The 55192-nt window shown below is 73.9% G+C and carries 56 protein-coding genes (1 of these 56 cut by a window edge); 30 read left to right on the forward strand and 26 right to left on the reverse strand.

Annotated elements, in window-relative coordinates; genetic code table 11:
- Nucleotides 1–197 precede the first annotated feature (197 nt).
- From FJR00_RS09585 to FJR00_RS09600, 4 genes are all read right to left on the reverse strand, one after another.
- Nucleotides 198–1466, reverse strand: a complete 1269-nt coding sequence (locus FJR00_RS09585) for an acyltransferase (protein WP_141338527.1) — start codon at nt 1464–1466, stop codon at nt 198–200.
- 77 nt (nt 1467–1543) lie between these two features.
- Nucleotides 1544–2479, reverse strand: coding sequence for an aldo/keto reductase (locus tag FJR00_RS09590; RefSeq protein WP_141338528.1), 936 nt, complete (start codon nt 2477–2479; stop codon nt 1544–1546).
- 55 nt (nt 2480–2534) lie between these two features.
- On the reverse strand, nt 2535–3413 hold the full coding sequence (locus FJR00_RS09595; protein ID WP_202876634.1) for a DUF72 domain-containing protein: 879 nt from the start codon (nt 3411–3413) through the stop codon (nt 2535–2537).
- A 27-nt stretch (nt 3414–3440) separates the two neighbouring features.
- Nucleotides 3441–4901, reverse strand: coding sequence for a DEAD/DEAH box helicase (locus FJR00_RS09600; RefSeq protein WP_141338529.1), 1461 nt, complete (start codon nt 4899–4901; stop codon nt 3441–3443).
- Between the two features lie 117 nt (nt 4902–5018).
- On the opposite strand from FJR00_RS09600, the gene FJR00_RS09605 reads away from it, so the two are divergent.
- Together FJR00_RS09605 and FJR00_RS09610 are read left to right on the forward strand one after the other, a co-directional pair.
- Nucleotides 5019–6104 carry a diacylglycerol/lipid kinase family protein gene (locus FJR00_RS09605; protein ID WP_238330418.1) on the forward strand — a complete coding sequence of 362 codons (1086 nt, stop codon included), beginning with the start codon at nt 5019–5021 and terminating at the stop codon, nt 6102–6104.
- A 14-nt stretch (nt 6105–6118) separates the two neighbouring features.
- Nucleotides 6119–7345, forward strand: a complete 1227-nt coding sequence (locus FJR00_RS09610) for a saccharopine dehydrogenase family protein (protein WP_141338530.1) — start codon at nt 6119–6121, stop codon at nt 7343–7345.
- On the opposite strand, the gene FJR00_RS09615 is transcribed toward FJR00_RS09610, so the two are convergent.
- The 4 genes from FJR00_RS09615 to FJR00_RS09630 are packed head-to-tail and all read right to left on the reverse strand — an operon-like array spanning nt 7314 to nt 11810.
- Nucleotides 7314–8531, reverse strand: coding sequence for a hypothetical protein (locus FJR00_RS09615; RefSeq protein WP_141338531.1), 1218 nt, complete (start codon nt 8529–8531; stop codon nt 7314–7316). The two genes, FJR00_RS09610 and FJR00_RS09615, sit on opposite strands and share 32 nt — an antisense overlap.
- Nucleotides 8532–8540: 9 nt before the next feature.
- Nucleotides 8541–9515, reverse strand: a complete 975-nt coding sequence (locus FJR00_RS09620; RefSeq protein WP_141338532.1) for an Lsr2 family DNA-binding protein — start codon at nt 9513–9515, stop codon at nt 8541–8543.
- Nucleotides 9516–9519: 4 nt separating this feature from the next.
- Nucleotides 9520–10620: an NAD(P)-binding domain-containing protein gene (locus FJR00_RS09625; protein ID WP_377466301.1), complete on the reverse strand. Its 1101-nt coding sequence runs from the start codon at nt 10618–10620 to the stop codon at nt 9520–9522.
- Nucleotides 10617–11810, reverse strand: coding sequence for an O-succinylhomoserine sulfhydrylase (locus tag FJR00_RS09630; protein ID WP_141338533.1), 1194 nt, complete (start codon nt 11808–11810; stop codon nt 10617–10619). Before FJR00_RS09630 ends, FJR00_RS09625 begins: the two co-directional genes overlap by 4 nt.
- A gap of 299 nt (nt 11811–12109) precedes the next feature.
- On the opposite strand from FJR00_RS09630, the gene FJR00_RS15745 reads away from it, so the two are divergent.
- Genes FJR00_RS15745 through FJR00_RS09640 form a run of 3 tightly spaced genes read left to right on the forward strand, consistent with a single transcriptional unit; the run spans nt 12110 to nt 13790 of the window.
- Nucleotides 12110–12280: a hypothetical protein gene (locus FJR00_RS15745; RefSeq protein WP_158068678.1), complete on the forward strand. Its 171-nt coding sequence runs from the start codon at nt 12110–12112 to the stop codon at nt 12278–12280.
- Nucleotides 12277–13077 carry an alpha/beta fold hydrolase gene (locus tag FJR00_RS09635; RefSeq protein ID WP_141338534.1) on the forward strand — a complete coding sequence of 267 codons (801 nt, stop codon included), beginning with the start codon at nt 12277–12279 and terminating at the stop codon, nt 13075–13077. The genes FJR00_RS15745 and FJR00_RS09635 overlap by 4 nt, the downstream gene beginning before the upstream one ends.
- The gene (locus tag FJR00_RS09640; protein ID WP_141338535.1) at nt 13077–13790 is read left to right on the forward strand and encodes a maleylpyruvate isomerase family mycothiol-dependent enzyme; all 714 of its coding nucleotides are present in this window, start codon (nt 13077–13079) and stop codon (nt 13788–13790) included. The genes FJR00_RS09635 and FJR00_RS09640 overlap by 1 nt, the downstream gene beginning before the upstream one ends.
- Before the next feature lie 9 nt (nt 13791–13799).
- Here the strand turns inward: FJR00_RS09640 and FJR00_RS09645 are convergent, their stop codons facing one another.
- The gene (locus FJR00_RS09645; protein ID WP_141338536.1) at nt 13800–14534 is read right to left on the reverse strand and encodes a flavodoxin family protein; all 735 of its coding nucleotides are present in this window, start codon (nt 14532–14534) and stop codon (nt 13800–13802) included.
- A gap of 139 nt (nt 14535–14673) precedes the next feature.
- On the opposite strand from FJR00_RS09645, the gene FJR00_RS09650 reads away from it, so the two are divergent.
- On the forward strand, nt 14674–16002 hold the full coding sequence (locus FJR00_RS09650) for a bifunctional alpha/beta hydrolase/OsmC family protein (RefSeq protein WP_238330420.1): 1329 nt from the start codon (nt 14674–14676) through the stop codon (nt 16000–16002).
- 18 nt (nt 16003–16020) lie between these two features.
- On the opposite strand, the gene FJR00_RS09655 is transcribed toward FJR00_RS09650, so the two are convergent.
- The gene (locus FJR00_RS09655) at nt 16021–17031 is read right to left on the reverse strand and encodes an NADP-dependent oxidoreductase (protein ID WP_141338538.1); all 1011 of its coding nucleotides are present in this window, start codon (nt 17029–17031) and stop codon (nt 16021–16023) included.
- A 91-nt stretch (nt 17032–17122) separates the two neighbouring features.
- Here FJR00_RS09655 and FJR00_RS09660 point away from each other — a divergent pair, with 91 nt between their 5' ends.
- The 7 genes from FJR00_RS09660 to FJR00_RS09690 all read left to right on the forward strand — a co-directional run bounded on the left by FJR00_RS09660 (nt 17123) and on the right by FJR00_RS09690 (nt 23660).
- Nucleotides 17123–18259, forward strand: a complete 1137-nt coding sequence (locus FJR00_RS09660; RefSeq protein ID WP_141338539.1) for a zinc-binding dehydrogenase — start codon at nt 17123–17125, stop codon at nt 18257–18259.
- A gap of 161 nt (nt 18260–18420) precedes the next feature.
- Nucleotides 18421–19005: a sigma-70 family RNA polymerase sigma factor gene (locus tag FJR00_RS09665; RefSeq protein ID WP_141338540.1), complete on the forward strand. Its 585-nt coding sequence runs from the start codon at nt 18421–18423 to the stop codon at nt 19003–19005.
- A complete protein-coding gene (locus tag FJR00_RS09670) occupies nt 19002–20021 on the forward strand; it encodes a hypothetical protein (protein ID WP_141338541.1) in 1020 nt (339 codons plus the stop codon). Before FJR00_RS09665 ends, FJR00_RS09670 begins: the two co-directional genes overlap by 4 nt.
- 45 nt (nt 20022–20066) lie before the next feature.
- Nucleotides 20067–20906 carry an alpha/beta fold hydrolase gene (locus FJR00_RS09675; RefSeq protein WP_141338542.1) on the forward strand — a complete coding sequence of 280 codons (840 nt, stop codon included), beginning with the start codon at nt 20067–20069 and terminating at the stop codon, nt 20904–20906.
- On the forward strand, nt 20903–21664 hold the full coding sequence (locus tag FJR00_RS09680) for a sulfite exporter TauE/SafE family protein (RefSeq protein ID WP_141338543.1): 762 nt from the start codon (nt 20903–20905) through the stop codon (nt 21662–21664). The genes FJR00_RS09675 and FJR00_RS09680 overlap by 4 nt, the downstream gene beginning before the upstream one ends.
- A 47-nt stretch (nt 21665–21711) precedes the next feature.
- On the forward strand, nt 21712–22590 hold the full coding sequence (locus FJR00_RS09685; RefSeq protein ID WP_141338544.1) for an NAD(P)-dependent oxidoreductase: 879 nt from the start codon (nt 21712–21714) through the stop codon (nt 22588–22590).
- A 2-nt stretch (nt 22591–22592) separates the two neighbouring features.
- Entirely contained in the window at nt 22593–23660 is a 1068-nt protein-coding gene (locus FJR00_RS09690; protein WP_141338545.1) for a tartrate dehydrogenase, read from the forward strand.
- A 72-nt stretch (nt 23661–23732) separates the two neighbouring features.
- Here the strand turns inward: FJR00_RS09690 and FJR00_RS09695 are convergent, their stop codons facing one another.
- Genes FJR00_RS09695 through FJR00_RS09710 form a run of 4 tightly spaced genes read right to left on the reverse strand, consistent with a single transcriptional unit; the run spans nt 23733 to nt 27108 of the window.
- On the reverse strand, nt 23733–24866 hold the full coding sequence (locus tag FJR00_RS09695; RefSeq protein WP_141338546.1) for an aminotransferase class V-fold PLP-dependent enzyme: 1134 nt from the start codon (nt 24864–24866) through the stop codon (nt 23733–23735).
- A 57-nt stretch (nt 24867–24923) separates the two neighbouring features.
- The gene (locus FJR00_RS09700; RefSeq protein WP_181409574.1) at nt 24924–25628 is read right to left on the reverse strand and encodes an enoyl-CoA hydratase/isomerase family protein; all 705 of its coding nucleotides are present in this window, start codon (nt 25626–25628) and stop codon (nt 24924–24926) included.
- A complete protein-coding gene (locus FJR00_RS09705; RefSeq protein WP_075958542.1) occupies nt 25625–26422 on the reverse strand; it encodes a putative hydro-lyase in 798 nt (265 codons plus the stop codon). The genes FJR00_RS09700 and FJR00_RS09705 overlap by 4 nt, the downstream gene beginning before the upstream one ends.
- Nucleotides 26419–27108 carry a GntR family transcriptional regulator gene (locus tag FJR00_RS09710; RefSeq protein ID WP_181409575.1) on the reverse strand — a complete coding sequence of 230 codons (690 nt, stop codon included), beginning with the start codon at nt 27106–27108 and terminating at the stop codon, nt 26419–26421. Before FJR00_RS09710 ends, FJR00_RS09705 begins: the two co-directional genes overlap by 4 nt.
- Before the next feature lie 121 nt (nt 27109–27229).
- Between FJR00_RS09710 and FJR00_RS09715 the strand changes: the two genes are divergently transcribed.
- The 5 genes from FJR00_RS09715 to FJR00_RS16310 are packed head-to-tail and all read left to right on the forward strand — an operon-like array spanning nt 27230 to nt 31424.
- Entirely contained in the window at nt 27230–28471 is a 1242-nt protein-coding gene (locus tag FJR00_RS09715) for an NRAMP family divalent metal transporter (protein ID WP_141338549.1), read from the forward strand.
- Nucleotides 28472–28476: 5 nt separating this feature from the next.
- Complete coding sequence (locus FJR00_RS09720) at nt 28477–29241, forward strand: LamB/YcsF family protein (protein WP_141338550.1); 765 nt, start codon at nt 28477–28479, stop codon at nt 29239–29241.
- A gap of 3 nt (nt 29242–29244) precedes the next feature.
- Nucleotides 29245–29850: a 5-oxoprolinase subunit B family protein gene (locus FJR00_RS09725; RefSeq protein WP_075958545.1), complete on the forward strand. Its 606-nt coding sequence runs from the start codon at nt 29245–29247 to the stop codon at nt 29848–29850.
- Complete coding sequence (locus FJR00_RS09730) at nt 29847–30737, forward strand: 5-oxoprolinase subunit C family protein (protein WP_141338551.1); 891 nt, start codon at nt 29847–29849, stop codon at nt 30735–30737. Before FJR00_RS09725 ends, FJR00_RS09730 begins: the two co-directional genes overlap by 4 nt.
- A 57-nt stretch (nt 30738–30794) precedes the next feature.
- Nucleotides 30795–31424: an SHOCT domain-containing protein gene (locus tag FJR00_RS16310; protein WP_238330421.1), complete on the forward strand. Its 630-nt coding sequence runs from the start codon at nt 30795–30797 to the stop codon at nt 31422–31424.
- 17 nt (nt 31425–31441) lie between these two features.
- Here the strand turns inward: FJR00_RS16310 and FJR00_RS09740 are convergent, their stop codons facing one another.
- Entirely contained in the window at nt 31442–32815 is a 1374-nt protein-coding gene (locus tag FJR00_RS09740; RefSeq protein ID WP_141338552.1) for an aspartate aminotransferase family protein, read from the reverse strand.
- 46 nt (nt 32816–32861) lie between these two features.
- Nucleotides 32862–33746 carry an LLM class flavin-dependent oxidoreductase gene (locus FJR00_RS09745; RefSeq protein WP_141338553.1) on the reverse strand — a complete coding sequence of 295 codons (885 nt, stop codon included), beginning with the start codon at nt 33744–33746 and terminating at the stop codon, nt 32862–32864.
- Nucleotides 33747–33899: 153 nt separating this feature from the next.
- On the opposite strand from FJR00_RS09745, the gene FJR00_RS09750 reads away from it, so the two are divergent.
- From FJR00_RS09750 to FJR00_RS09770, 5 genes are read left to right on the forward strand one after another with little or no spacing between them, the layout of a single operon-like run.
- Nucleotides 33900–35390 (forward strand): DUF1538 domain-containing protein, encoded by a 1491-nt coding sequence (locus FJR00_RS09750; protein WP_141338554.1) that lies wholly within the window; start codon nt 33900–33902, stop codon nt 35388–35390.
- Nucleotides 35387–35737, forward strand: a complete 351-nt coding sequence (locus FJR00_RS09755; RefSeq protein WP_141338555.1) for a transcriptional regulator — start codon at nt 35387–35389, stop codon at nt 35735–35737. The genes FJR00_RS09750 and FJR00_RS09755 overlap by 4 nt, the downstream gene beginning before the upstream one ends.
- Nucleotides 35738–35742: 5 nt before the next feature.
- The gene (locus FJR00_RS09760; RefSeq protein WP_141338556.1) at nt 35743–36159 is read left to right on the forward strand and encodes a CBS domain-containing protein; all 417 of its coding nucleotides are present in this window, start codon (nt 35743–35745) and stop codon (nt 36157–36159) included.
- 31 nt (nt 36160–36190) lie between these two features.
- The gene (locus FJR00_RS09765; RefSeq protein WP_238330422.1) at nt 36191–36721 is read left to right on the forward strand and encodes an acyl-CoA thioesterase; all 531 of its coding nucleotides are present in this window, start codon (nt 36191–36193) and stop codon (nt 36719–36721) included.
- Nucleotides 36722–36726: 5 nt separating this feature from the next.
- Nucleotides 36727–37356, forward strand: coding sequence for a hypothetical protein (locus FJR00_RS09770; RefSeq protein ID WP_141338557.1), 630 nt, complete (start codon nt 36727–36729; stop codon nt 37354–37356).
- A 10-nt stretch (nt 37357–37366) separates the two neighbouring features.
- On the opposite strand, the gene FJR00_RS09775 is transcribed toward FJR00_RS09770, so the two are convergent.
- Nucleotides 37367–39013 carry an esterase/lipase family protein gene (locus FJR00_RS09775; protein WP_181409576.1) on the reverse strand — a complete coding sequence of 549 codons (1647 nt, stop codon included), beginning with the start codon at nt 39011–39013 and terminating at the stop codon, nt 37367–37369.
- Between the two features lie 109 nt (nt 39014–39122).
- Between FJR00_RS09775 and FJR00_RS09780 the strand changes: the two genes are divergently transcribed.
- The 3 genes from FJR00_RS09780 (at nt 39123) to FJR00_RS09790 (ending at nt 42837) form a co-directional block, all read left to right on the forward strand.
- A complete protein-coding gene (locus FJR00_RS09780; RefSeq protein ID WP_202876635.1) occupies nt 39123–40403 on the forward strand; it encodes a serpin family protein in 1281 nt (426 codons plus the stop codon).
- A 148-nt stretch (nt 40404–40551) separates the two neighbouring features.
- The gene (locus FJR00_RS09785) at nt 40552–42087 is read left to right on the forward strand and encodes a plasmid pRiA4b ORF-3 family protein (RefSeq protein ID WP_141338559.1); all 1536 of its coding nucleotides are present in this window, start codon (nt 40552–40554) and stop codon (nt 42085–42087) included.
- A 48-nt stretch (nt 42088–42135) separates the two neighbouring features.
- Entirely contained in the window at nt 42136–42837 is a 702-nt protein-coding gene (locus FJR00_RS09790; RefSeq protein ID WP_141338560.1) for a DUF2306 domain-containing protein, read from the forward strand.
- Nucleotides 42838–42840: 3 nt separating this feature from the next.
- Here FJR00_RS09790 and FJR00_RS09795 read toward each other — a convergent pair whose 3' ends face one another.
- Nucleotides 42841–44157 (reverse strand): SWIM zinc finger family protein, encoded by a 1317-nt coding sequence (locus FJR00_RS09795; RefSeq protein WP_141338561.1) that lies wholly within the window; start codon nt 44155–44157, stop codon nt 42841–42843.
- Nucleotides 44154–46766 carry a hypothetical protein gene (locus FJR00_RS09800; RefSeq protein WP_141338562.1) on the reverse strand — a complete coding sequence of 871 codons (2613 nt, stop codon included), beginning with the start codon at nt 46764–46766 and terminating at the stop codon, nt 44154–44156. Before FJR00_RS09800 ends, FJR00_RS09795 begins: the two co-directional genes overlap by 4 nt.
- 102 nt (nt 46767–46868) lie before the next feature.
- On the opposite strand from FJR00_RS09800, the gene FJR00_RS09805 reads away from it, so the two are divergent.
- Entirely contained in the window at nt 46869–47252 is a 384-nt protein-coding gene (locus FJR00_RS09805; RefSeq protein WP_141338563.1) for a VOC family protein, read from the forward strand.
- 273 nt (nt 47253–47525) lie between these two features.
- Here the strand turns inward: FJR00_RS09805 and FJR00_RS09815 are convergent, their stop codons facing one another.
- Both FJR00_RS09815 and FJR00_RS09820 read right to left on the reverse strand, forming a co-directional pair.
- On the reverse strand, nt 47526–48569 hold the full coding sequence (locus FJR00_RS09815; protein ID WP_202876636.1) for a HoxN/HupN/NixA family nickel/cobalt transporter: 1044 nt from the start codon (nt 48567–48569) through the stop codon (nt 47526–47528).
- A 124-nt stretch (nt 48570–48693) separates the two neighbouring features.
- Nucleotides 48694–49128: a universal stress protein gene (locus tag FJR00_RS09820; protein WP_141338564.1), complete on the reverse strand. Its 435-nt coding sequence runs from the start codon at nt 49126–49128 to the stop codon at nt 48694–48696.
- Nucleotides 49129–49244: 116 nt separating this feature from the next.
- Here FJR00_RS09820 and FJR00_RS09825 point away from each other — a divergent pair, with 116 nt between their 5' ends.
- Nucleotides 49245–50927: an ABC-F family ATP-binding cassette domain-containing protein gene (locus tag FJR00_RS09825; RefSeq protein ID WP_141338565.1), complete on the forward strand. Its 1683-nt coding sequence runs from the start codon at nt 49245–49247 to the stop codon at nt 50925–50927.
- A gap of 22 nt (nt 50928–50949) precedes the next feature.
- On the opposite strand, the gene FJR00_RS09830 is transcribed toward FJR00_RS09825, so the two are convergent.
- The 3 genes from FJR00_RS09830 to FJR00_RS09840 form a co-directional block, all read right to left on the reverse strand.
- Nucleotides 50950–51675 carry a hypothetical protein gene (locus tag FJR00_RS09830; RefSeq protein WP_141338566.1) on the reverse strand — a complete coding sequence of 242 codons (726 nt, stop codon included), beginning with the start codon at nt 51673–51675 and terminating at the stop codon, nt 50950–50952.
- Nucleotides 51676–51760: 85 nt separating this feature from the next.
- On the reverse strand, nt 51761–52636 hold the full coding sequence (locus FJR00_RS09835) for a hypothetical protein (RefSeq protein WP_141338567.1): 876 nt from the start codon (nt 52634–52636) through the stop codon (nt 51761–51763).
- Nucleotides 52637–52739: 103 nt separating this feature from the next.
- The gene (locus FJR00_RS09840) at nt 52740–53024 is read right to left on the reverse strand and encodes a WhiB family transcriptional regulator (RefSeq protein ID WP_141338568.1); all 285 of its coding nucleotides are present in this window, start codon (nt 53022–53024) and stop codon (nt 52740–52742) included.
- Nucleotides 53025–53159: 135 nt separating this feature from the next.
- Here FJR00_RS09840 and FJR00_RS09845 point away from each other — a divergent pair, with 135 nt between their 5' ends.
- Both FJR00_RS09845 and FJR00_RS09850 read left to right on the forward strand, forming a co-directional pair.
- Nucleotides 53160–53741, forward strand: a complete 582-nt coding sequence (locus tag FJR00_RS09845; protein ID WP_141338569.1) for a hypothetical protein — start codon at nt 53160–53162, stop codon at nt 53739–53741.
- Nucleotides 53738–54166, forward strand: coding sequence for a DUF1801 domain-containing protein (locus FJR00_RS09850; protein WP_141338570.1), 429 nt, complete (start codon nt 53738–53740; stop codon nt 54164–54166). The genes FJR00_RS09845 and FJR00_RS09850 overlap by 4 nt, the downstream gene beginning before the upstream one ends.
- Nucleotides 54167–54241: 75 nt before the next feature.
- On the opposite strand, the gene FJR00_RS09855 is transcribed toward FJR00_RS09850, so the two are convergent.
- The gene (locus FJR00_RS09855; RefSeq protein WP_075958577.1) at nt 54242–54745 is read right to left on the reverse strand and encodes a hypothetical protein; all 504 of its coding nucleotides are present in this window, start codon (nt 54743–54745) and stop codon (nt 54242–54244) included.
- A gap of 115 nt (nt 54746–54860) precedes the next feature.
- On the reverse strand, nt 54861–55192 hold the 3' portion of the coding sequence (locus FJR00_RS09860) for an MFS transporter (RefSeq protein ID WP_141338571.1). It continues 1162 nt past the right edge of the window; only the last 332 of its 1494 coding nucleotides appear in the window; the start codon falls outside the window, past its right edge; the stop codon is at nt 54861–54863.

Consider the following 55192-nt stretch of genomic DNA (forward strand, 5'->3'; position numbering starts at 1 on the left):
AAGGGCCCCACCCCCGAACAGCTGCTCGGACTGCCCGCCGAGCGGAGGGCCACCCTCGCGCCGCGCACCACGGAGGGCCTCACCGACAGCGCAATCCAGGAAGACGCCGACAGGTCGACCCGTGCGGACACCGGCTGGGACACCCGGCCCGGTCCCGGCGAGCCGCCGCCCTTCTGACGATGACGCCGCGGCTCAACTCACGAGACCGCTGCCGGGTCACCGGTGTCATCAGGTCTCCGGACTCTGTCCGGGGTCGTGCGCTCCACCAGCAGGACCATGGCGGCCACCAGGCAGGCCACCCCGACGAGCGGGACCGGACGTGGTCCGACCCCGGCGTGCCAGGCGATCGCCGTGCCCGCGATCCCCAGCACGGTGGCCGTGAGGACGGCGGGCCGCGACGTCGACACCTTCCACGAGCGGACCGTGCGTTCCCAGGCGATCACCGGGACCAGCACCAGCCCCATGAGCAGGACGGCCAGGACGAGGTAGAACGGCCGGAGGGCCAGCCAGGCCCCGGTGCCGGCAGGGAGCAGGACGTCCGGTGCGATCAGTCCGACGAAGGTCACCGCACCGAGGGCGGGCACGTGCCACAGGTAGACGAGCAGCAGCCGGGGCCCGAGCCACCGCGTCGCCGTGCCCACCCACGGCCGGGGCGGACGTGTCCCCACGGTCCGGCCGACGAGGGTCAGCACGGCGAGCTGCGCGACGCCCACCACCGAGAGGGCCGAGTTGGGTGGGGTGAGGTTGGACACGGGCCGGTCGGCCATGCCGACGTTGGTCGCGGCGTAGGGCCCGAGCTGCACCATGACCACCAGGGTCAGCACCGCCAGCAGCAGGACGACCACAGGGACGGGCGATGGCAGGCGCTGCACCGTCCCCCGGGCGTGCAGCACGCCGAGCTGGTGGCAGAAGAGCCACACCAGCACCAGGTTGGGCCAGCGCGCCTGCTCGTAGCCCACGCCCCCGGAGAACCACGCGAGATCCACCAGCAGCGACCCGCCGAGGAGCACCGCGGGAAGGACCCACCACCCGGCCAGGTCGTGCACGCGCACAGCTGCGGGCCCCACGACGACGCACAACAGGTACACCGCCATGAACCACAGGTGGTTCCCGGTCACCGCCGTCAGCCGTGCCCCTGTCCCCGGCGAGGAGACCGTCACGACCACGACCACCGCCAAGGAGACGACGACCAGCGCGAGGACGGGGCTGACGAGGCGCAGCAGCCGAGGGGCCAGGTAGTCGGTGTAGCTCCACCCTTTGGCCCCCTGCAACCGGTCCACGACCCGCGTCCCCGCGAAGCCCGCGGCTACGAAGAACAGGGGCAGCACCATGAGCACCCAGGTCAGCAGCGCGACGACCGGTCCAGCCAGCGCCGGCTCGGACCGCATCGTGCCCTCGACGACGGTCACCTTGAGGAACAGCCAGTGCAGGACGACGACGACCACCATCGACCCCGTCCGGGCCACGTCGACGACCCAGTCCCTGGCACCGTCGCCCGGGGCCTCGCCCAGGACAGGCAGGCCGGTCGGGGCGGAACCGGCGCTCAGAACCCCTCCGACGCCTCGTCCAGGCGACGCACGTCCTCGTCGGTCAACGTCGTGCTGGCTGCCGCCAGCAGCGGCTCGAGCTGCTCGGGTCGGGAGACGGACGCGATCGGAGCCGTCGCACCCTTGGCCAGCAGCCAGGCCAGGGCGACCGTCGCGGGCTCCACCCCGTGCCGACCGGCGACGTCCACCAGCACGTCCACCACCCGAAGTCCACCCGCCTCGAAGTATCGCCGGGCGGCCCCGCCCCGGGCCGCCCCCTCGAAGTCGGCCTCGCCGCGGTACTTGCCGGTGAGGAAGCCCGAGGCCAGCGCCGGGTAGGGGAACACCATGACCTGCTCGGCGGCCACGATCGGGGCGTAGTCCTGCTCGTACGTCTGCCGCGACACCAGCGACCATCGGGGCTGGATCGCCACCGGCACCGTGGCACCCTCCCGGTGCGCCGTCGCGAACCACTCACGCATCCGCTCGGGGGAGAAGTTCGACAGACCCACCGCCCGGGCCCGGCCCGAGCGCACGACCTCGTCGAAGGCCGCGACCTGCTCGCCCACCGGCACGTCCTCGTCGTCGAAGTGCGCGTAGTAGAGGTCGACGTGGTCGGTCTGCAGCCGTTCGAGCGACTCGTCGACCGCCGCGAGCACGTTCGCCCGTGACAACCCCTCACGACCGGGCTTGCGCGCGACCTTGGTCGCCACGAGCACGTCGTCCCGCCGCCTCCGCGCGGCCAGCCACGAGCCGATGATCGTCTCCGACTGCCCGCCGCGCCCGTCCAGCCAGGCGGCGTAGGAGTCGGCGGTGTCCACGAAGGTGCCGCCCGCCTCGACGAAGCGGTCGAGCACCGCGTGCGAGGTCGCCTCGTCGGCGGTCCAGCCGAAGGCGTTCCCGCCCAGGTTCAGGGGGAAGATCTCCAGGGGGCTGCCCGGCAGCTGCGGCATGCGTGGTCCTCTCGGGTATGCGGTGCGCTGGCAGCACTGTAGGCCCGCCGGCCGCTCACCCGCCCCAACCGCGCGGACCCCTATCCCCGGGCCGACGTGTCGACGCCGTCACCCCGAGCAGGTCGGCCAGCCGCATGGCGTCGTGCGGGGCGTGCACCTTGACGTCGTTGTCGAAGTAGACGAACACCTCCGCCTGCTCCGCCCAGCCCCGGATCCGCTCGGCCCACACGCCCAGGGCCTCCTCGCCGTACCCGCTCGTGTAGAGCTCGGTGTCCCCGTGCAGACGCACGTATACGACCGGGGCGGTGACCACGTCGTAGTAGGGCCACAGCCCCGCGGCGTCGGCGACGACGATCCCGACCCCGTGCCGGCGGAGCAGGTCGAGCAGCTCGTCGTTGTCGGCGAAGGTGGGGTGCCGCACCTCGAGCACGTGCCGCAGGGGTCGGTCGGGGTCCGGCCCGGGATCGGTCCACGCCGGCTCGCGCAGGCGGTCGTCGTGCCCCGCGGCCAGGACCGAGGCCTGGTATGCCGTGCGCGGCAGGCGCCCGAGGAAGTCGTCCAGCCGCTCGTGGTCGTACCGGAACCGCGGGGCCAGCTGCCACAGGAACGGACCGAGCCGGTGCTCCAGCGCCAACGGCCCGGACGCGAAGAAGTTGGCCAGGGCCGTGTCGACGTCGCGCAGCTTCTTCATGTGCGTGATGAACCGGCTGCCCTTGACCGACAGCACGGTGTCGTCCGGCGTCTGCTCCGCCCACGCCCGGTAGCTGCTGGGTCGCTGCAGCGAGTAGAACGACCCGTTGATCTCGACGGTGTCCAGGCACCGGGAGGCATACTCCAGCTCGCGCCGCTGCGGCAGCCCTGGCGGGTAGAAGACACCGCGCCAGGGCGCGTAGCGCCAGCCGGAGATGCCGATCCGGATCCGGTGGGTGCTCACCTCACCGACGGTAGGACAGCCGGGCCGTCAGCGACGGCCGGAACGACCTCCGCCGCTGGAGGTGGAGAAGGCGACGGCCGAGCCGCTGCCGGCGCCGATCCGCGAGCGACCCGCGCCGCCCGAGCGACCGGAACCACCGCCCGAGCGACCGCCGCCGGCCGACCGACCGGCACCGCCGCTGCCACGCCCGGAGCCGCCGGTGCGACGTCCACCGCCACCGTTGGCGCGACCGCCGCCGTTGCCACGGCCACGACCCTGCCCCTGGCCACCGGACTGCTCCCGCGTGGCCAGCTGCAGACCGCCGGGGACGAGCGTGCGCTCGCCGGGGGCCAGCTCCACGAGCACGGGGTGCTCGGGGTGGGCCTTGGTGATGGTCGGCCGGATGCCGGCGGCGCGGGTCAGCGAGCGGACGTCGCGGACCTGGTCGTCGGTCATGATCGTCACGACCGTGCCCGAGGCGCCGGCCCGGGCCGTGCGGCCCGAGCGGTGCAGGTAGGCCTTGTGCTCGACCGGCGGGTCGGCGTGCACGACGAGGGCCACGTCGTCGACGTGGATGCCGCGGGCCGCGATGTCGGTGGCGACCAGGGTGGTGGCGGTGCCCGTCTGGAAGGCGTCGAGGTTGCGCACGCGGGCGTTCTGCCCGAGGTTGCCGTGCAGCTCGACGGTCGGCACGCCGGCCCCGTTGAGCTGCTTGGCCAGCTTCTTGGCACCGTGCTTGGTGCGGGTGAACATCACGACCCGGCCCGGCGCGGCCGCCAGGTCGGTGAGCACCGGGAGGCGGTGGCCGGCGTCGATGTGCAGCACGTGGTGCGCCATGGAGGACACCGGCGACTGGGCCGAGTCCGCGTGGTGGGTCACCGGACGGTCCAGGTAGCGCTTGACGAGAACGTCGATCCCGGCGTCCAGCGTGGCCGAGAACAGCATCCGCTGTCCCTGCCGCGGCGTCCGGTCGAGCAGACGCTTGACAGCCGGCAGGAAGCCCAGGTCGGACATGTGGTCGGCCTCGTCGAGGACGGTGATCTCGACCGAGCCGAGGTCGGCGTGGCGCTGACCGATGAGGTCCTCGAGCCGCCCGGGGGTGGCCACGAGCACGTCGACCCCTGCCTGCAGCGCCCGCACCTGCGGGTTCTGGCCGACGCCGCCGAAGATCGTCAGCGTGGACAGGCCCGCGGACCGGGCGAGCGGCGCCAGCGCCTCGTCGATCTGCCGGACCAGCTCACGGGTCGGCGCCAGGATGAGGGCCCGGGGCGCGCGGCCCCGGACGGAGGAGCGCCGCGCGGCCTCGCCGGCGGTGAGCCGGGTCACCAGCGGCAGCAGGAAGGCGTAGGTCTTGCCGGAGCCGGTGCGGCCCCGGCCCAGGACGTCCCGACCGGCGAGCGAGTCGGGCAGGGTGGCGGCCTGGATGGGAGTGGGCACGGTGATGCCGCGCTCGGCCAGGAGGGAGGACAGGGAGGCGGGCACGCCGAGGTCGGCGAAGCTGGAGGTCACAGAGGAGTCTTTCGAGACGTATGCGGTGTCTCACCCGGCGCGCAGGCTCCGGTGGGGCGGCGCGACCTTGGGGGCGGCCCGGGGCCGCGCACAGATCAAGCGCCCCGAGGCGAGACGGTGCGGGGCGCTGGGACCAGTGTAGCGGTCGCCGGGCCCTCCTCCGGACAGCGACGGTCCGTCGCGGCATGGGCCTACCCTGGGAGCGACGAAGGAGGAGCCCTGCCCGCCGACGACATCCCGGACCGTCACCCGGACCGGCCCCGACCGCTCCTCGTGCTGGCCAGGCCCTCCCACGACGCCGAGGACCGCGAGCAGGTCGACCGCGTGCGGCGTGCCCTGACGACGGCCGCAGGTGGTGCGTCCGTGGAGGTGCGGGCCCCCGCCTCGGACGAGGAGTATGCCGCGGCCGTCGCCTCCGCCGTCGAGCCCGTCCCGCGCGACGTGGTCGTCCTCGGGGGTGACGGGTCGGTCCACCGGCTGCTGCAGGAGCTGCACGACCAGCGGCTGCTGCCGGCCACGGTCGGGCTGGTCCCCGCCGGCACCGGCAACGACCTGGCCCGCTCGGCCGGGATCCCGCTGGAACCGCAGGACGCCGCCCCGGTCGCGGCGACGGGTCGTCCCGCGCCGCGCGGGCTGCTCCTCGACGACACCGGCGGCGTCGTCGTCAACGCCGTCCATGCCGGCGTCGGCGCCGAGGCGACCGCCTCCGCCGGCGAGGTCAAGGGGGTGCTGGGCAGGGCGGCCTACGCCGTCGGCGCCCTCCGGGCCGGGCTCACCACTCGCGGCTGGCACCTGCGCGTCGTCGTCGACGGGCGGACCGTGGCCGACGGCTCCGAGCCGGTCCTCATGGTGACCCTCGCACTGGGCTCCTCGGTCGGCGGCGGGACCCGCGTGGCCCCGACCGCCCGTCCCGACGACGGCCTCGCGGAGGTCGTCCTCGCCCGGGGCAGCTCCGCCATCGCGCGCACGAGCTTCGCCCGCGACCTGCGCAAGGGACGGCATACCCGACGTCGCGACGTCACCGTGACCCGCGGCCAGGAGGTGCTCGTCGAGGCGGTGGGGCCGCAGGACGCGTTCCACGTCAGCGTCGACGGCGACGTCCAGCCCGGCCGGATCCGTCGACGGACCTGGCGGGTGGAGCCGGACGGGTGGCGGCTGCGGGTGCCCGCGGACCCGCCGGCCACGGCGCCGCCGTCCCCATGACCGACGATGGATCCATGACGCAGACCTCGCGGGACCTGGACATCACCCTCTACGGCGCGACCGGCTTCGTGGGTCGGCTCGTCGCCGAGCACCTGGCCGCAACCGCCCCCGAGGGCGTGCGCGTGGGCCTGGCCGGCCGCTCCCTCGACCGGCTGGCCCAGGTCCGGGCGACCCTCGGTGCGCGGGCCGCCGACTGGCCCCTCGTCCAGGCCGACGCGACCGACGAGGTGAGCCTGCGCGCGATGGCCGCCCGCTCCGCGGTCGTGGTGAGCACGGTGGGGCCCTACCAGCGCTACGGCGTACCCCTGGTCGTGGCCTGCGCCGAGGAGGGCACCGACTACGCCGACCTGACCGGGGAGGTGCTCTTCGTCCGCGAGGCGATCGAGCGGGTGCACGGGACCGCCCGCGGCACGGGCGCACGGATCGTCGTCTCCTGCGGGTTCGACTCCGTCCCCTCCGACCTGGGCGTCCACCTGCTGCACCGCGCGGCGCAGGCCGACGGCGCGGGCGGGCTGACCGACACGACGCTGTGGGTGCGGCGGCTGCGCGGCGGGATCAGCGGCGGCACGATCGACTCCCTGCGCGCGCAGCTGGAGCGGATGCGGCAGGACCCGTCCCTGCGACGTGTCGTCCTGGACCCCGAGGCGCTCAGCGGCGGGGCGACCGGCGCGCCCGGCCAGCGCGACCCCTGGCGGCCGTTCGTGGAGGAGGGCAGCGGCCGGTGGGCGGCACCGTTCTTCATGGGCCCGTACAACACCCGCGTCGTCCGGCGCTCGCACGCGCTGACCGGGGGTGGCTACGGCCGGCGGTTCCGCTACCGCGAACTGGTCCCCACCGGGCGTGGCGCGAAGGGCGCGCTGCGTGCGCAGGCTCTGGTCGGCGGGCTCGGTGCGCTCATGGGCTCGCTGGCGCTGCCGGTCGTCGGTCGGGTGGTCGACCGGCTGCTCCCCGCGCCGGGGGAGGGGCCGGACAGGGCGAGGCGGGAGGCGGGCTCGTTCCGCACCGAGACCGTCACCACCACCGAGGACGGGACCCGGTATGCCGCCACCGTCGCCGCCCAGGGCGACCCCGGCTACGCCGCCACGTCGGTGATGCTCGGGCAGGCGGCGCTGACGCTGCTCGCCACGCGCGGCTCAGGGCCCGGCGGGGTCCTGACCCCGGCGGTGGCGCTTGGCGACGCCCTCGTCGAGGCTCTGGGGGGACAGGGGTTCACCCTGGACGTGCGCCGCCTCGACGCCTGATCCGCAGGACCGCCTCGACGAGGTGGGCCAGCCCGCCGAGCGCGAAGACGGCGGCGAGGACCCACCGCCACCAGTGGCCGTCCCCGGCGAGCACGCTCACCGCCAGCAGGGCCGCGACGAGCAGCTCGAGGACCCCGAGGCCGACCGCTGCCCCGGGGTGGCGCCACAGCAGCCGCTCGAGCGCCGCCCACGGCGTGCGGCCGGTCGGTTCCTCGTCGTCCAGCCCCGCCATCGCCTCGGCGACGAACTGCGTGCCCGTCGCCGCGGGCCGCAGGGCCGTGCCGCCCTCCGGCTGGGGGTCGCCCGGGCGGCTCTCCACCAGCTCGGCCGCCACCGGAGGCAGGCCGAAGGTCGCGGAGACCTCGCGCAGGAAGTCCGTGCCGACGCGGTGCGCGTCGCGCCAGCCCAGCAGGACCCGGTGCTGCTCGTCGGTCATGCCCTCGGGCCGCTCCGGAGCCTCGGCCGGATCCGCCGGGTCGGCCAGCCAGGCCGCGAGGTCCACCGCCGCGGCGTCGGCGCCGTCCGGCGGGGCGGGGACCAGGCGCGGCTGGTGGTCGGCGGCGACGCGCAGGTCGGACTCCTTGGCCGAGGCCGCCCAGAGGAAGACGCGTCGCTCGCCGCGCCGGTCGAGGACGGCGAACGGGTAGCCGCCGGTGAACCGGCGCGGCGGCCCGGCCAGGACGCGCTCGGGCCCGAACCCGGTCGCCACCACCACCCAGCCGTCCACCCGGTGGGCCGTCAGCGGCATCCCGAGGTCGCGGGCGAAGGCGGCCGCGAGGACGGTGTCGTCGCCGCGGTAGGCGTAGACCACCCGGCTGTCCTCCTCCGGCCGGCGTGCGGCCTCGACGATCTCCGGGACCGGCAGCCACGGCGGCCCGACGAGCTCCTCCGGGCCCACGGCCGCACACGTCCGCAGCTCCGCCAGCAGCTCCTCGACGAACTCCTCGACCGGCGGACCGGGCACCGGCGCGCCCGCCTCGTCCAGGAGGGCCACCCGCCCCTCGGGCGAGACCGGCAGCCGCAGCAGGACCAGGTCCCGGGTGGCCAGGGCGGCACCGGGCAGGTAGGCGGCCACGGCACGGCGGGCCGCCAGCGCCGTCAGCAGCTCCTCGTCGTCGAGGAACTTCCACGACGCGTGCGACCGGTCGCGCATGACCTCCAGCGTCAGCTCCAGCCAGTCGGTCATCCGCGCAGGCTACCGGTCCGGTCCGACGGCACGTCCGCCGCTCCGCTCGAAGGCGGCCCAGACCTCCTGGGGGATCCGACCGCGGTCGGAGACGGCATATCCCTCCTGCCGCGCCCACGCCCGCACCTGCGCAGGGGCGGGCGGCCGCGCGGACGGCAGAGGGCTCGCCTCGGCGCCCACGTGGGCCTCCTCGGCCGCGTGGGTGAGCGCCGCCCCCAGGAAGCGGTAGGTCCACTCCTGTGCCAGGGACCGGTTCTCGCAGAACACGATCGGCACGGCCGGGAAGCGTGCCTGGCACTCGCCGAGGGCGTCGGCGACGACGGCAGGACGGACCCGGTCGAGCGTGAACACGGCTGAGTAGCGTTCCTCCACGACGACGGCGGCCGCGGGGAGCACCGCCAGGTCGGCCAGCACGTAGCGCATCCGGCCGCTCGTGAGGGTGGCGACCAGGTCCGGCAGCGACTTCCGCTCGACCGAGGCGACGAGCCGGCCGTCGACCTCGACGCCGTAGTCGCCGGCGACCAGCGACTGGCGGCGGGTGAGGACCTGCTGGTGGTCGAACGTCCAGGCGTAGCGCTCGTGGCTGTCGACGAGCACCTCGAGGTCGGCGACGCCGGAGGCGCGGGCCGTGGGGAGGGCGACCGCGGGCCGCGCCTGCCTCGCCGTCCGAGCGGTCTGCCAGAAGATCGCCTCGCGGCCGCCGCGGACGCGGGTGAGCACGAACTGCGAGCGGTTCTCCCGGCCGCGGGCCAGGACGAGGTCGATGCTCGCCCCGCGGCGCACGCACGAGCGGGTCGGCACGGCCTCGACGATCTCCGGGTCGCGGGGCCAGCCCGCGGCGCGGTGGCAGTAGACCTTGCCGGTGCGCGGCCAGGTGTCGCGCGCCTTGAGCACCACGCCCTCCGGCCCCAGCGGGACGCGCAGCAGGTAGGGCAGCGAGGTGCCCTCCTCGGGGTTGCGGGCGATGAGGAAGTCGTCCGGCACGAGGTCAGGGTATGCCGAGCTCGTTCACCAGGGCGGTGACCGCCGCGCGCCCGGCCCGGTTCGCGCCGATCGTGGACGACGAGGGCCCGTAGCCGACGAGGTGCAGGCGCGGCTCGTCGGCCACCTGCGTGCCCTCCATCCGGATGCCGCCGCCGTGGCCCCGCAGCCCGAGCGGCGCCAGGTGGTCCAGGGCGGCCCGGAAGCCGGTGGCCCACAGGATCACGTCGACCGCCAGCACCGACCCGTCGACCAGGCGGACCCCCTGGGGGACGATCTCGGTGAACATCGGCCGGCGGTCGAGGGCACCGCGTTCCTGGGCCGCCCGCAGCGTGGGGGTGCGCAGCAGGCCCGTGACCGAGACCACGCTCTGCGGGGGCAGGCCCTGCCGGACCCGTTCCTCGACCATCGCGACGGCCTGCCGACCGGCGTCGGCGTCGAAGTCGTCCTCCCGCCAGACCGGCTCCCGGCGGGTGAACCAGCTGGTCGTCGTCAGCTGGGAGATCTCGTCGAGCAGCTGCACGGCCGAGATGCCGCCGCCGACGACGGCCACGTGCTGCCCGTCGAACTCCTCGGCCGCGACGTAGTCGGCCACGTGCAGCTGCCGGCCGGCGAAGGTCTCCTGCCCGGGGTAGATCGGCCAGAAGGGCTTGCGCCAGGTGCCGGTGGCGTTGACGACCGCGCGGGTCGAGAAGGTCCCGGCGGAGGTCTCCACCCGCAGGCGTCCGCGCGGGTCGTCGTCCTCGCGCTCCACCCGCCGCACCTTCACGGGCCGCAGCACGGGCAGGTCGAACTCGTCCTCGTAGCGGGCGAAGTAGTCCACGAGGAACTCCGAGCTCGGCGCGCACGGGTCCGGCTCGGGCACGGGCATCCCCGGCAGCTGGGCGATCCCGTTGACCGTGGCCATCCGCAGGGAGCGCCACCGGTGCCGCCAGGCGCCGCCGGGGCCCTCCTCGCCGTCGAGGACGAGGTAGGTGCCGGGGGCCTTCGGGTCGTCGGCACCGTCGCCGCCCGCGGGCACGAAGCCCCGCCGGCGCAGGTGGGACGCCGTGGACAGGCCGGCCTGCCCGGCGCCGAGCACCAGCACGTCGAGGTGGTGCACGGTCAGCCGAACGCCGCGGCCAGGCCCCTCGCCACGTCCTCACGCAGGTCGTCCAGGTCCTCCAGCCCCACCGACAGGCGCACGGTGCCCTCCTCGATCCCGGCCGCGGCCCGTGCCTGCTCGGGCAGCCGGCGGTGGGTGGTCGTGGCCGGATGGGTGGTCAGCGACTTCGCGTCCCCGAGGTTGTTGGAGATGTCCACCACCTGCAGGGCGTTCATGAAGCGGAACGCCTCGGCCCGTCCGCCGTCGAGGGTGAAGGTGACGACGGTCCCGCCGCCGGTCATCTGCCGGCGCGCGAGCTCGTGCTGGGGGTGCGAGGGCAGCCACGGGTGGAACACCCGCCGCACCCGTGGGTCGGCCTCGAGCTCGGTCGCCAGGGCCAGCGCGCTCGCGGCCATCCGCTCCACCCGCAGGGTGAGCGTCTCCATACCCTTGAGGGTGACCCACGCGTTGAAGGGGGACAGGGACGGGCCCGTGTGGCGCACGAGGGTGCGGATCGGGCCGCCGACCAGCTCGGCCGACCCCACGATCGCCCCGCCCATCACGCGGCCCTGGCCGTCGATGTGCTTGGTCGTGGAGTAGACGACGACGTCGGCCCCGTGGTCCAGGGGGCGGGAGAAGACGGGCGTGCCGAAGACGTTGTCGACCACCACGACCGCCCCGGCCGCGTGCGCGAGCTCGCTGACCGCGGCGATGTCGACGAGCTCCTGCGTGGGGTTGGACGGCGTCTCGAAGAACACGGCCGTCGCGGGCGTCGACAGCGCCTGCGCCCACTGGTCCAGGTCGGTGCCGTCGACGAACGTGGCCTCCACGCCCCAGCGCCGCAGCACCTCGTCGACGACCACGAAGCAGGAGCCGAACAGCGCTCGGGAGGCGACGATCCGGTCGCCCTGGGCGCACAGCCCGCCGAGGGTGGTGAAGACCGCCGACATGCCCGAGGCCGTCACCTGGCACGCCTCGGCCTGGTGCAGCAGCCGCAGCCGTTCCTCGAGCATGGCCACCGTGGGGTTGCCGTAGCGCGAGTACACGAACCGCTCGATCTCGTCGCCGAACGCCGCGTCGGCCTCCTCGGCGCTGGAGTAGACGTAGCCGGAGGTCGGGTAGAGCGCCTCGGCGGTCTCGTCGAACCCGCTGCGCATCAGTCCGCCGCGGACGGCCAGGGTGTCGGGTCTCCAGGCGGCGGGAGGCTGCTCCATGGGAGGTCAATCTAGGGCGCGGACGGGTCGGGGGAGCAATCCTCGGTATGCCGTCGTCCGGCCCGGTCCGCCGGTGATCTTCGCCGGTCTGCGGGTGGGGGACGCGGATCCGAGGTCCAGCCGGGGACCGGCCGCACCATGGTCGGAGGAGGGTGGGGACCGACGAATTTTCGCCGTGCTCGCACGCCTCGCGCGATGTGAGCGACGTCACCGCAGCATCCGGCGGCCACATCCTGTCGGTGAAGCGGGAACGGGAGCATTCTTGGGGGGAGGAAGGAGAACGACCAGAGGACGTTGTCATGTGCCCCGGCTGCGCGACGAGCCTCCTGGAGGTCACGACGAACCAGCTCGCGGAGCTGCCTGCCCTGGTCGATGGGGTGCTGGCCGCCTCGCCGGTGACCCGGGACGTCCACGCCACCCCCGAGTCGTGGGAACCTGTCCTCATGACCAGGACGGACGGACCGCGATGACAGGACCGGTGCTGACGGGGCAGTGGCTGACCCCCGACCGCGGACGACGCCTGCTGGTCGTGGGCCCCTCGCTGGGGACAGGTGTCGTCGCCCTCTGGCAGGAGTGCTCCCACCACCTGGGGGACCACGAGGTGGACGTGCTGGGCTGGGACCTGCCGGGGCACGGGGACGGGGAACCGTCCGGCGAGGTGTTCACGGTCGAGGACCTCGGCCGCGCCGTCGTCGACCTCGTGGAGCGGCACCGACCGGGAGCGCCGTTCGCGTACGCGGGGGTGAGCGTGGGTGGACTCGTCGGCCTGGCCCTGGCCACCGGCCGCTCGGGGGCGGACGACCGGCTCACGGGCAGCGCGGTCATCTGCTCGGACGCCAAGGTCGGGACGGCCGACGGCTGGCACGAGCGGGCCGCCGCCGTCCGCCGCGACGGGACGTGCAGCATGGTCGAGGGGTCCAGGCAGCGGTGGTTCGCCCCGGGGTTCGTCGAGCGGGAGGCCCGTGACACCGCGGCCCTGCTGACCAGTCTCGAGCACGCCGACGACGAGTCCTACGCCCGCGTGTGCGAGGCCCTGGCGGTGGCCGACCTGCGCCCCTGGCTCACGAAGGTGTCCGTGCCGGTGCTCGTGCTGGGCGGGCGGCACGACCAGGTCGTTCCCCCCGAGTCGCAGGAGCGGCTGGCGGCCGCGATCCCGGGGGCCACGCTGGTCATCGCCGAGCAGTCGGCCCACCTCGCCCCGGCCGAGCAGCCGCGCGAGGTCGCCGAGGTGCTGGCCGGCTGGCTCGACGAGGAGGCCCGGTCCTGATGGCACCGCCGCTGACCCGGTCGCTCGCCTGGGCCGACGAGGGCACCGACATCTTCGCCAGGGTCCTGTCCGGGCTCGCCGACGAGGAGCTCCGCGCGCCGTCGCGCCTCGAGGGATGGAGCCGGGCGCACGTGGTCGCGCACGCCGCGGCCAACGCCGAGGCCCTGTGCAACCTTGTCGCCTGGGCGCGCACGGGGGTCGAGACGCCCATGTACGCCTCCCGGGAGCAGCGCGACGCCGACATCGAGACCGGCTCGCGCCGGACCGCCCCCGAGCTGCGTGACTGGTTCACCACCTCCGCCGCTGCCCTGCGGGCCGACCTGGACGAGCTGTCCCAGGAGCAGTGGGAGCACCGCGTGCGCACCGGCCAGGGGCGGATGGTCGAGGCCACCCAGGTGCCCTGGATGCGGGCCCGGGAGGTGTTGATCCACGCCGTCGACCTGGGGGCCGGGGTGTCCTTCGCAGACCTGCCCGAGGGGTTCCTGCACGACCTGGTGGACGACGTCGTGGCGCAGCGGACGGCGGCCGTGGCCGAGGGCGGGCACCCCGTCCTCTGGCTGCACGACGAGGCTGGGGAGCGCACCTGGCGCATCGGCGAGCCCGACGACCCGCCGGCCTCGCCCGAGGCGCGGGGCACGGCCGCCGAGCTGGCGGCATACCTCACCGGGCGGGGCGACGCCGGTTCGGCGCCCGCACTGCCCCGCTGGCTCTAGCCGGTCCGGTCAGCCGTCGGTCTTCACCGGTTCCGGGCCGGCGTAGCCGAACCGTTCGCCGCCCTGGAGCGCGTCCCGGTCGTTGCCGTAGGTCGGCAGGCCTCCGGCCCGGCGCAGCAGGTCGGCGGTGTGCATGAGGTTCCAGGACATGATCGTGGCGTTCGTGCGGGTGAAGTCGCTGTCGAAGCCGACCGGCACGTCGTCCTCGCGCGGGTCGCCGTAGGAGGGGCCGGGCCCGATCTCGCCGATCCATCCGACGTCGGCCTGGGGCGGGATGGTCAGGCCCAGGTGGGACAGCGCGAACAGCAGCGACATCGCGGTGTGCTTGACGCCGTCCTCGTTGCCGGTGATGACCGCCCCGCCGACCTTGCCGTAGTAGATCGACTGGCCGGCGTCGTTGAGCTGGCCGGACATGGCGTAGAGCCGCTCGACGACGCGGCGGCAGACCGATGACTCCTCACCCAGCCAGATCGGGGTGCCCAGGACGAGGATGTCGGCGGCCTGGACGCGGGGCCACAGGTCGGGCCACTCGTCGCGCTCCCAGCCGTGCTCGCGCATGTCGGGCTGGACGCCGGGGGCGATGTCGTGGCCGACCGCGTGCAGGCGGTCGACGGTCACCCCGGCACCGGTCATCAGGTGGTCGACGACGTCGAGCAGCCGGCCGGTGTGCGAGCGGGCCGGGTCCGGCGTCAGGGAGCAGTTGACGAGCAGGGCGGTGAGGTCTTCGTAGCGGGGTGCGTCCATGGTGGCTCCTCGGGGTGGGTGGCGGGACCTCCCAGCCTGCCACCGTCGACCGTCGCGTGCCGGACGACGGGGGGCGGACATGGACCGGGCGTGCGAGGCTGGGCGCAGCCCATCAGCAGGACGACCGCGGAGGTATGACGTGGAGCAGGACAGGCAGGCCGTGCGGGACGGGGAGCGCACCACCGTGCGGGAGGTGACCTTCCCCGGGGCCACCGGGGCGGACCTGGCCGCCACCCTCGAGCTGCCGGACGGACGCCCGCGGGGCTACGCCGTCATGGCGCACTGCTTCACCTGCACCAGCGACGCGCACGCCACGACCCGCATCTCCCGGCTGCTGGCCGAGCGGGGGTATGCCGTGCTGCGCTTCGACTTCACCGGCCTGGGCGACTCCGAGGGCGACTTCGCCGAGACGACCTTCACCACCAACGTCGAGGACCTCGTGGCGGCCGCGGCGTGGATGGGGCGCGAGTGGGGCGACGTCGGGCTGCTCGTGGGGCACTCGTTCGGCGGCGCGGCGGTGATCGCCGCGGCCGGGCAGATCGACACGGTCCGGGCCGTCGTCACCGTCGCGGCTCCCGCCTCGACCGACCACGTGCGCCACCTGCTGCGCGGCGCCCGCCCCAGCGACGAGGGCGAGGACCGGTTGCAGGTCGACATCGGCGGCCGGCCGTTCGTCATCGGCCAGAGCTTCCTGGACGACATCTCCGAGCAGTCCCAGACCGAGCGGCTCGGGGCGATGGACGCGGCATTGCTCGTGCTGCACTCGCCGCAGGACCGGGTCGTCGGGATCGACCAGGCGGGCAAGATCTTCGCCGCGGCCGACCACCCCCGCTCGTTCGTCTCGCTCGACGGCGCCGACCACCTGCTCTCCGACCACGCCGACGCCGAGTTCGCCGCCGGGATCATCGCCACCTGGGCCGGGCGCTACCTGCCCGAGCCCGACGCGGCCGCGGCCGACGAGACCGGCGCGCAGCCCCGGGACGAGGCCGCGCAGGCGGTCGCCACGGCCCAGGTCACCGAGCCGGTCCCGGAGGGGGTCCGGGTGACCGAGCGCAGCGCCGACGCCGGCTACGCGCACACCGCCGAGGCGGGACGGCATACCTGGGTCCTGGACGAGCCGACCGCCGCCGGGGGCGACGACGACGGGCCCGACCCCTACCAGGTGATGCTGTCGGCGCTGGGCGCGTGCACCTCGATGACCATGCGGATGTATGCCCGGCGCAAGGGCTGGGACTACGGCACGACGTCAGTCACCGTGCAGCACAGCAGGATCCATGCTAAGGACTGCGAGGACTGCGAGACGAAGGAGGGCCGGCTGGAGCGCATCGACCGGACGATCACCCTCGACCCGTCGTTGTCGGAGGAGCAGCACGTGGCCCTGCTGCGCATCGCCGACAAGTGCCCCGTGCACCGCACGCTGACCGGGACCGTGGAGATCTTCACCGAGGGCAAGGTCTCCCGGGACTGACGGTGGGCCCCCGGCCGTTCACCGCAGCTGGATGACGAGCTTTCCGTCGTTGCTCCCGTCGTAGAGCATGGCGATGGCGCCGGGTGCCTGGTCGAGGCCGTGGAGGACGTGTTCGCGGTGGGCGAGCTGGCCGGTGCGGATCTTGTCGGCCAGGTCGGTGACGGCCTCGGGGAGGGCGTCGAGGTGGTCGAAGGCCAGGAAGCCCTCGATGCGGGCGCGTCGGGTCAGGATGATGCGTTCGGTGCGGGGGCCGGTGGGCCAGGGGTCCCAGGAGGTGATGGCGGCGGTGCCGCAGACGAGCACGGAGGAGTGGGGTGCCAGGCGGGCCATGACGGCGTCGGTGACGGGGCCGGAGGTGTTGTCGAAGTAGTGGTCGACCCCCTCGGGGGTGGCCTCGGCCAGCTGGTCGGGGAAGTCGGGGGCGCGGTAGTCCAGGCCGACGTCGTAGCCGAACTCCTGGACGCACCGGGTGGCCTTGGTGGGGCCGCCGGCGATGCCGACGGTGCGGGCGCCCAGGTCGGCGGCGAGCTGGCCGACGACGGACCCGACGGCGCCGGCGGCGGTGGAGACCACGACGGTGGATCCGGGCCGGGGGCGCAGGACGCGGTGGACGCCGGCCCAGGCGGTGAGGCCGTTGAGGCCGAGCACGCCCAGGGACAGGGAGCGGGGCAGGTCGGTCTCGGTGAGGGTGCGCCAGACGGTGGTCGCGTCCACGACGGCGTGCTCGGTCCAGCCGAACATGCCCATGACCACGTCGCCGGGCTGGTGGTCGGGGTGGCGGGAGGCCAGCACCTCGCCGACGGCGAAGGAGCGCAGGACCTGACCGATCGCGACGGGTTCGGCGTAGTTGGCCACCGGGCTGACCCACCCGCGCATGGCGGGGTCGACCGAGAGGTAGTCGTTGCGGACCAGCAGCTGGCCCTCGGCCAGGTCCGGCACCCGGGCCTGGCGGATCTCGAAGTGCTCGGGCCGGGGCACGTCCTCGGGGCGGGCGACCAGCACGACCTGCCGGGTGGTGGCGGGTGTCATGGACCCAGTCTCTCCCGTCCCCGCCCTCGCCGACCGCTGGCGCCCACGGCATGATCGGGGGCAGTCCGCCACACCGACGAGGGAGACGACGATGACGACGTCCGGGTCACTGCCCACCACGATGCGCGCGGCCGTGTGCCGCGAGGACGGCCACCTCGTCCTCGAGGACCTGCCTGTGCCGCAGCCGCAGCGGGACGAGGTCCTGGTCAGGGTCACCGCCTGCGGGGTGTGCCACAGCGACCTGCACGCGCTGGACGGCCACATCGCCTTCCCCCGGCCGGCGGTGCTCGGGCATGAGATCTCCGGCACGGTCGCGGCGCTGGGGCCCGGGGCCGGGCGGGACGGCCTCGCCGTCGGGCAGCCCGTCGTGGGCGCCTTCCTCATGCCCTGCGGCCGCTGCCGCTACTGCGTCCAGGGACGGGACGACCTCTGCGAGGAGTTCTTCGCCAGGAACCGGCTGGGCGGCCAGCTCTTCGACGGCACCAGCCGGCTGCGCACGACCGACGGCGAGACGGTGGCGATGTACTCCATGGGAGGGCTGGCCGAGTATGCGGTCGTCCCCGCCACCGCGGTCGCGCCCGTGCCGGAGGGGATGGAGCTAGCACCCGCCGCGGTCCTCGGGTGCGCCGGGCTGACCGCGTACGGGGCCGTGCGCCGGGCGGCCGACCTGCACCCGGGGGAGAGCGTGGCCGTGGTCGCGGTCGGCGGCGTCGGGTCCAACGTCGTGCAGCTGGCGCGCGCGTTCGGCGCCTCCGAGGTGGTCGCGGTCGACGTCGACGCCGACAAGCTGGCGGCCGCCTCGCGCATGGGGGCGACGGTCACGGTCGACTCGCGCGACCCCGACGCGCGTGAGCAGGTCCTCGCCGCCACCGGGGGACGTGGGGTGGACGTGGCCTTCGAGGTGCTCGGCCGCCCGGAGACGTTCGAGCTCGCGCTGCAGCTCGTCGCCCCCGGCGGCCGGATGGTCCCGGTCGGCCTGGGCCGCGCCGGCCAGGACGCCCCGGTGGAGATCAACCTCATGGTCCGCCGCAGCCTGCGGATCATCGCCAACTACGGCGCTCGCACCCGCACCGACCTGCCGGCCGTCGTCGACCTCGCCGACCGTGGCGTGCTGCGCTACCGGGACGTGGTGACCCGGACCTTCGACCTGGCCGACGTCGACGCCGCCTACGCGGCGCTGCGGGCCGGGGAGGTCACGGGCCGGGCCGTGGTAACCATGGGGACCTGAGGGGTATGCCGCACCGCCCCGTCGAGGAACACCTCGCCGGGGCGGACGTCCCCGGTTCCCGCCGGATGCGTATCCCCACCGGTCGGCCGGACGTGTCAACCTGATGGCGTCGGATGCGACTAGTGGGCATGAGGGACGTAGCCGAAGAGGCGGTGACAGGCATGTCGCAGGCGGGGCGGGAGCCGCGTGCGCCCGCGGACGCTGACGCCGCCACCACCCCCGTCGGCCAGGTCCGGCCCGAGGCCGTGGAGCTCACGAGGGACGAGGTGGTCGAGAGCCTGTTCCGGGAGCACTACGAGGGCCTGCTGCGCCTGTCGTACTGCCTGCTGGGGGACCGGTGCAGCGCCGAGGACGTGGTCATGGAGGCCTTCTGCTCGCTGCAGAGCCACTGGTCGACCCTCCGCGACCGGACCGCACCCCTGGGCTACCTGCGCGTCTGCGTGCTCAACCTCTCCCGCTCCCGGATCAGGGCCCTCGTCAGGGAACGGTCCCGTCCCGGGTGGGTCGAGCCCACGCCGTCACCGGACACGAGCGTGTCCGTCGTCGACCGGGACGAGGCGCACCGGCTCGTCGAGGCCGTGCGTGCCCTGCCCCGGCGGCAGTGCGAGGTCATCGTCTGCCGCTACTTCCTCGAGCTGAGCGAGGCCGAGACGGCCTCGCTGCTGGGACTGAGCACCGGGTCGGTCAAGCGTCACGCCCACCGTGCCCGCGCGACCCTTTCGACCACCCTGGAGGAGACCCGATGAACATCGACGAGAGGCTGCGCAGCTCGCTGCAGACCGTGGCCCGCGAGGTCTCGGTCACGGACGAGGAGCTCGTGCACGCCGAGCACCGGTTCGTCCACCGGCGGGAGCAGGCAACTTCACGGCGGCGCTGGAGCACGGGCCTGGTCGCGGCCGCGGCCGTCGGCGCGTTGGTGCTGGCGGGGGTCGTGGGCTGGCGAGAGCTGCAGGAGACGGCGGCGCCGCAGCCGGCGGCGCCCGTCCCCGAGCCCGTGACCGAGCTGCCGCTGGACGTGGAGAGCCTCGCGGGCGTCTGGCTGACCGCAGACTTCAGCGGCGAGCTGTGGAACTTCCACCGCAACGGCACCGTCACCCTCGTCGACCCCACCCACAAGGGGACCGACGTCGAGGGGCCGGTGTCCTACACCTTGACCCCGACGGGGATCGAGCTGCCCGAGGAGATGTGCGACTGGGCGCTCCGCCTCACCGACGACGGCCGCCTGGGTGGGCGGGTCGTCCGGACCGCCGCCTCCGACAGCCCCTGCGCGGGCGTGGACCAGATGTCCTGGATCCGGCTCTCGCCGATGTCCGAGGCCGGCGCGGACCTGGTGTGGACCGGCACCACTCCGGAGGGGAACGCCGAGAGCGCCAGGGTGCACCACGCCCCCACTGAGGTCAGAGGCCTCCCGCACGTCTCCCGCGCCTGGCTGCAGCAGGGGACCGGGCGTGTGCTCGTCGTGACGACGCCGGAGGACTCGGAGACAGGCCGCTACGTCCTCGACGACGACGGCGAGCTGCTCTCGACCCCCGACGACGTCGGCGAGGTCTCGATCGACCCCTCGGGCGACCTCGTCCTCACCAGCAGCGAGGAGTCCCTGGGGTGCCCGGCAGGGTCCACGGCCGTCCTGGCGGAGCCCGTGCTCCGCGGGACGGGCGGCACCATCCCGCCGGCGCCCGCCCCCGCGCTCATGGTCAGCTCCGGCGCCTCCGAGTGCGCCGAGCACGCCGAGCTCGGCGGGGTGTGGATCAGGGTCTCCTGACGACGTCCGCACCCCCGGGCCGACCCATCTCACTAGCATCGGCCCGTGGACACCTTCACCCGCGACGGCCTGACCTTCGAGGTCCTCGACGGCGGACCCGAGGACGGCGAGGTCGTCGTCCTGCTCCACGGCTTCCCGCAGGACGCCACCGCCTGGGACCGGGTGTCGCCCCTCCTGCACGCCGCCGGCCTGCGGACCCTCGCCCCCACCCAGCGCGGCTACTCGCCCGGCGCCCGCCCGCGGCGGGTGACGGCATACCGGATCTCCGAGCTCGTCGCCGACGTCGTCGCGCTGCTCGACGCGGCCGGCGTGGAGCGGGCGCACGTGGTCGGGCACGACTGGGGCGGCGGCGTGGCGTGGGCGCTGGCCGCCGCGCACCCCGACCGGGTCGCGAGCCTGGTGGTGCTGTCCACGCCGCACCCGTCTGCGCTCGCGTGGGCGTTCCGGCACGCCGACCAGGGGCGCCGCAGCTGGTACATGCTCGCCTTCCAGCTCCCGGTCCTGCCCGAGCGCGGGCTCGCCCGGATGCTGCGCTCCGGTGGCCTCCGACGCACGGGGCTGCCGGACCAGGACGCGCGGAGGTATGCCGCGCGGCTGGGGCGGGCGGGCGCGCTGCGGGGGCCGCTCAACTGGTACCGCGCGGCCCTACGACCGGCCCGGGACGGCCGGGGCGGCCTGCGGGTCGGGCCGGTGGCCGTGCCCACGACCTACGTGTGGGGGACCCGCGACCCCTTCCTCGGCCGGGCCGCCGCGGAACGGACGGCACGCCACGTCAGGGGGGACTACCGGTTCGTCGAGGTGGACGCCGGCCACTGGCTGCCCGAGCGGCAGGCGGACGCCGTGGTCCGCGAGGTGCTGGCGAGGGTGCGAGACTGCCGCCCATGACCCTGACGGCCTCGATGATCGCCTTCATCGTGGTCGCGATCGTCGTCGGGGCGACCCTGCAGCGGGTGTCCGGGCTGGGGATGGGCCTGGTCGTCGCGCCGCTGCTCGCGGTCCTGCTGGGGGCGGCGCCGGGCGTGCTGGTGGCCAACGCCACCACCACCGTCTCCGCGTTCATGCTGACCGTCGCGGTGCGGCGCGCGGTCGAGTGGCGGCGGGCGCTCCTCATCGGGGTCGCCGCGGTCCCGGGCGCCGTCCTGGGCGCCCTGCTCGTCGGGGCCCTGCCCGGCCCGGCCCTGCAGATCACCGTCGGGGCCGTGGTCCTGCTGGGCCTGGGCACGGGGTGGCTCGTCGACCACCTCGGCCGGCTCCCGCACGTGCGGCGCTGGTGGGTCACGCCCGGGGCCGGGCTGGTCGGCGGCGCCCTCAACACGATCGCGGGCGTGGCCGGGCCGGCGATGATCGTCCACGCCCGGCTGGTGCGGTGGGGCCAGGCCGGTTTCGCCGCCACGATGCAGCCGGTCTTCATGGTCATGGGCGGGCTGTCCGTGCTGGCCAAGACCTTCGTCACCCCGGTGACGGCCTGGGTGCCGCCGTGGTGGCTGGCCCTGGTCGTCGTGGGCGGCGTGCTCGTCGGGATCGCCCTCGGGGGTGCCCTGGCCGACCGGGTCTCGGCCACCGCGGCCCGGCGCACGGCCACGGTGGTCGCGGCACTGGGCGGCGCGGCCGCGCTGGTGAGGGGTCTTCTGCTGCTCGGGTGAGACCCGTAGGGTGGCGGTCACCGACCCCCGTGGACAGGAGCGAGACGATGAGCACGATCGCCTTCGTCGGCCTGGGGATCATGGGCAGCCCCATGGCCGTCCACCTGCAGCAGGCCGGGCACGAGGTGCGCGGCCACAACCGTTCCCCGGCGAAGACCGGGCCGCTCGTCGAGGCCGGCGGGACCGCCTGCGGCTCGGCCGTCGAGGCCGTGGAGGGCGCGGACGTCGTCTGCCTGATGCTTCCGGACGGTCCCGACGTGGAGGACGTGCTGCTGGGGGACGGGCAGGTCCTCGAGCACTCCCGGCCCGGGAGCCTGGTCGTCGACTTCTCCACCATCCGCCCCGACGTCGCCCGCCGCATGGCCGACGAGGCGCGCGACCGGGGCCTGCGCATGCTCGACGCCCCCGTGTCCGGGGGCGAGGCGGGCGCGCGGAACGCCACCCTGTCGATCATGGTCGGGGGCGAGGCGGAGGACGTCGAGACCGCGCGGCCCCTGCTCGAGGTGGTCGGGCGCACCGTCGTCCACGTCGGGCCCTCCGGCGCGGGTCAGACCGTCAAGGCCGCCAACCAGCTGATCGTCGCCGGGCACCTGCAGGTGCTGGCGGAGGCGGTCGCCCTCCTCGAGGGGTATGACGTGGAGCTGGGTCCCGCCCTCGACGTCCTGGGTGGGGGGCTGGCGGGGTCGGCGGTCCTGGAGCAGAAGCGGGGGAACATGACCGAGCGACGGTTCGACCCCGGCTTCCGGGTGGAGCTGCACGACAAGGACCTGGGCATCGTGACCGGTGCGGCCCGGGAGGCCGACGTGGTGCTCCCTGTGGGCGGGCTGCTGGCCCAGCTGATGACCTCCGCCGTGGTCAACGGCGACGGACGACTGGACCACTCGGCGCTCCTGCGCGGGGCGCTGCGACTGAACGGAAGGCTGTGACGATGGATGAGCAGGTGAGGGTGGCCGTGATCCCGGGCGACGGGATCGGCACCGAGGTGATGGAGCCGACGCTGGGCATCCTCGAGGCGGTGGGGCGCCGCCACGGCATCGACTTCGCCTGGCAGCACCACGACTGGAGCTGCGAGCACTACACCAGGACCGGGCGGATGATGCCCGAGGACGGGCTGGAGCAGCTGGCGGAGGCCGACCAGATCCTGCTGGGGGCGGTCGGCTACCCCGGGGTGCCGGACCACGTGTCCCTGTGGGGCCTGCTCATCCCGATCCGGCGGGCGTTCAAGCAGTACATCAACCTGCGACCGGTCCGGCTGCTGCCCGGGATCGAGTGCCCCCTGCGGCTGAAGGAGGGCACCGAGATCGACTTCCTCGTCGTGCGCGAGAACAACGAGGGGGAGTACTCCGAGGTCGGCGGCCGGATGTACCGCGGCACCCCGGACGAGTTCGCGGTCCAGGAGTCGGTCTTCACCCGGCGGGGCGTCGAGCGGGCCGCCCGCTACGCCCTCGACCTGGCCGCCTCCCGCCGCGGGAGCCTGGCCTCGGCGACCAAGTCCAACGGCATCATCCACACGATGCCGTTCTGGGACGAGGTCGTCCACGAGACCGCCAAGGACTACCCGGGCGTGGAGGTCCGGGACTACCACATCGACGCCCTGTCGGCGCAGTTCGTGCTCGACCCCGGCCGCTTCGACGTCGTCGTGGCCTCCAACCTCTTCGGCGACATCCTCACCGACCTCGGGGCGGCGATCATCGGCAGCATCGGCATCGCCCCATCGGGCAACCTCAACCCCGAGGGCGAGCACCCCTCCATGTTCGAGCCGGTGCACGGCTCGGCCCCGGACATCGCCGGGCAGGGCATCGCCAACCCGCTGGGCCAGATCTGGGCGGCCTCGATGATGCTGGACCACATGGGCCACCCCCAGGCGGCCGCCGAGCTCGTCTCCGCGATGGAGGCGACCCTGACCGGCGGGGTCCGCACGCCCGACCTCGGCGGCACCGCGAGCACCACCGAGGTCGCCGAGGCGGTCCTGCAGCAGGTCGGGAGCGACGACTAGAGGCGACCGCTCGCTGTCAGTTGTGGCACATCGGTCGTCACGGCGACCGATGTGTCACAAGCGCGTGGGCAGCTACAGCGCCAGCGCCCGGTCCAGCCCCTCGGCCAGCCGCGACACGGTCCCGTCGACGTCGCCGAGCTTGTCGAGGCCGAACAGGCCCAGGCGGAAGGTCGACCAGTCCTCCGGCTCGCCGCACATCAGCGGCACCCCGCCGGCGACCTGGAGGCCGACCTCGGTGAACTTCGCCCCCGACTTCAGACCCGGGTCGTCGGTGTGGACGACGACGACGGTGGGCGCGGCATACTCCTCCGCCGCCACGGAGGTGAAGCCGCGCTCTGCCAGCAGCGACCGCACCCGTGCGCCCAGCTCGACCTGCGCCTCGCGCAGCGCCGGCAGCCCGCGCTGGGTCCCCTCGAGCATGACCTCGAGGTTGTGCGCCAGGGTGTCGGTGGGCATCGTCGCGTGGTAGGCGTGCTTGCCCTCGACGTAGCCCTGGGAGATCGACAGCCACTTCTTCAGGTCGGCCGAGAAGCTCGTCGACGTGGTGGCGTGGATCGCCTCTCGCGCCTCCTCGTTGACCATCACGTAGGCCGCGCCGGGGCTCCCGCTCCAGCCCTTCTGGGGAGCGGTGATGAGCACGTCGACGCCGACGTCCTTCATGTCGACCCACAGCGCGCCGGAGGCGATGCAGTCGAGCACGAACAGGCCACCGGCCTCGTGCGTGGCCTGCGCCACCGTGCGCAGGTAGTCGTCGGGCAGCACGATCCCCGCGGAGGTCTCGACGTGCGCGGCGAAGACGATCTGGGGGTTGTGCTCCTTGATGGCGGCGGCGACCTCCTCGGCGGGCGGCGGCGCCCAGGGCGAGGGGGAGGTGTCCGCCGTCGGACGTGCGGTGAGCACGGTGACGTCCTCGGTGATCCCGCCCATCTCGAAGATCTGGGACCAGCGGTAGGAGAAGAAGCCGTTGCGCACGACCAGCGCTCGACGCCCGGTCGCCAGCTGGCGGGCCACGGCCTCCATGCCGTAGGTGCCGCCGCCGGGCACGACCGCCACCGCGTCCGCGGTGTACGTGCTCCTCAGCAACTCGTTGAGCTGCTGCATCACGCCGACGAAGCGCTTCGACATGTGGTTCAGGGAGAGGTCGGTGAAGACGACCGAGTACTCCAGCAGGCCGTCGGGGTCGATGTCGGGGCGGGGAAGCGTCATGAAGGCACGATATCGGTCGGGGGCGACAGGACGGTCCCGCACCGACCGGGACCGGGCTCAGGTATGCCGTGGGAAAGCCACCAGCATCGGCCCCGCCGCCCGGGACACCGCCTCGGGGAGCTCGTCGACCCCCGCGAGGTAGCGCTCGCCGTGGGCCGGCGGGGCCACCGGGGCAGCAGCCCGGCGTCGCCGTTCTGCGGCCGCCAGCGTCGCGAGGTCGTCGTGCCGCTCGTCCAGCAGCCCCAGCCGCACGGCCTCGTCGGTGCCCACGACGTGGCGGCCGTCCACCAGCCGCTCGGCCTCGTCGTCCCCCACGAGCCGGTGCAGCCGCCAGCGCGTGAAGCCGTCCAGGCTCATCCCGTGGTGACCGAAGGGGAACACCAGCGTCGGCTCCCCGAGCGCGGCCCTCCGGTCGCAGGCGGCCATGATCTCCACCCCGCCGCCGGCCGCGCCGCCCTCGACGACGGCCACGACCTCCCGGTCGACCGCGTGGATGCTCAGCAGCGCCGACACGACCGCGTGGACGAACTCCTCGGCGTGGTCGGGGCCGGACCGGGCGAACCGCAGGGCGTCGAGGTCTGCCCCGGAGCAGAAGTACCCGCCGGCCCCCACGACATACAGGGGGTCGGGGCCGTCCCCGACCTGGCGCACGAGCGCACCCAGGTCCTGCCACATCGCCAGCGTGAGCGCGTTGCGCCGGGCGGGCCGGTCGAGGACCAGCGTGGTGCCGAGCGGGCCGTCGGTCAGCCGGACGCCCGTCACGGCAGCCGGTAGGTGCCGTCGGGCACGTCGGTGACGAACATGTGCCCGGGTGCGTGCGTGATCGCGAACGGCGGACGGGAGGCCATCAGCGCCGCCTGCGGCGTCACCCCGCAGGCCCAGAAGACCGGCACGTCGCCCGGACGCGCGTCGATCGGCTCGCCGAAGTCGGGCGCGTCCAGGTCGCTGATCCCCAGGGCCTCCGGCGCCCCGACGTGGACCGGCGCTCCGTGGACGGCCGGCATGCGGGCGGTCACCTGCACGGCCGTGGGCACCAGGGCGGCCGGCACCGGGCGCATCGAGACGACGAGCTCGCCGGAGAGGCGGCCGGCGGGACGGCACGGGCGGTCGGTGCGGTACATCGCCACGTTGCGTCCCTGCTCGATGTTGCGCACGGGCACGCCCGCGTCCAGCAGCGCCCGCTCGAAGCTGAACGAGCACCCGACGAGGAAGGCCACGAGGTCTTCCCGCCACAGGTCCATGACGTCGGGCACCTCCTCGACGAGCTCGCCGTCGCGCCACACCCGGTAGAGCGGCAGGTCCGTGCGCAGGTCGGCCTCCGGCGCCAGCGGGGTCCGGGGTGACCCCGGCTCGGTCACGTCCAGCAGCGGGACGGGCTGGGGGTTGCGCTGGGCGAACAGCAGCATGTCCCAGGCCCAGTCACGCGGCAGGACGACGAGGTTGGCCTGGGTGGACCCCGGTGCGTGCCCGCTGGTGGGGGAGACCAGGCCGGCCCGGTATGCCGCGCGCGCGGCGGCGGGGGAGTCGAGGCGGTCGGCGGAGGGGGCCTGGGTCATGCGGTGAGCTCCTGGCGGGAGAAGGCGGTGAGGATGGCGTCCTCGGAGTCGGCGAGGTAGGTCTCCAGGGCCGTGGCCGCCTCCGGGAAGCGGCCTGACAGCAGCAGGTCGGCGATCCGGGCGTTGCGCTCCACGAAGGGACCGAACAGCTCCGCCGGGTGCTCGACCACGGCGAAGACGAGGCGCAGCTCGGCCATGAGCCGCCGCATGGTGGCGTCGAGCCGTACGCTGCCGGCGAGGGCCACCAGCGACCGGTGGAAGCGCATGTTGGCCGACCCGGCGTGCGGCCAGTCCTGCCGGGCTGCGGCCGACCGCGCCGCGTCGACGGCAGCGGTGAGCGCCTGCATCCGGGACACGTCGAGCTCGGTGAGCCCGCGCACGACCGCCGGCTCAAGGACGCGGCGCACCCGGTAGATGTCGCGCACGTCCAACGGCGTGACCTGCGGGACGAAGGCCCCCCGGTTGGGCTCGTGGACGAGCAACCCGTCGTGCTCCAGCAGCCGGAAGGCCTCGCGCACGGTGTTGCGGGACACCCCGGACTCGGCCGCGACCCAGGTCTCGGACACCTTGTCGCCCGGCGCCAGCCGCCCCTCGGTGATCCACTCGCCCACGAGGACCACCACGGTCCCCGCGGCGGTAGGGGTGACGCTGCCCCGTCCGCCGCCGCCCCTGCTCCCTGCTCCCATGCCCCCGATCATCGACCACGGTCACAACTTGTTCAACACCTCTGGACGGATCGTTGAACAATCACTACTGTCGTGCGACATCCGGGCCGCCCCTGGGCCCCGCACAGGCAGGACGACGTCGATGGCAGAGCTGCACGACTCCCCGCACAAGGCCGCCGACGTCGCGCGCCCTGCGGCCACCGGCCGGGGCACGCTGCTGGGGGCCATCTTCCTCATGGCCACCTCGGCCATCGGGCCGGGCTTCATCACGCAGACGACCAACTTCACCGTCCAGCTGGGGGCGGCCTTCGCGTTCGCGATCGTCATCTCGATCCTCGTGGACATCGCGATCCAGACCAACGTCTGGCGGGTCATCGGGGTCTCGGGGATGCGGGCCCAGGAGCTGGGCAACGCCTCGCTGCCGGGGCTGGGCTACGTCATGGCCGGGCTGCTGCTGGTCGGCGGCCTCGTCTTCAACATCGGCAACGTCAGCGGTGCGGGCCTGGGGCTGAACATCATGACCGACCTGGACGCGCGGATCGGGGCCGTGATCCTGGCCGCCGCGGCGGTCGGGATCTTCCTGTCCAAGCGGGCGGGGGTGGCGATGGACCGGATCGTCGTGCTGCTCGGTGCGGTCATGATCCTGCTGACCCTCTACGTCGCGGTCACCTCCGGCCCCCCGGTCGGCGACGCGCTGCGCAACTCGGTCCTGCCCGAGCAGGTCAGCGTGCTGGCCATCACCACCCTCATCGGCGGCACGATCGGCGGCTACATCATCTACGCCGGCGCCCACCGGCTCCTCGACGCCGGCGTCAGCGGCGAGGCCCATCTGCGGGAGATCACCCGCAGCGCCGCCACCGGCATCATCGTCACCGGCGTCATGCGGGTCATCCTCTTCCTGGCGATCCTCGGCGTGGTCAGCACGGGTGCCGAGCTCGACCCGGCCAGCCAGGCCGCCAGCGCCTTCCAGGCCGCGGCCGGCCACGTCGGCTACCGCCTGTTCGGGGTCGTCTTCTCCGCCGCGGCGCTGACCAGCGTCATCGGCGTCTCCTACACGACGATCACCTTCCTGACCTCCCGGACCAAGACCCCGCCGCGCACGACCAACATCCTGGTGGTCGGCTTCATCGTGCTCTCGACCGTGCTCTTCCTGGCCATCGGCGCGGCCCCCGCCCAGCTGCTGGTCTTCGCCGGCGCCTTCAACGGCATCCTGCTGCCGGTCGGCATCGGTGTCATGATGTGGGTGGCCTGGCGACGGCGCGACCTGCTGCACGGCTACGACTACCCGAAGTGGCTGGCCGGCATCGGCACCGTGGCCTGGCTGGTGACCATCTACCTGGCCGTCAACTCGGTCCGGCCCGCCATCGAGCTCGTCACGGGGTGAGCGACATGACCATCGACCTGAACTCCGACCTCGGCGAGGGCATGGGCAGCTGGTCCATGGGCGACGACGAGGCGCTGCTGTCCATCGTCACCAGCGCCAACGTCGCCTGCGGCTTCCACGCCGGCGACCCGCCGATCATGCGCGAGGTCACCGCACGGGCGGCCGCCCTCGACGTGGCGATCGGGGCGCACGTGGCCTACCGCGACCACACCGGCTTCGGGCGCCGGTTCATCGACATGGAGCCGGGCGTGCTGACCGACGAGGTGATCTACCAGATCGGCGCCCTCGACGGGATGGCCCGGCGGCACGGCCACCGGGTCACCTACGTCAAGCCGCACGGCGGTCTCTACAACGCGATCGTCACCCACGAGGAGCAGGCCCGGGCCGTCGTCCGGGCCGTGCACGAGTTCGACGCCCACCTGGTGCTCATGGGGCTGCCCGGGTCGGTGGTCCTCCGGCTCGCGGAGGAGGCGGGGGTGCCGACCGCGCACGAGGCCTTCGCCGACCGGGCCTACACCCCCGAGGGCCACCTCGTGCCGCGCAGCCGGGAGGGCTCGGTGCTGCACGACCCGGAGGAGATCGCCCGCCGGTGCGTCGCCATGGCCACCGGCGAGCCGATCACCGACGTCAACGGCGACCCGCTCACGCTGCACCCGCACTCGATCTGCGTGCACGGCGACACCCCCGGGGCGGTCGAGATCGCCCGCCGCGTGCGCACCGCGCTCGAGGGCGCCGGCGTCACCCTGGCCCCGTTCGCCCCGGCGGGCTGAGCCGTGCGCGTGCTGCCGAGCGGCTCCCGCGGGCTGCTGCTGGAGCTGGACACCCTCGAGGAGGTGCTGGCCCGCTACGCCGCGCTCCAGGAGACGGAGCTGCCGGTCCTGGACCTGGTCCCCGCCGGACGCACGATCCTCGTCGTGGCCGACCGCGGCACCGACCTGCGCGAGCTGGAGCAGCAGGTGCGCCAGGTCGGCCCGGGGGAGCACGCGGGCACCGAGCGCGAGCCCGTCGAGGTGCCGGTCCGCTACGACGGTGAGGACCTGCACGACGCCGCCGAGGCGCTGGGGTGGTCGCCGGAGGAGCTGGTCCGCCGCCACCAGGAGGAGGAGTGGACCGTCGCGTTCTGCGGGTTCGCCCCCGGCTTCGGCTACATCGCCGGCACGCGGTTCGCCTGGGACACCCCGCGCCGCTCCTCGCCGCGCACCCGGGTGCCGGCCGGTGCGCTGGCGCTGGCGGGGGAGTTCACGGCCGTCTACCCCCGGGAGTCGCCCGGCGGCTGGCAGCTCGTGGGCCACGCCCTCGTGGAGATGTTCGACCTCGACCGGGACCCGCCGTCGCTGCTCCTGCCCGGCACGCCCGTGCGCTTCGTGGAGCGACCGTGACCACGCTCACCGTCGTGGAGGCGGGGGCGCTGACCACCGTGCAGGACTTCGGGCGCCTCGGGCAGGCCGCCCTGGGCATCGGCCGGTCCGGCTGCTGCGACCGTGGTGCCCACCGGCTGGCCAACGCGCTCGTCGGCAACCACCCGACGCTGGCCACCCTGGAGGTGACCCTCGGCGGGCTGGTGCTGACCACCGACGAGGACGTCGTCGTCGTCACCACCGGGGCCCGGTGCCCGGGCGCACCCCACCTGGGTCCCACCCACCTGCGCGCCGGGGAGGAGCTGCGCCTCGGCATACCCGAGGCTGGTCTGCGGACGTATGTCGCGGTGCGCGGGGGGATCGACGTGGAGCCGGTGCTCGGCAGCCGGGCGACCGACGTGCTCTCCGGGCTGGGACCGAAGGTGGTCGAGGCCGGCGACGAGCTGCCCGTGGGGACCACGCCCCGGCCGGTGCCGGGCGTCGACGTGGCCCCCGTGCCGGAGCCGACGAACGACCTGCTCGTCGTGCCGGTGACCGCGGGGCCGCGGCGCGACTGGATCGACGACGAGGCCTGGGGGCAGTTCCTGTCCCAGACCTACGTCGTCGACAGCCGGTCAAACCGGGTCGGGGTCCGGCTCGAGGGCCAGCCGCTGACCAGGGCGCAGGAGGGGGAGCTGACGAGCGAGGGGATGCTGCGCGGCGCGGTGCAGGTCCCGCCGTCGGGGCAGCCGGTGCTCTTCCTGGCCGACCACCCGGTGACCGGCGGCTACCCGGTCGTGGCCTACGTCGACGACGAGGCGGTCGACCGGTGCGCCCAGCTGCGGCCGGGGCAGGAGGTGCGGTTCACCGCGCGGTCCGGCGGAACCGGCGGAACCGGCGGCGCCGACGGGCCGTCCACGCGGCGGTAGGGTCGACGTCGCGCCACGGGGGGACCGTGGTCGGACGAGATCCAGGGAGGAAGGCGCGTGCGGGAGCAGACGTCCGGGTGGCCGGTCGAGGACACGGCATACGTCGACCCCAAGGTGCGGTGGCTGCTGCCGGTCGCCCGCCAGTCGTTGCGGCTCAACCTGCTCCCGGGCGAGGCGGTGCTCGGGATGTTCCCCGTGACCCGGTTCCGGCGATCGGTGGCGCTGCTCGTCGTGACGGACCGACGGCTGCTGACGCTGGGCGACCAGCACGTGGGCATGCCGGTCGTCGACGAGGTCGACCGCGCCCGGGCCACCGACGTCCACATCGAGCGGGAGAAGGTGTTCAGCGCCGGGCTGGTGACGGCGGTCACCGACGAGGGCGAGGTCAACCTGGGCACGCTGACCTACAACGGGCAGACGTTCAACCGGCTGGAGGAGGTGCTGGCGCGTACCGGTCCTGGGGGTATGCCACTCATCCCTGTGGGTGCACCCCCGGTCGGCGGGCATGACCGGGGGAGGCGGCCGCCGGAGGACGACGTCCCGTGGCCCGGCAGTCCACCGGTCCGGTCGGACCACCCGCTGGTGGTGCACCTGACGGCGCTGGCCGACCTGCACGAGCGGGGCGCGCTGACCGACGAGGAGTTCGCCGCGGCCAAGGCGCGGCTGCTGGCGGACCCGGAGGGCTGAGGGCTGCCGGCGGCCTGTCACTCCACGTGGGCGTCGGCCACCTCGAGCGCCTCGTCGAGCACGGCCAGCCCGGCGAGCAGGTCATCGTCGGCGATGTTCAGCGGCGGGACGACGTGCACGCGGTTGAAGTTGACGAACGGCAACACCCCACCGTCCTTGAGGGCCTTGGTCAGCTCGGTCATCGCGGGCGAGCTGCCGCCGTAGGGGGCCAGCGGCTCCCTGGTCTCCCGGTTCTTCACCAGCTCGACCGCCCAGAAGCAGCCGATGCCGCGGACCTCGCCGACGCTGGGGTGGCGCTCGGCGATCTCGCGCAGCCGCGGACCGATGACCTCCCGGCCCAGGCGGGCGGCGTTCTCGATCATGCCCTCCTCCCGCATGGCGGTGATGGTGGCCACCGCCGCGGCGCAGGCCAGCGGGTGGCCGGAGTAGGTGAGTCCGCCGGGGTAGGCGCGCTCGTCGAAGGTGGCGGCGATCTCGTCGCTGATGACCACGCCGCCGAGGGGGACGTAGCCGGAGTTGATCCCCTTGGCGAAGGTGATCAGGTCCGGGGTGAGGTCCCAGTGGTCGAAGGCGAACCAGGCGCCGCTGCGGCCGAAGCCGGCCATCACCTCGTCGGCGATGAGGACGATGCCGTGCCGGCGGGTCAGCTCCCGGACGCCGGCGAGGTAGCCGGGCGGCGGCAGGTAGATGCCGGCGGTGCCGGGGATCGTCTCCAGGATGAGGGCGGCGATGTTCTGCGGCCCCTCCAGCAGGATCATGTCCTCCAGGTGGCGCAGCGCCCGCTCGGACTCCTCCTCCTCGGTGGTGGAGCCGAAGTAGCTCCGGTAGGTGTAGGCGGGCATGAAGTGCACGACGCCCTCGCCGAAGTAGTCGTTGGCGAACCGCCGCGGGTCACCGGTGACGTTGACCGCGAGCTGGGTGCCGCCGTGGTAGCTGCGGTAGGCCGAGAGCACCTTCTGCCGACCGGTGTGCAGGCGGGCCATCCGGATGGCGTGCTCGTTGGCGTCGGCCCCGCCGTTGGTGAAGAAGACCGTGTCCAGGCCCTGCGGGGTCAGCTCGCTGACGAGCCGGGCGGCCTCGGAGCGCATGTCGTTGACGTGCTGCGGGGCGATGGTGCACAGCCGACCGGCCTGCTCCTGGATCGCGGCCACCACGGCCGGGTGCTGGTGGCCGATGTTGGTGTTGACCAGCTGGGAGGACAGGTCGATCAGCCGGTTGCCCTTGCCGTCCCACACGTGGGAGCCGGAGGCGGCCAGCACGGTCATCGGCTCGAAGAGGGCCTGGGCCTGCCAGGAGTGGAAGACGTGGGCGCGGTCCAGCTCGTAGGCCCGCCGGCCGTTCTCGATGTCGGCGGGGGAGACGGCGGCGGCGGTGCGGGTCTCGGTGGTCATGGGACGAGAATCGCACGGCCTCCCGGCCGGGGCGACGTGGGGCCGCTCACCAGGGCGGCGGGCCCCTCCTGACCAGCTCGAGGTTCTTCTCCGTGGACCGCCCGCCGGAGATGCAGTCGGACGCCAGCCAGGTGACCCCGAGGTCGCGGTAGGAGTCGACCCGGGCGTCGGTCAGGCCCGCGCCGTCGACGTAGAGGAACACCTCGCCGGGCTCGTCGGCCACCTCGCGGTAGTAGGCCATCAGCGCGGTCAGGTCCGGCCCGTCCGGGTCGGGATCGACGACGGGCATGAGGCCGTCCCACCGGGCGGCCCGGCGGACCGGCCTGCGGTTGGGCCAGAAAGCCCCCACGAGGACCGGGATGCGGGGCCGCTGCGCAGGGGTGGGGAGCAGGGCCACGTCGTCGACGTCGAAGAACTCGCCGTGGAAGGTGACCCGCTCGCCGCTCCAGAACCGCTCGAGCAGCTCCAGGGTCTCGTCGTAGCGGCGGCCGATCCGCCGCGGGTCCCACTCCTCACCGAAGAGGTCGTACTCGGCCCGACGTCCCAGCCCGACGCCGAGCACCACCCGGCCGCGGGAGAGCCGGTCCAGGGTCGCCAGGTCCTTGGCCAGCTGCCAGGGCTGCCTGCGCGCGGCCGGCACGATCCAGGTGCCCAGGGCGATCCGGTCGGTGCGGGTGGCGATGCCGGCCAGGGTGATGATCGGGTCGATCTGGGCGGCGTACTCCTCGGGCCGGAAGGGTTCGGGGTCGCCCGCCCGCCCCAGGTCGTCCGGGGCGGCGGGCCAGACCAGCACGTCCCACAGGAAGACCCCGTCCCACCCCGCCTCCTCGGCGGCGACGGCATACTCCACCATCGCCGGGGCGTCGTCGCCCACGGCGGGGTTGGGCAGGATCAGGGCGTGCCGCGGCGTGCGTGCGGCGGACGTGCTCATTCCTGCTCCTTGAAGGCCGGCCCCGAGATGGTCCTCGACGCTAGCGCGCCCGGTGTCGCCGACGCCAGGGTCGGCGCGGACCGCGCCCGGAACGGACGTCGGGCCCCGTCGTCGCCTCGGTAGGCTGGGAGCCACCGACGTCTGGAGGGTCGCATGCGCTACTACGCACGCGACCTGTTGGTGAGGCTCCGAGACGCCCTGACCAGCCTCGTCCCGATCCTGGCCGTGGTGATCGCCTTCCAGCTGCTGGTCATGCGCGAGGTCCCGGAAGACGTGGGCACCCTCGTGGTGGGGATGCTCGTCGTCGCCCTGGGCATCGCGGTCTTCCTCCAGGGGCTGGACCTCAGCGTCTTCCCCCTCGGCAAGAGCCTGGCCTCGCAGTTCACCCGCAAGCGGGCGCTGGTGTCGCTGCTGGCGTTCGGCTTCTCGATCGGTGCGGCGGCGGTCGTCGCCGAACCGGCCCTCATCGCGGTGGCCGACCAGGCCGAGCTCGTCAGCGGGGGCCGGATCGACGCCCTCGTCCTGCGCCTGCTCATCGCCAGCTCGGTGGGCGCGGTCATCGTCCTGGGCATCATGCGCGCCGTCCTGGGGTGGCGGATCCACCGGTTCGTCATCGTCGGCTACGTCGTCGTCATCCTCGTGACGTATGCCGCCCCGGCCGAGGTCGTCGGCCTCGCCTACGACTCCGGCGGGGTGACGACCAACATCGTCACGGTCCCGCTGGTGGCCGCGATCGGGCTGGGGCTGGCCGCGTCGTTGGGCGGCCGGACCGCGCTGCTGCACGGCTTCGGGCTCGTCGGGCTGGCCGTCATGGTGCCGATGATCACCGTCCAGGTCTACGGCATGATCGTCTACCGGGGGACGGCCACGGAGCAGGCCCTCGAGCCGGTTCCCCCCGCGCCGTCGGGCGACGTCGGGATCGGCGGGGCGGCGGACGTGCTGGGTGGCCTGCTGGGCATGCTGGGCGACGTCGCCCTGCTCGTGGTCGTGGTCCTGTTCTTCCAGCTGGTCGTCCTGCGGCACGGCGTCCCGCACCCGGCGCGGGTCGCGGTCGGCTTCCTGTTCGTGCTCCTGGGGCTCTACGCCTTCGTGGTGGGCCTCAAGCTCGGTCTGCTTCCGCTGGGCACCCTGCTGGCCGACCAGCTCGTCGCCAGGGACGTGCCCCTGCTGATCCTGCTGTTCGCCTTCCTCGTCGGGTTCGCCACCACCCTGGCCGAGCCGGCGCTCGTTGCCATCGCCGGCCAGGCGGAGGAGGCCGCCCCCGGAGGGGTGCGGGCAGGCGTGCTCCGGGTGGCGGTCGCCCTGGGCGTCGGCGCCGGCATCACGATCGGCGCCTACCGGATCCTCGCCGGCGACCCGCTGCACCTCTACATGGTCGGCGGCTACGGGCTGGCGATCCTGCTCACCCTCGTGGCGCCGCCGGGGATCGTCGCGCTCGCCTTCGACCTGGGCGGCGTGACCACCTCCGAGATCACCGTGCCCGTCGTCACGGCGCTGGGGATCGGCCTGGCCACCGGCGTGGCGGGCCGCGACCCGCTCATCGACGGGTTCGGCCTGATCGCCTTCGCCTCGATGTTCCCCGTCCTCACCGTGCTCAGCTATGCCATCATCCAGGATCGACTCCACAGGAGGACAGTTCGATGAAGTTCGTCGTCGTGGTCGCCATCACCCCCGAGGAGCTGGAGGAGGAGGCCGTGCAACGGGCGCAGGCCGAGGGCGCCGCCGGCGTCACCGTCCTCGCCGGGAAGGGGCTGAGCGCCGAGGCGCGCAGGACCTTCTTCGGGCTCACCTTCGAGGGCTCCCAGAGCGTGCTCGTCATGGTCGTCGCCCGGCACGTGGCCATGGGCATCCTCAAGGGCATGCGGGAGCTGCTCGTCCGGGAGGGCGACTCGCGCGGGCTGGCGTTCAGCCTGCCCGTCGAGCACATCGCCGGGCTGGACATGGAACAGGTGCTGGCGTTCGACAAGCGCCTGCAGGGGAAGGAAGGCTGAGGACCATGCTGACCGTCGCCGACATCATGATCACCGACGTCTACCGGGTCTCGCCGTTCGCGACCCTGCGCGACGCGCTGCTGCTCATGGGGGAGCGGGGCGTCAAGAGCCTGGTGGTCGACCGTCGCAGCGAGCACGACTCCTTCGGGCTGCTGGCCTACTCCCACATCCTGCGGACGATCGTCGCCGAGGAGGGTGACATCGACCTCATCAACGTCTACGACGTCGCCCTCACCCCGGTCATCACCGTGGCCCCGGAGCTGTCCGTGCGCAACGCCGCGGCGATGATGGACCGCTACCGCCTCAACCGGCTGATCGTCACCCGGCAGAACTCCCTGGTCGGGCTGGTCACCATGAACGACATCGTGGCCCGCATCATCGCCAGCCTCGACGAGGGCCAGTCGCCCCTCGCCCCGGTCTGAGCCATCCCTCCCGTCCGGGTACGGTGACGCCGTGGCCCGGCAGATCCAGCTCATGCGCGTCAGCACCCGCCCCCGGCGGCCGGTCCCGGGGCAGGGCCTGCTCGACCCGTCGGTGACCCGGATGCGGGTGCGCCCGGCCGACCTCGACTTCTACCTGCACGTCAACAACGGTGTCTACCTGCAGATGATGGACGTGGCGCGCAGCAACTACATCGCCGACGTCGGCGGCTTCCCCCCGTTGCGGGAGAAGGGGTGGTACCCCGTCGTCGCCGCCCAGACCGTGACCTACCGGCGGTCGCTGACGCTGGGCCAGCGCTTCGAGATCGTCACCCGGGTCCTCGGCTGGGACGAGCGGGTCGTCTACCTCGAGCAGCGGTTCGAGCGCGGCGACCGGCTGCACGCCCGCGGCCTGGTCGCCGGACGCTTCCTCACCCGCGGCAGCGGGGAGCGGGTGGCCGCCCCCCGCGTGGTCGAGCTGCTCGACCCGGGCGTGGCCTCCCCCGAGCTGCCGGCCGACGTCGCGGCCTGGGCCCGGGCCGTGGACGTCGCGCACCGGGGGTAGCCGTCGTGCCGGCGGCCCACCCGGACCCCCGCGGCTACCCCTGGGCCGAGCCTGCCCGCCCCGGGGTCCTGGGTCCTGCGGGGTTCGTCGAGGACGCACCGGACCTGCAGGGGCGCACGCCGGTCGTGGCCGTCGGCTCCAACGCCTCGCCGACCGTGCTCCGGGCCAAGCTGGGCGGGCTCCTGGGGACCGGCCTGCCGATGACCCTGACGAGGGTCGAGGGCCTGCAGGTCGGGCACTCGGCCCACGTCAGCGCCCGGGGGTATGTCGCGGCCGCCCCCGTGCGGGCCCGTCCGGGGACCGACGTGGTCGGGACGTTCGTGGTGTGCTGGTTCGACGAGGCCCAGCTGGCGCGGGTGGACGCCACCGAGCCCAACTACCGGCGGGTCCGGCTCGACCGGACCGGGGAGGGCACGGCCGTGCAGGTCTACACCTCCGTCCACGGGGTGCTCGGCGAGGGCGGGACGCCCCTGGACCTGCTCGGCCAGGGCGAGGTGCTGGGCTGGCTGGCCGCGCGCCTGGGGCCCGGCCTGCGGGACGACCTGGACCACCGCCGGCTCACCCATCCCGCCGTGCGGGAACGGGTCCGGGCGGCGATGGTCGAGGCGAGCCTCGTCATACCCGCGGGGTGGTGAGCAGGAGGCGTCAGTCGCGGTGGTCCCGGTTGGCGGCGATCGCCACCCGCATCCGGGCGCGGAAGCCGGTGCCCTGGACCTCGAAGGACCAGCCGGGACGCACGCCCACCTCCTGCAGGTGCTGCACGGGCGCCTTGACGCCCAGGTGGGCGTGGTCGGCGGCGACCTGCCGGAGGCGCTCGAGGTCGTTGTCGCCGCGCGCGCTGAGGTACTGCTCCCCGGTGTGCAGGAACAGCTCGGCGGAGGTGCCGGGAAAGACCTGCACGTAGTACTGCTTGCGGAAGATGACGTTGTCGGAGAACCCGATGCCGTGCGAGTCGCGCTCGCCGACGTAGACGTCCAGCCGGAAGACCATGCCCCGCGCCTGCGTGCTCGGCTTGATCCGCCCGTCGATCCAGCCCTGCCAGATGAGCCGGTCCGGCCCGGCCCACCCGGTGGTGCGGTCGCCCGGCTCGGCCAGCGGCTTCCGCAGCTCCTCGGCGAGCTCCGGCAACGGGTCGGACAGGTCGGCGCGGCTGAACGGGCCGTAGCAGTTCTCCGCCTCCGCGCTCTGGTGGAACAGCTCGAAGTCGACGTAGCGGGGCTTGATGCTCACCCCGAAGTAGAACTCGCTGTTGCCGAACCAGTCCCCGCCCCGGGTGATCTCGGCCTCCTCGAGCCAGAGCGAGACCTGGTGCGTGCCGTGCAGGAAGCGCATGGCGATCTCGTAGGTCTCCCGGGAGTTGACGACCGAGTCGAAGCCGCCGTGGCTCTTGTGCACGAAGGTCCGTGGGGCGCCGGGCAGCTGGGCGGAGGAGTGCTTGACGAGGCCGTCGCTGCGGTTGGTGGCCAGGGTCCCCTCGTCGAGCAGCGAGGAGAGCCGGTTGAGCACGCTGGCGGCCCCCACGGCGTAGCTGCGGTGGTTGGTGCCCACGACGGTGAGGATCCGCTCGAACGGGAAGACGTCGGCCAGCTCCAGGAAGCGGGTGCTGTCGGGGGAGAACGAGGCGAGCTCGTCCGAGCCGGACCTCGCCCCGGGGAGGGTCTCCACGAGCCAGCGGGGCAGCCGTTGGAAGGCGATGCCGCGGTGCGGCGTGCCCAGCGTGACGACCCGGTGCACCAGCCGGGAGGCCGACCCCTTCTCCTGCCGGTCCAGCGCCAGCATCGCCTCGCGCATGACGAGGCCGCCCATGCTGTGGCAGACGAGGTCGACCCCGTCGAAGGCACCGGGCTCCTTCTGCTCGACCGCCTTGCGGATCAGCCCGATCAGCCGGGCCAACCCCTCGCCGTAGCGCTGCAACGACCGCGGGGACAGGTCGTAGAAGCGGTAGACCCACAGCGTGCCCCGGGCCGCCTCCCGCAGCACGCGCTCGGCCACCTGGTGGTCGACGACGACGGTGCCGCCGGTGTCCTCCGGGTCCCATCCGCCCAGGTCGCCGCCGGGGGAGGAGACGGGGCTGGAGTAGTAGCCGACGACGTTGGTGGCGTCGGTGTAGGGGTAGTCGCGGGACTTCATCGCCCGCAGCAGGAACCCCTCGTAGATGTAGTTGTCTCCGCGTCGGCCCGGGTAGACGGTGCCCTCGTTGAACCCCTGGTAGGGGTTGGCCTGCTCGGCGCTGACGTCGAGCCCGCCGAAGCCGCGGACGAGGATGAGCGGACGGGCGAGCACCTCGGTCATGGCGGCCTCCTGCGCAGCGTGGTCGGACCACGGTAGCGCCGGGGGGCCTGGGGCCGCAGGGTTCTGGGTCGTCACGGAACCGCGGAGGCACGGGCATAGTCTCAACGGCATGCGACGGCGCAGCACGGCTCCCGGACGGTGGTGGGCGCTCGCCCTGACGGCGAGCCTGGCCCTGGTCGCCTGCGGGGACCGGCCAGGGCCGGAGGGTATGCCGCTCGGCAGCGACGAGGTGCGCGTCACCGTGGACCCCGACGACGCGACCGCGCTGGGGGACGTCGTGGCGGCGGCGGACGTCGTCGGCCTGGAGCTGCTCGCCGGTGCGGAGGAGGACACGACCGTGACCTCGCCGGCCAGCCTCCAGGTGGCCCTGTCGATGGCGGCCGAGGGGGCGGTGGGGCGGACGCTGGCCGAGCTGGAGGAGGTGCTCGGCGCGGAGGGGCCGGAGCGCACCGACGCGGTGAACGCGCTGACCACCGCCCTGGCGGGCCTCGACGGCGACCCGTCGGTGGTGCAGGAGGATGAGCTGCCCGGGACGCCGGTGGTGCACCGGGCCGACCGGCTCGTGCTCGACGAGGGGCTCGCGGTCCGGCAGCCGTTCGTCGACGCCCTGGCCCGCTCCTACGGCGCGCCCGCGGTAACCACCGACCTGAGCGGGGACGAGGGCAAGGCCGTGCTCGACGCGTGGGTCGACGAGCACACCGGGGGCCTGGTGCCCGAGTCGGCGATCGTGCCGCAGCCCGACCTGCGCCTGGTCCTGCAGGACGCGATCCTGCTGGCCGCCCGCTGGGAGGAGCCCTTCCCCGCGGCGCTGACGGCGCCGCATACCTTCACCCTCGCCTCGGGGGACGAGGTCGAGGTGGAGATGATGGACCCCGGGCGGGAGCGCCCGACGGCCTACGCCGAGGTGGAGGGGTGGGAGGCGGTGCGGCTGCCCTACACCGGCGGACGGCTGGCGGCCGAGGTCGTGCTGCCGCCGCAGGGGACCGCGCCTGCCGACCTGACGCCGGAGCTGCTCGCCGAGATCCTGGGGGAGCTCGACACGGGGGAGCAGCGGCTGGTGATCCTACGGATGCCGGTGGCCGACGTGGAGTCCGAGCTCGACCTGACCCCCTGGCTGCGCGAGCGGGCGCCCTCGTCGCTGGAGGGCGGCTTCGGCGGGATGAGCGAGCAGGAGCTGTTCATCAGCCAGGCCGTGCAGCAGGCCGTGCTCGCCGTCGACGAGGAGGGTACGGTCGCCGCCGCCGTCACCGAGATCGGGTTCGCCGAGTCGGCCGCGGCCGAGCCCCCCGTGGAGCTGACCGTCGACCGGCCCTACCTCGTGCGGATCGCCGACGGGGAGACCGGGTGGCCGCTGTTCCTGGCCTCCGTGGGGGACCCGCGGGGGGAGTGAGCCGGGGAAGGTTCAGCCCACCTGTTCCAGTAGGGTCCTGCGCGAGCTGCCACAACCGTTCGACTTCGACCCCGGATGAGGTGACGAGTTGTGGTCGTCATCGCGACCACGATCGGTCACCGTCGTCAAACGCGTCTACCCTCGTCCCGTGGGTGACGACAGGACCGAGGAGATCCGCCGCTGGGTGCAGGGGCTGTCCAAGGACGAGCTGGACGGCGTGCTGCAGGGCATCCTCGGCGGCGGCCTCGGCGGAGGCGGCGGCCTCGGGGCCTTCGCACCCGGGCCGGAACGGCATACCCCCGAGATGCCCGAGCTGCCCGACCCGCCGGACGAGCCGTCCGCGCTCACGCTGCGCGTCGACGTGGACGGGGCCAAACCCCCGGTGTGGCGACGGCTGGTGCTGCACGGCGACCTGATGCTCGACGAGGTGCACGAGATCCTGCAGGCGGCGTTCGGCTGGCAGGACTACCACCTGCACAAGTTCTGGCCGGGGCCGCAGAAGCAGGTGTGGACGGGGCCGTCCTTCCTCACCGAGTTCGACCTGTCCGAGGGCGAGGAGGGCGTGCTCGAGTCGGAGGTGCAGCTCGACCAGCTGCTGCGTGAGCCGGGGGACCGGCTGTTCTACACCTACGACTTCGGCGACGACTGGACCTGCACGATCAGGCTCGAGGCGGTCGGCCCGCTCGACGAGGACTCCCCGACGGCCGTCTGCACCGGCGGCCGGATGGCCGGCCCGCTGGAGGACTGCGGCGGGGTGCCGGGGCACAACGAGCTCGTCGCGGCATACCTGGAGGACCCCTCGCTACGCGCGCTCGACCGGGAGCGCCGGGACTGGTTGCCGCCCGACTGGGACCCCACGGAGTTCAGCACCGACGAGGTCGCCGAGCGGCTCTCGCTCGTCGGGCTGTCCACCGAGGAGGTCCTCCGGCAGCTGGGGGCCTCGGGCGAGCCGGGCGACACCGGGCAGTTCCCGGCGGCGCTGGAGCCGCTGCTCGACATCGCGCTCGCACCGACCGCGGCCGAGCTCGGGCGGCTGGTGGAGCGCGCCCGCACCGAGCACCCGGCCGAGCTGAGCGCGGAGGACCTGGCGCAGATCGCCCGGCCCTACCGCTTCCTCGTCGAGCTCGCCGGCGAGGACGGCATCCCGCTGACGGCGGCCGGCTGGATGAAGCCGGCCTACGTCGAGCGGACCTACCGTGAGCTGGGCCTCGACGAGGACTGGATCGGCAAGGGCAACCGGGAGGACCTGACCGCGCCCGTCGCGGACCTGCGCAGCACGTGCCAGGAGCTGGGGCTGCTGCGGAAGCACAAGGGGCGCCTGCTGCGGACGAAGCTGGCGCGCGGGCTCACCACGGACGAGGAGTATGCCGACGCGCTGGCCGCGCGCCTGCTGCACCACCGCGACACCTGGGTGGAGGTGGCCGGGGTCCTCTTCGCGCTGCTGACCGCGGCGGAGGGCCGGCCATCGTTCGGCCACTGCGACACCATCGCCCGGATCCTCACCGACTGCGGCCTGCGGACGGCGCCGGGCGGGGTCGACAGCCGGCACGTGACGCAGTGGGTCCGCCCCGTCTGGTCCGCGCTGCGCCGGGCGGCGGGGGAGCGGCTGCTCGACCGGACCGGGAGGGAGCAGGACCACCGGGCGGTCGCCCTGGCCCGGCGGGCCCTGTGGCCGGAGACGTAGCGGACCGGGTCTTGTGCGGGCCCTCCCACCACTGGTAAGCACGGCAACGTGGAGCGGTCCGGCGGCGGTGGCCGCGGCGATCTCCTGCTGCGGGGAGTCGTCGGGCTGGTCCTGCTCGTCCTGGCCGTGTTCGTGGTGCTGCGGCTCGTCGAGGACGTCCCGCACCTGCTGGCCGGCACCCCGGGCGAGGACCCGTTCGGGCGTCGCTACGTGGCGCACCCGTGGGAGGGCTACCTGCACATCGTGCCGGGAACCGTCTTCCTCGTCCTGGCTCTTCCTCAGCTGTCCGCCCGGGTCCGTCGTCGGCACCTTCGCCTGCACCGACGGATGGGCCGCGTGGCCATCGTGCTGGGTCTGCTCAGTGCGGCGTTCGGGCTGCTGTTCGGGGCCCGGCACGCCTTCGGCGGTGCGCCGCAGACGGCCGCCACGGTGGTCTTCGGGGCGTGGTTCGCCGTCACCCTCCTGCTCGGTCTCCGGGGGGCCCGTGGTCACCGCGTCGTCCAGCACCGACGGTGGATGATCCGTGCCTTCGCGGTCAGCACCGGGGTCGGCACCATCCGGCTCTGGGTCGGCCTGCTGCTGGGCACCGGTCTGACCGACTTCCGGGGCGCTTTCGGGTGGGCCTTCTGGCTGGGCCTGACGATGCACGTCGTGGCGGGCGAGATGTATCTCCGCCACCGGCCCGACGTGCACCGGGTCCGCCACCACGGGAACGGCCGGCGGAGACCGGTGCCGTCACCAGGTGGTTGAGGCTCACTGCATGAGCAGCCTCGTGGCCAGCACGTGCTTGCACGGGCCGCGGCTGCCGGAGTGCCGGGCCCACCACAGGCAGGTGCAGCTGAGAGGTTCGCGCACGACGAAGTGCCGGTGGTCCTCGGACCGGACCGTCCACCCCTGCGCCGTCGGCGCGACCGCGCCCTCGGCCACCAGCGTGCGGGCGGCCCGCAGCCGTGGGTTGTCGGCCTCGACCCGGCTCGTGTCCCACGGCAGCTCGCGGTGGAACCAGCTGTCCTCCAGCAGGTCGAACCCGACCTTGCCCGTCGCGGCCAGGTAGCCGATGCCGGCCTCGACCTCGGCCGATCCCAGCCCGGTCGCCCCGCCCAGCGCCACCCGGTCGATGCGCGGCTCCCACGCGAGGTGCTCCAGCAGCTGCAGGGCGGAGCTCTCCGCGGACGCGGCCAGCAGGGTCGTCAGCAGCCCGCCCTCGCCGGAGAACCCGCGGTAGGGCTCCGGGGAGAGCACGAGGGTCAGGGCCGCCCCGGGCAGGTCGAACACCCATGCGCTGGCCAGGTCGCCGTCCTCCTCCCCGGCGAAGACGCGCAGCCGGGTGGCGAACCGGGCCACCCGCGCGGCGGCGCCCAGCCGTGCGGCCCCGGCGAGGTGGACCGAACCGGAGGTGCGCCGCAGGCTCTGCCGCAGGCCGCCGGGCGACGGCACCAGGTGGTAGGACGGGCCCGGCGTGGCCCGCGGCAACGATGCGAGCCACCGGGCCGCCACGGGCCCGGGCAGCTCGGCCCGCTGGGTCATCCGCGAGGCGAGCACCGGGACCTCGGCGAAGCCGCGGACCCACCGGTGCGGCAGGTCGACCGGGCGTTCGACGGTGGTCCCCTCGGGCGTCGAGACGGTCAGCCCGTCGGTGCCCACGTCCAGGTGGAGCAGGGCCGTGCTCGCGACCCCGGCGAGGGCGGTGCGCAGCGGCTGGTTGACGTCGACGTTGGTCGTCCCGTGGGCGACGTCGCCGCCCTCGATGCCCTCGGGCAGCAGGTCGAGCCGGGCGTGGACGCCGTTGCACACGGAGAACGACTCGAACCGCAGCCGGTCGCCGGAGGCCGTCACGACCGGGTCGGCGCTGGCGGCCGCCACCCGCCTGGCCAGCCCCGCGTCGAAGTAGCGCGTCCCGGCCACGTCCGCCACGGCGAGCAGCGCCGACGCCGTGACGTCGGGGCGGGACACCATCCCCGAGAAGAACCGCGGCTGCTCGACCAGCCCGGCCGGCGTGAGGCCGAGCGCCGTCTCCAGGCCGAGCGAGCCCTCGTCCAGCCGGGAGGCGGCGCGGTAGCCGGTGGTCATGACGCCGCCTCTGTCGCTGCTCCGGCGGTCGCTGCTCCGGCGGTCGCCGACTGCACGAACGCCGCCGCCTCGACCTTCGCCTTCGAGCTGCCCTTCGACGTGGCCAACGCCGACACGGACCCCGGCACGACCACGTCGGGCACGGCCGGGACGTAACGGCGCAGCATCCCCAGCACCTCCGCCAGCCCGGGTGGCTTCTTCGCCAGGCCGCACGCGCCGTCCAGCACCGCGACGGCGGTGGGCCACAGCAGTCTCAGTCCGCCGGCCAGGACGAGCTGCTCCCACGAGTGCGCCAGCCGGGCCAGCCGCAGCTGACCGTCCGCCAGCAGGTGCTGGCAGCAGGTGGTGTGCCCGGCCGGGTCCCACAGGCCGCGCCCCATGAGGGTCAGGGCGGCGTCGACCGCCAGCAGCCGGCAGTCCTCGTCGGCGTGCGAGAGGGTCGCGGTCACCGCGTGGACCACCGCCGGGCCGGGTCGCGGCGAGGCGGCCAGGGCCGGCAGCAGCTTCGGGGGGAAGCGCCCCTTCTGGTCGAAGCTGCGCTGCATTCGTGCCGCCAGCAGGTCCGCCCAGGCCGGCACCACGCCGACGTCGGTCTCGGCACCCACCGACCAGTCGGAGTACTCCATGTGCACCCCGTCCTCGTGCCCGGCCACCAACGACGGGGGTATGCCGCCGAACGCCTCGGCAGGGACCGGCAGGGTGGGCGGGGCGACGTCGAGGGCCCCGTCCCGGTGGCTCACCCGCAGCGGCGGCAGGCCCCCGCCCCGGATCCAGTCGCGCACCAGCTGCGCCGCGTCGACGTGCCGACGCGACCGGGGCGGACGCTGCATACCCCCGGTCTCCTCCTCCGACCAGAGCCCGACCGCCACGCCGTCGAGCTCGGCGGCGCGCCCGGGATCGACCTCCTCCAGCCGTGCGAGGGCGACGAACAGGTCGACGGGGCCGACGAGGTGGCCGCCCGCGGCATACCCGCGCAGGCGCTCGACGAGCGCGGGCAGCTCGAGCGTCCCGTCGGTGCGGGTGGGCGTGCTGACCACGAGGGGGATCTCGCCCAGGCGCCTGGTGGTCTCCGACATGAGCACCTTGTGCAGGGCCTGGGTGGTGCTGCGGCTGGTGACCCCGTAGGAGTCGGGGTCGTAGGGTGCCCGGACGCCGGTGTGGAACCGCGCGGTGGTCTCGCGCAGCCGACGGTGCTCCGCGGGGCCGACCAGGTCCCACGGTTCGGCGCGCAGCGGGGTCAGCCCGGCGGGCACGTCCATCTCGTAGACCCGGTCGCCCAGCCCCCGCGCCCAGGCCACAGCGGCGCGTGCGTCGGCGAACGCCCAGCGCACCGCGCCGTCCCAGAACATCGCCCCGTCGGAGGGGTCCGTCGCCGCGGTCAGCCGGCTCAGGGCGGCCCTCATCGACGCCTCGTGGGGCTCGACCACGGTCACCGGGCGGGGCGGGTCGACCGGGGGAGGGTCGGTCCACAGCTGGGAGGGTGCGGCGTCACCGCCGGGGGCCGGCCCGGGGGGCGGTGCCGGCTCGGCACCGAGCCTGGCCAGCGTCCGGCCGGCCCGTTCGGCCAGCGCACGGTCGGGCAGGTCGGCGGCCACCTGCAGGGCCTGCACCCGGGCCGGCCGGCCCCAGGGCGCGTCCTTGGCCACGAGCGCCCTCAGCAGGGTCGTGCGCTGAGCCTTCTCGGGGCGGGTGAAGACCGTGGTGGCGACCGCGGGGATCTCCTCGTCGCCGGCCGCGGCGATCACCGCAGGCAGCAGCACGGCCGTGACCGGGCCGCGCGCGGTGGCCAGCAGGTGCAGCAGGAGCGGCAGGCGGGCCGCGGCATCGTCGGCCTCGAGCTCCAGGGCCCCGAGGATCCGGGCGAGCGCGCGCTGGCTGTGGTCGCTGTCCTGCCGGGTGAGCGCCTCGAGCACCGAGTCGACGACCCGCTCCCGGTCGAGGACACGCTCGGCGACCAGCTGCGCCAGCGCCAGCTCGAGCTCCTGCCCGGGCACCCGCATGGTCTCGAACCGGGCGAACGCGTCAGGGGTGGCCAGCGCCACCGCGAGGCCCTCAGCCAGGAACGGGGTGTCTCTCATCTCCTCGACGAGAGGGTGCTCCCTGGTGCCGCCGAACATGGCCGACCAGGCGTGCCCGAACGTCGGCTCGTCGGGCAGCTCCGCCACCCCGGCCTGGACGAGCGGGAGACCGAACCTGGCCAGCCACCCCACGCTCCACAGCTCCTCCTTGCCGAAGGTGAGGCGCGACGCCGCGTCGAGGAACGAACGGCAGAAGTCGGCACCGCGCGAGAGGGCGACCTCGACGCCCAGCGCGTCCCAGGGCGCCCGTCCCCATCCCGAGCTCAGCCGACCGAGCTCTCTGGCGGCCCGTGCCGGCGGGAGGAAGGCGAGGGCCAGGATCCGGAGGGCGCCGCGGCCGTCCACGGCCGGGTCCTGCTCCCGCTGGAAGAGGTCCCACCTGTACACCTCGGCCCAGTGGGCATGACGGGACCGGTACCACTCCGCGACGGACCGGTGCACGGCACTGTCCGGGTCGGCCAGGACATAGGGCCGCAGGTTCTCCCACCGGCCGGCGGCCATCACGGCCTCCAGCTCGTCGTGCACGGCCACGGTGCCCCCTCGCGCTCCGGCGCCCCTGCCCCGGGGCCCACTGGCGGAGAGTATGCAGCAGGAGCGGCCCCCTGGGTAGGCCCCGGTCCCTACGATGGCTGTATGTCCACCGACGGCGTGCACGGGCTGGGCTTCCTGGGGGTGCGGATCGAGGACCGGGAACGGTTCAGGGCCGCGGTCGCGCTCCACCGCGACACGCTCGGGCTGGCGGTCGTCCGGGATGAGCCCGACCGGCTGGTCTGGTTCCGCCTGCGCGACGGCACCGAGCTGCACGTCTACGGGCCCGAGGACGTCGACCACGTCGCGTTCGGCGACCGCCCGTGCGTCGGCCTCGTCGTGGACGACGTCGAGGGGACCCGGCACCGGATGGAGGCCGAGGGGGTGGAGTTCCTCTGGGACACCCAGCGGGACGGGGACCGCGTCTGGGCGCACTACCGCGGCCCGGACGGGACCGTCTACGAGCTGATCGGCCCCACTGTCGGGTGATGGGGGTCGTACTCCGCTCTCACCGCGTCCAGGGCACCGAGGACGTCGATGGGCCGTGGTGAAAACCGGCGGGCGCGCTGCTCGGCGACCCACTCGCTGAGGGTGGGAGCGGCGAGGTCGCGGCGCAGCAGCCGAATCACGTGCTCCGAGATCGTGATCCCTGCGACCGGGCCCGCTCGGCCACGGCGGCGTGCAGCTCGTCGGGGACGTTCGTCACCAGCAGGGTGCCCATGTCTCGACGTTAGCCCGACATCGGCCCTTGCGCAGGGGACGTCAAGCCCCTGCCGACGTCTTTCCAGCCGCTCGCCGGGCCACCGTCAGCCACACCAGCGCCACCAGCAGGATTGCGGCCAGGCCCCAGCCCCAGTAGTCGGTCGCCAGCGTCGTCGTCCACGCCAGCGGGTCCGGCCAGCCGCCCCAGGTGGCCAGCGCGCCCGACAGCGACACCAGGCCGACCACCCCGGCGACGACCACGGACACGAGGGTGACGCCGACGTTGTAGCGCCGCAGCCGGTCGGGCTGCTCGGCCGCCCGCCCGTAGGCCAGCCGGGCCACCCACCCCTCGAGCAGGTCGAAGGTCGACATGCCGGCCGCGAAGAGCACCGGCAGCGTCATGACCGCCCACCACGGCAGCTGGGCCACCCCGGCCGAGCCGGCCAGGATGAGCAGGCTGACCTCGGTGGCGGTGTCGAACCCGAGGCCGAAGAGCAGGCCCACGACATACATCTGCCGGGGCGTGCGGATGCGGGTGCCGATCCGGTCCAGCACCCTGGTGACCGGGCCGGCCGGGCCGTGGCCGCCGGAGGCGCGCAGCGAGACGACGTTGACGGCGGCGATGACCAGTAGGAAGATCCCCGCGACCAGCGGGCCCCACACGCTGGTGAACCGGTTCCACGTCGACTCGGCGCTGGTGGCGTCGCGCACGAGCGTGGACAGGCCGGCGGCGACGAGCGCGGCCAGCGCGACGACGACGGTGGAGTGGCCCAGGGAGAACCAGAAGCCCACGTTCGTCGCCGGCCGCCCCTCCGCGACCAGGCGTCGCGTGGTGTTGTCGATCGCCGCGATGTGGTCGGCGTCGAAGGCGTGCCGGGCGCCAAGGGTGAACGCGGTGATGCCGACCGCGACCCCGAAGACCTGCCCCTGCGCGCCGCCCAGCTCGAGCTGTGCCGGCCCGACGAGCAGGAAGAGGCTGCCCCACCCGAGGACGTGCAGCGCGAGGACGGCCAGGGAGGCCAGGACCATGCTGCGACGCTCGGCGGCGCTGAGGGTATGCCGTCGCGCCCCCCGCGGGGAGGCCGCGGCCGTCGTCGTGCTCACCGTCCGATGGTAGGTCGGTCCTGCTGCAACTCAGAGCGGCTTCCGGCTCCTGCGGCGGGTTCCTACCCGCTGCAGGAGCCGGTTTCCGCTGCAGGTCGTGCGGGAAGGAACCTGGGTGCCGGCCTCAGTCGCCGGCGACCTCCGGCGTCCGCACCACGTGCACCGAGCAGCGGGCGTGCCGCACGACGCCCGAGGCGGTCGAGCCGAGCAGGAAGTGCTCCCACCCCGGCTGGGCCGACGGGATGACGATGCAGTCGAACCCCTCGGTCCGGGCCAGCTCGACGATGCTGCGGGCCGGGTGCCCGTTGAGGGTGACGACCTCGACGTCCGTGCCGCCGAACTCGTCGACGATCGCCTGCACCGCCGTCTGCTGGCTCTCCTCGATCGCCGGCTCCAGGGCGAAGACGTCCGCGCCCAGGTAGCGGGGCAGCTCCTCGAGGACGGTGACGACGGTGATGGCGCCGTCCGGGGACCTGAGCGACCTCGCGACCTCCATCGCCCGTCCGGCCTCGTCGCCGTGACCGGGGGCGACCGGCACCAGGATCTTCGAGTACGACATGGTCTCTCCTCTCCTGGGGACCCGTCACGATCGGGAGTGGAGACGACGGGCCGACCCAGACCGTCTACGTCCCATCGTAGTGGGAACCCCTCGTCCGCTGCTGGGAGGATGGGCCGGTGACCGCGACCATCCAGGCCCGGGACGTGGCCGTCGGCCACGGGGCCGCCCTCCTCTTCTCCGGCCTCGACCTCGTCGTCGCCCCGGGCGACGTCGTCGGGCTGGTCGGCCCCAACGGCGCCGGCAAGTCCACGCTGCTGCACGTGCTGGCCGGGCGTCGTGCGCCGGAGGCCGGCACGGTGACCGTGTCGCCCCGGACCGCGCACCTGGGTCTGCTGACCCAGGAGCCCGACGCGCTGCCCGGCGAGACGGTCCGGCAGTCGCTGGCCCGCCGCACCGGGGTCGCCGCCGCCGAGGCGGAGATGGACGCCGCCGCGCAGCGGCTGGCGGAGCGGCCCGAGGACGAGGCGGGCGCGACGGCATACTCCACCGCCCTGGAGGCCTGGCTCGCGCTCGGTGGCGCGGACCTCGACGAGCGGGCCGAGGAGGTCGCCGGGCGGCTGGGCCTGGCGGTCGACCTGGACCGCGAGGTGCGCACCCTCTCCGGCGGGCAGGCGGCGCGGGTGGGGCTGGCGGGGCTGCTGCTGTCGCGCTACGACAGCTACCTGCTCGACGAGCCGACCAACGACCTCGACGCCGCGGGCCTGGACCTGCTGGAGGAGTTCGTGCAGGGGCTGGAGGCGCCCGTCGTGCTCGTCAGCCACGACCGCGCGTTCCTGTCGGCGACGGTGACGACGGTGGTGGAGATCGACCGCAGCCTGCGGCGGGTGGTGGCCTACGGGGGCGGCTACGACGCCTACCTGGAGGAGCGGTCGATCACACGCCGGCACGCACGGGAGGCCTTCGAGGAGTATGCCGCGCGCCGGCGGACCCTGGAGGCGCGCGCCCGGATGCAGCGCGACTGGATGGACAAGGGCGTGCGGGCCGCCAACAAGAAGGCGGCGCGGCGGCAGGAGAAGGACAAGTTCATCCGGGCGCACCAGGTCGCGACCTCCGAGAAGCAGGCGGCCAAGGCCCGCCAGACGCAGCGGATGATCGAGCGCCTGGACGTCGTGGAGGAGCCGCGCAAGGAGTGGCAGCTGCAGTTCTCGATCGCGCAGGCGCCCCGGTCGGGCGACGTCGTGGCGGTCGCGCGGGCGGCGGTGGTGCGCCGGTCGGGGCCGACGGGGGCGTTCACCCTCGGCCCGGTGGACCTGCAGCTCGACCTGGGCGACCGGGTGGCGATCACCGGGCCGAACGGGTCGGGCAAGACGACCCTGCTGGCGCTGCTGCTGGGGCAGGTGGAGCCGGACGAGGGCGCGGTGTCCCTGGGCTCGCGCGTCGTCGTGGGGGAGGTGGACCAGGCGCGGCGGTTGCTGGACGCGGTGGACGTGCCGCTGGCCCGGGTCTTCGCCCTCGAGCTGCCGGAGTGGACCGACGCCGACCGGCGGACGCTGCTGGCCAAGTTCGGCCTCGTCGGCGGGCACGTCGGGCGGCCGGCGTCGACGCTGTCGCCGGGGGAGCGCACGCGGGCGGCCCTCGCGCTGCTGCAGGCGCGCGGGGTCAACCTGCTCGTCCTCGACGAGCCGACGAACCACCTGGACCTGCCGGCGATCGAGCAGCTGGAGCAGGCGTTGGAGTCCTTCGACGGGACGCTGCTGCTGGTCACGCATGACCGGCGGATGCTGGAGACGGTGCGGCTGACCCGCCGGTGGGACGTCGACGGGGGAGCGGTCACCGAGGTGCTGCCGGGGAGTGGGTGAGACGGCAGGTCCTGCACCGGTCTCACTCCCACTCGTCGTCCGGTGGCAGGACCGCGCCGAGGAGCTCGCGTGGGCGGCCAGGGCCACCACCCAGCTGGTAGGTCCGGCCGTCGGCGAGCACGATGATCGGACCGCCACCGTCGAGGGGTTCGCCGGGGTGCTCGGGGTCGGTGTAGTCGACGAGCCACAGGTCGAGGTAGGGGTTGGGGCAGATGGACTCCTCGTCGACGACCATGCTCGACCCCTCGTCCTCGAGGTGGGATCGGGCCCGGGTCACCGCGTCGTTCTGCGTCATCGTCATGTCGCTGATCGCGTGGCGGGGCGGCTGGAAGAGTGCGTCCTCGCGGGCAGCGAGGGAGCGAGCGGGGTCGTCGTCGATGCCCACGGGGCGCTCGACGGGCATCCCGGCCCGCCTCCGCTCCGCCACGTCCGGGAACCAGCCGTCGCCGTCGTCGTCCTCGAGGATGTGGCGACGGACGTCGTCGATGGCGTCACGCCATACGTGCTCGTCGACGTAGGCGACCACCTCGTGCAGGACGCGCAGGCGGACGTCGTCGAACGCGTCGGGCTCGCCCAGCCCGTAGACCTCTGCGATGCGTTGGAGCTGGCCCCATCGCTCGCGCCCCTGGCGGCGGCGCCGCTCACGGGCGTAGCTCACCGTCGCGCTCGCCACCTCCGCCCCCTCCAGGTCGGCGAGGACCATCTCGTCCTCGCTGACCGACCGCTGCCGTCGCCCACCCTTGACCATCCCGACCACCTCTCGTCTGTCGTGCCAGCGTCCCAGGCGGGTCCGACATACCGCCCCCGAACGTCGCCTGCGTCGAGGACGCAGTTCACCCGTTCCTGACTGCCTCGGCGAGTGCGGGGTGCGCGGACAACCGGTCGAGGAGCTCGTCGTGCTGCGACACGGTCAGGTGGGTGCCGAGGAGGGAGTGCCACTCGCTCAGGTCCTCGGCCAGCTCCGTCCGGCTCCGCCCCTGTCGACCTCGCGCCCGCCTCCGCAGGACCGCGTCGACGGCGTCCGCATGCTCGCGCGCGGCCAGCGTCCACAGGTCGGGCACGACGAGGAGGCCGGCCAGCGTGCTCGCCAACGACACCTCCTGCGCACTCACTCGGCCGTCACCTCGCCGCGTCCAGCCCCACCGCCGCTCCCACCGCACCAGGTCCTTGACGGCCTGCTCAACCATGGGGCCTGCGCCCTGGGTGTCCCGGAGCCGCGCCCACATCACCGCCACGGCGTCGGAGACGACGAAACGGGCTGCCTCCATCGGGTCCTCCGAGCGGAAGTAGTCGTACTCCTTCGTCTCGCACGCGAGGTCGACCAGCACCCTGACCGCACGGACGGCAGTGTGCACGTCGTCGCCGGAGAGTGCGCTGATGCTGTCCTGCGCAAGCGCGCGGAAGGTCGTCCGCCAGCGCGTCCTCTCCTGCCGGGACACCCTGCGATCGCCGGCCAGGTAGGCCCCTGAGCGAGCCAGGGCGGCGAACTCCGTCACGCGGGCCAGCACCTGTCCTGCATCGGGTGGCTGCTGGTGGGCCGAGGCCCGCGCCTTCTTGGCCTCGGGCTCGAGGAGGTCCTCGATGCGTTCGCGGACCGGTGCTGAGCCGCGCCAGTAGAGCGTCCAGAGCACCTTCACCAGGTCCGCACGGTCGAACCCGGCCACCTTGGCGTGGAACTCGTCGCGGGAGAACCGTCGTCCTGGCGTCATGCCGCGGACGATACTGCCCCCCTGCCGCTGACCCGAGCGGCACCATTCACACGCGTCTCCCGTCGCTCGCGATCGACGTCGAACGTGTGGCGAAGTGGACGCGTCAGGCCGTGCGGGGCCGGGCGCTGCGGCGGTAGACCTCTTCCCGCTCCTCCTCGGTCATCCCGCCCCAGACCCCGTAGGGCTCGTGGACCGCCAGCGCGTGCTCGCGGCACTCGCGCAGGACGGGGCACTGCTCGCAGATGGCCTTGGCACGGGCCTCCCGCCGGCGGCGCGACGGGCCGCGCTCGCCCTCCGGGTGGAAGAAGATGTCGGGGTTGGTGGTGCGGCACAGTCCCTGGAACTGCCACTCCCACAGGGCGGCCACAGGCTCGGGCTGGTCGGACATGACAGACCTCCTCGGTCTGGGTGGTCGTCCACCATGGCACCGAACTGTCCGCCGGCATCACCTCCCTAGGGGTGAGACCGGTGCGGCGCTGCTCGACGGGCTGCCCCGCAGCGGCTGGGACGGCAGACTGGTCCCATGGCAACGAGCAGCTTCTGGTCGGGCACGGTGCCTGGCGGTGCGCCGTCGGCGGAGCAGGACGCCTCACTCGCCGGGATGGCCGCGGCCGCGAACCTCGTCCACAAGACGGTCGAGGCACTGGCCCGCGGCGACGAGGACAGGGCCCGCCGGCTGGCCGCACAGGCGGCGGCGCGTCCCTTCGACGAGCACGAGGAGATCTGGCCGGGCCCGTGGGCGGCGCACTACGCCCTCTTCGAGCGGGTCACGGACCTGGTCGAGGACTGGCCGGAGGGCGACCACGCCTGGGTCGGCGCGCTGGCAGACCTCATGGGACGGGTGTCCGGACGTCAGCTCGACGAGCTGCGTCACCTGGCGGCCGTCCTCGACCAGGACGCCCGCCTATTGAGCGTCGACGACGATGAGGCACGACGGCTCCGCAGACTCGCCGGCGACGCGGATCCGCTGGCGGAGCCCAGCATCGGTGTCCCCGAGGACGAGCGGGCCGAATACGTGCTCGACCTCTCCCGGCTCGTGCTCCTGGTGCGGACGCGGCTGGAGGACCTTCTGCTCGACGACGTCACAGAGGAGGGAGGATCGTGACGACCCCGAAGAATGACGACGCCGGCCCCAGGCTGCTCTCGGGCGGCAACCCGCAGATCCCCAAGGGGGAGGGCGACGGGCCGGTGCAGGCATACATCGCCGCCATGCCCGGCTGGAAGAGCGACGTCGGCCGGCGGCTGGATGCCCTGGTCACGAGCACCCTCCCCGACGTGCGCAAGGCGGTGAAGTGGAACCAGCCGTTCTACGGCGCCCACGAGGACCGCTGGTTCCTGTCGTTCCGCTGCTACACGAAGTACGTGCAGGTGCAGTTCTGGCAGGGCACCTCGCTCGACCCGGCGCCGCCGAAGGCCTCCAAGCACGACGAGGTGCGCTACCTCGACATCCACGAGGACGACGAGCTCGACGAGGACCAGCTGCGGTCGTGGATCGAGCAGGCGGGCAGGCTGCCAGGCGCCAAGGTGTGAGCAACCACCGCATACCCGTTGGGACGGAGTCCTGACCTACGCCGCACTCTGTCTGGTGCCGGACGCGGAACGCCCTCAGAACATGCAGGCCATCAACGGGCCGACCAGGTCGTTCATGCCCTCGTCCTCCTTGCCCTGGAACATCATGGAGAACAGCTCGGTCAGGGTCTCCTCGTCCATCACCTCGCCGATGCACTCCTGCTGCTCGGCGGTCAGCTCGTCGTCGGCCGCGATCTCCTCCGTGAACATCTCGGCCGCGTCGACGCAGCCGACGAAGACCTCGGCGGCGGCGTCGGCGTCCTCCTCCGACATGGTGACCTCGCCCACGGTGTCGTCGACCTCGAGGTCGTCGGTGAGCATGCCGTAGTCCTGCAGCTGGTCGACGCCGATCTCATCGACCATGCCCTCGCCCACGCAGTCGGCCTGATCCTGGTCGACGGCGAACTCGTCGTCGGTCTCCTCCACCATCGAGGCCGAGATCGCCTCGGCGGCCTGGGCCTCGTCGCCCCCGCCACCGCAGGCGGTGAGCGAGAGGGACAGGACAAGTCCCCCGACGACGAGAAGCGAGCGGTTCTTCATCAGATCCCCAATCCGGTGGGCGTGACACGCCGCGTGGTTTGACGGCCCCTGCGACCGGCGCGCCCGGAGCGGCACGCGACGACGACGCTAACAGCGGGCAGGCGGGCGGTCATCGTCACCCTCGGTCCGTTGCCGCCCCCGCGGCGGCCGCCCGACGGCGGCCGTCCCACACCGCCGCGGCCAGCGCCAGGAGCAGCAGCGCCAGCGCGGTGCCGATCGCGGCCCGCAGCCCCGCGCCGGGGTCGCCACCGTCCCCGGACCCGAGCTGGTAGGCGGTGATGAGGGTTGCGGCGCCGATCGCGGCCCCCACGCGCTGGCCGGTCTGCAGCGCGCCGCCGGCGGCCCCGCCCATGCGGGGCGGCACGTCGGCCAGGGTGAGGGTGAAGTTGGGGGAGACGACCGCGCCGCCGCCGAGGCCCGCCAGCAGCAGCGGCAGCACGAGGGCGA

The sequence above is a fragment of the Ornithinimicrobium kibberense genome (genome assembly GCF_006519705.1).
GTDB lineage: Bacteria > Actinomycetota > Actinomycetes > Actinomycetales > Dermatophilaceae > Ornithinicoccus > Ornithinicoccus kibberensis.

Bases quoted from the DNA above. Each gene is read 5' to 3' on its own strand.
- FJR00_RS15745 (WP_158068678.1), top strand. From the start codon at position 12,110: ATGTGCCCCGGCTGCGCGACGAGCCTCCTGGAGGTCACGACGAACCAG.
- FJR00_RS09665 (WP_141338540.1), top strand. From the start codon at position 18,421: ATGTCGCAGGCGGGGCGGGAGCCGCGTGCGCCCGCGGACGCTGACGCC.
- FJR00_RS09695 (WP_141338546.1), bottom strand. From the start codon at position 24,866: ATGACGCTTCCCCGCCCCGACATCGACCCCGACGGCCTGCTGGAGTAC.
- FJR00_RS09755 (WP_141338555.1), top strand. From the start codon at position 35,387: ATGAAGTTCGTCGTCGTGGTCGCCATCACCCCCGAGGAGCTGGAGGAG.
- FJR00_RS09760 (WP_141338556.1), top strand. From the start codon at position 35,743: ATGCTGACCGTCGCCGACATCATGATCACCGACGTCTACCGGGTCTCG.
- FJR00_RS09685 (WP_141338544.1), top strand. From the start codon at position 21,712: ATGAGCACGATCGCCTTCGTCGGCCTGGGGATCATGGGCAGCCCCATG.
- FJR00_RS09630 (WP_141338533.1), bottom strand. From the start codon at position 11,810: ATGGAGCAGCCTCCCGCCGCCTGGAGACCCGACACCCTGGCCGTCCGC.
- FJR00_RS09805 (WP_141338563.1), top strand. From the start codon at position 46,869: ATGTCCACCGACGGCGTGCACGGGCTGGGCTTCCTGGGGGTGCGGATC.
- FJR00_RS09845 (WP_141338569.1), top strand. From the start codon at position 53,160: ATGGCAACGAGCAGCTTCTGGTCGGGCACGGTGCCTGGCGGTGCGCCG.
- FJR00_RS09635 (WP_141338534.1), top strand. From the start codon at position 12,277: ATGACAGGACCGGTGCTGACGGGGCAGTGGCTGACCCCCGACCGCGGA.
- FJR00_RS09855 (WP_075958577.1), bottom strand. From the start codon at position 54,745: ATGAAGAACCGCTCGCTTCTCGTCGTCGGGGGACTTGTCCTGTCCCTC.
- FJR00_RS09795 (WP_141338561.1), bottom strand. From the start codon at position 44,157: ATGACCACCGGCTACCGCGCCGCCTCCCGGCTGGACGAGGGCTCGCTC.
- FJR00_RS09720 (WP_141338550.1), top strand. From the start codon at position 28,477: ATGACCATCGACCTGAACTCCGACCTCGGCGAGGGCATGGGCAGCTGG.
- FJR00_RS09680 (WP_141338543.1), top strand. From the start codon at position 20,903: ATGACCCTGACGGCCTCGATGATCGCCTTCATCGTGGTCGCGATCGTC.
- FJR00_RS09615 (WP_141338531.1), bottom strand. From the start codon at position 8,531: ATGACCGACTGGCTGGAGCTGACGCTGGAGGTCATGCGCGACCGGTCG.
- FJR00_RS09745 (WP_141338553.1), bottom strand. From the start codon at position 33,746: ATGAGCACGTCCGCCGCACGCACGCCGCGGCACGCCCTGATCCTGCCC.
- FJR00_RS09590 (WP_141338528.1), bottom strand. From the start codon at position 2,479: ATGCCGCAGCTGCCGGGCAGCCCCCTGGAGATCTTCCCCCTGAACCTG.
- FJR00_RS09655 (WP_141338538.1), bottom strand. From the start codon at position 17,031: ATGACACCCGCCACCACCCGGCAGGTCGTGCTGGTCGCCCGCCCCGAG.
- FJR00_RS09640 (WP_141338535.1), top strand. From the start codon at position 13,077: ATGGCACCGCCGCTGACCCGGTCGCTCGCCTGGGCCGACGAGGGCACC.
- FJR00_RS09740 (WP_141338552.1), bottom strand. From the start codon at position 32,815: ATGACCACCGAGACCCGCACCGCCGCCGCCGTCTCCCCCGCCGACATC.
- FJR00_RS09780 (WP_202876635.1), top strand. From the start codon at position 39,123: ATGCGACGGCGCAGCACGGCTCCCGGACGGTGGTGGGCGCTCGCCCTG.
- FJR00_RS09835 (WP_141338567.1), bottom strand. From the start codon at position 52,636: ATGACGCCAGGACGACGGTTCTCCCGCGACGAGTTCCACGCCAAGGTG.
- FJR00_RS09710 (WP_181409575.1), bottom strand. From the start codon at position 27,108: ATGGGAGCAGGGAGCAGGGGCGGCGGCGGACGGGGCAGCGTCACCCCT.
- FJR00_RS09610 (WP_141338530.1), top strand. From the start codon at position 6,119: ATGACGCAGACCTCGCGGGACCTGGACATCACCCTCTACGGCGCGACC.
- FJR00_RS09840 (WP_141338568.1), bottom strand. From the start codon at position 53,024: ATGTCCGACCAGCCCGAGCCTGTGGCCGCCCTGTGGGAGTGGCAGTTC.
- FJR00_RS09830 (WP_141338566.1), bottom strand. From the start codon at position 51,675: ATGGTCAAGGGTGGGCGACGGCAGCGGTCGGTCAGCGAGGACGAGATG.
- FJR00_RS09715 (WP_141338549.1), top strand. From the start codon at position 27,230: ATGGCAGAGCTGCACGACTCCCCGCACAAGGCCGCCGACGTCGCGCGC.
- FJR00_RS09705 (WP_075958542.1), bottom strand. From the start codon at position 26,422: ATGACCCAGGCCCCCTCCGCCGACCGCCTCGACTCCCCCGCCGCCGCG.
- FJR00_RS09820 (WP_141338564.1), bottom strand. From the start codon at position 49,128: ATGTCGTACTCGAAGATCCTGGTGCCGGTCGCCCCCGGTCACGGCGAC.
- FJR00_RS09775 (WP_181409576.1), bottom strand. From the start codon at position 39,013: ATGACCGAGGTGCTCGCCCGTCCGCTCATCCTCGTCCGCGGCTTCGGC.
- FJR00_RS09645 (WP_141338536.1), bottom strand. From the start codon at position 14,534: ATGGACGCACCCCGCTACGAAGACCTCACCGCCCTGCTCGTCAACTGC.
- FJR00_RS09670 (WP_141338541.1), top strand. From the start codon at position 19,002: ATGAACATCGACGAGAGGCTGCGCAGCTCGCTGCAGACCGTGGCCCGC.
- FJR00_RS09750 (WP_141338554.1), top strand. From the start codon at position 33,900: ATGCGCTACTACGCACGCGACCTGTTGGTGAGGCTCCGAGACGCCCTG.
- FJR00_RS09690 (WP_141338545.1), top strand. From the start codon at position 22,593: ATGGATGAGCAGGTGAGGGTGGCCGTGATCCCGGGCGACGGGATCGGC.
- FJR00_RS09660 (WP_141338539.1), top strand. From the start codon at position 17,123: ATGACGACGTCCGGGTCACTGCCCACCACGATGCGCGCGGCCGTGTGC.